Genomic DNA, 57311 nt, shown 5'->3' with positions numbered 1-57311 from the left:
ACCATAGGCGACACCTTTGCGACGCTGCACAATGATGAGATGAAGATCGTCCAGCAAAGCACAATGGATAATCTGCTGGCGCAGCTCACCTCCCACTGTCACTGGCGCAAAAAATTACCCTCACAGTTGCAGAGCGCGGCAGTGGCGCACCGGGCGCGGGACTATCTCTATGCCCATCTCGGCGACAATATTGGTCTCTCCGACCTGGCCCGGGAGACCGGCACCGATCGCTTCACGCTCACCCGCTGCTTCAAGCGCGAGTTCCACCTGGCGCCCCATGCCTGGCTGATTCAGCTGCGGCTGGCGAAAGCGCGGCAGTTTCTGGCGCGCGGGGATCTGCCCGTGGATGTGGCAGCGGCGCTGGGGTTTGCCGACCAAAGCCATTTAGGCCGCTGGTTCCAGCGGGCTTACCGGATCACACCTGCCCATTACCGTCGGTTGTGCACAAACCTTCCAGACGTTTCCAGAAAATAGCGGCACTGTCAGGGCTCTTATAACAAGGAGTCACCTGTGAATCTGATGCCGTTTCTGTTGTTTGCTTTTGTTGCCTCGATAACGCCGGGGCCCACCAATATCCTTATTCTGACCAACAGCCAGCATTATGGGGTAAAGGCGACCCTGCCTGCGCTGGTGAGCGCCTGCGTGGCGGCCAGTGCCATTGTGCTGATTTCGGGAGCCGGGGCGGGTGAGGTGCTGCGCCAGTATCCGCTGGTGCGGCAGGTGATGAGCTGGGCTGGCGTGCTGTGGTTAAGCTGGATGAGCTGGCAGCTGTTTTGTGCGCCCGCGGCAAACTTGTCCGGCGCAACGCATACCCACTTTACCGCGCGCGCGGCGGCGTTATTGCAGGTGATCAACCCTAAAACCTGGATGATGGCGCTGGCGGTGGTCAGCCTGTTTGCTCCGGCGGGAGAGCATGCGTTACGGGATATCGCCCTGATGGCGCTCTGGTTTTTGCTGATCTCCGTTGCCTGCCTGCTGTGTTGGGCATGGCTGGGGCAGGCGGTGAACAGGCTGTTTCGGACCGCGGCGGCGATGGTGCGTTTTCAGCGCCTGATGGCGCTGTGTCTCTTCATTTCTGCCTGGGCGGGGATGCTGGCTTAAGTCAGCGCCCCACCTTTGCGGCACTGCGCGAAGTGCAGAATATCTTCCGCCAGACGCTGTGCCGTATCGACATCGGCCTGGCTGCGGTTCACCAGCATCCGGCTAAGGCACCCTTCCATGATCAGATCCATCTGCTTTGCCACCATCGCCGGATCGTCCACTTCCAGGGTGGTCAGCAGCTCATGCGTAAAGTCATGCGAGGCGCGTTTTTGCTGGTCGGCAAGCTGGTGGATCGGGTGACCCGGATCCGGGAAAAAGGTACAGGCGGCAATAAACAGGCAGCCCGGATAGCGATGATTACGCACGCATTCGGTAAGCGCAGAGTAGCGTGCCAGTAATTTTTGCTCTGCTGAAAGCTCGGTGTTGAGCATCAATTGTCTACGCCAGGTATCTACCTGCTGGCTGAGATAGCGCAGAGAATCATACAGCAGCGCCTCTTTATCGGGCCAGAAACGACGTAGTTCATCCAGAGGATAATTCACGCGCTCGGCAACCATCTCCAGCGAGGTGCTGGCTATCCCTTGAATTTCAAGCAATTGCAGGGTTGCGCCCAGAACATCTTCACGTTGCACGGTTTTCTCCTCCGTTTACTTTCGTACTTTCCCATCTGAAGTGTCGTTTACGGTTGGCGATCGCGCAAATGCGCACTGAACGATGCGGCATCCATAAAACCTGTCACTCGCTGTGCAGGCTGCTCTTCACCTTGTGCGTTGAAAAACAAGATAGTGGGCAGACCGAGCACATTGAGCGCTTTCAGCAGGGCCTTATCCTGCGGGCCGTTCGCCGTAACGTTGGCCTGCAGCAGAACAGTCTCTTTCAGGGCGTTTTGCACCTGCGGATCGCTGAAGGTGTATTTGTCGAACTCTTTGCAGGCGACGCACCAGTCGGCGTAGAGGTCGAGCATCACCGGTTTCCCCTCGGCTTTGGCCAGCGCCTGATGTAACGCGTCGATATTTTCGATCGGCGTGAAATTCAGATGCGCCTGGTTTTGGGCCGCGGGGACACCAAAGGCCCAGTCCTGCAGCGGTCGCACGCTGACCAGCGCGGCGGCCAGGAGCAGGATCTGCACCACCCGGATCCACGGCTTGCGGGCGTTTAAGCTGCTGATAAAGGCCCAGCCAAAGAAGGCGACGCCCAGCATCGCCCACAGACGCAGGCCCCAGACATCGCCGATCACCCGCTCAAGCAGGAACACCGGCAGCGCCAGAATAACAAAACCAAACGCGGTTTTTACCGTCTCCATCCACGGGCCGCTCTTCGGCAGCAGGCGGTTGCCAAATACCGTCACCAGCATCAGCGGCAGGCCCATCCCGAGGGCGTAGAGATACAGCGTGCCGCCGCCGAGCCACATATTCCCGCTCTGGGCGATATAGAGCAGGATCGCGCTGAGCGGGGCGGTGGTGCAGGGCGAGCAGATCAGCCCGGCAATGGCCCCCATGGCAAACACGCCGCCCACAGAGCCGCCCTGCTGGCGATTGCTCATCAGCGTTAAGCGGGTTTGCAGGGAGGAGGGCAGTTGCAGGCTGAACAGGCCAAACATCGACAGCGCCAGCATGATAAAGACCACCGACAGGCCGATAAGCACGTAAGGGTGTTGAAGCGCGGCCTGGAACTGCAGCCCGGCGGCCGCGACCACCAGCCCGAGCGCGGTATAGGTGAGCGCCATCCCCTGTACGTAGATAAATGCCAGCAGCAGCGCGCGGCCGGTGGAGAGTCGCTGTTGACCGCCGAGCACGATGCCGGAGATCAGCGGATACATGGGCAACACGCACGGCGTGAAGGCAATGCCGATGCCGATCAGCAACGCCCAGAAAGCGGAGAAGGGCAGTTCGCCTCCTGCGCTGGTCTTCTTCTCTGAGGGGAGAAGGGAAACCGCAGGGACGGCGGCCGCTTTCACTTCGCTAAGGGGAATAACTTTGGTTTCGGGCGGGTAGCAGAGACCGGCGTCGGCACAGCCTTGATAAGTCACCGTCAGGGTCGCGCCTTTATCCGCCTGCGCGACGGCGACGGGCACCGACAGCTGGCCCCGGTAGATTTCACTTTTGCCGTAGAATTCATCTTCGTGTGCCACCCCGGCGGGCAGCTGAAGAGCGCCGACCTGCGCCTGAGCGGGCGTGATGCTGATCTGCTTGCGATAGAGGTAATATCCCTCCTTCACATTCCAGTTGAGATTCAGTTCATGTTGGTTTTGCTGAAAATCGAAGATAAAAGCCTGATCGGCAGGCGTGAAGTTCGAGCGGCCGGGTGCATCAAACAACCCGGCAAAGACTGACGTGCTGCACAGCAGCAGGATCAGCGTAAGGAAGCGTTGAGCCATGAGAGATAGTCGTTATCGCCGTGGAGCACTGGCAAAACCAGCAGTTCCGGTGTCTGGTAAGGATGATGGGATTTGAGGCAGTCGAGGAGCGCCTGCTGATGGGCCACGCTGGATTTAAGCAGCATCTGCACTTCGTACTCCTGTTCCAGCTTGCCTTCCCAGTAGTAGAGGGAGGTGGCGCCGGGGAGGATGGTCACGCAGGCTGCGAGCTTATCTGCCAGCACTTTGGCGGCAAGATCCTGAGCGGTAGCTTCATCGGGAGCGGTACACAGAACAACAACAGTGTCGGGCGTATTCACAAGTCGACCTCGGTATCGCGAAAAAAATCACTATATCACGACCGGCTGCTGCTCATTAATGAATCGGGCCGCTAAGCGGCCCGACTTTAACTCTTTTTACAACCAAAAGCGGTTTACAGCACAATCCCGCCGATGATGAAGCCAAGGACCACGCACAGGGTAATGGCAATCACGCCCGGGATCAGGAAGGCGTGGTTAAACACATACTTACCGATACGGGTGGAGCCGGTATCATCCATCTCAACCGCAGCCAGCAGGGTCGGGTAGGTTGGCAGCACGAACAGCGCGGAAACCGCAGCAAATGAGGCAATCGCCGTCAGCGGAGAGACGCCCAGCATCAGGGCCGCAGGCATCAGCGCCTTAGTGGTCGCCGCCTGGGAGTAGAGCAGGGTCGCGGCAAAGAACAGCACCACCGCCAGCAGCCACGGATAGTTATGCAGCAGATCGCCGGCGACGGTCTGGATATCGGTGATATGGGCTTTGACGAAGGTGTCGCCCAGCCAGGCCACACCCAGTACGCACACGCAGGCGCTCATACCGGATTTAAAGGTGCTGGCGTTGAGCACTTCGCTGGTGTCGATTTTACAGGTGATGCTAATCAGCGTGGCGATGGTCAGCATGAACACCACGATCGCTTCGTTACGCGGCAGAACCGGGTTCTGAATCAGCCCTACGGTATCGCTGATGGCGGTGGCATAGAACATCACCGCGATAATGCCGATCAGGAACAGCAGTACGGAGCGTTTAGCGTGTGGCTTCAGGACAAAGGCCTGGCTGCCACGCAGCTTCACTTCACCTTTCGCCAGACGTTCCTGATAGACCGGATCGTCTTTCAGCTCGGCGCCAAGGAAGTTACAGAACACCGCGGTGATCATCACCGCAATCAGGGTGACCGGAATACAGATCGACAGCAGCGTCAGGTAGCTCACCCCCATCGGCTCCAGAATACCGGCAAAGAAGACCACCGCAGCGGAAATCGGCGAGGCGGTGATGGCAATCTGCGAGGCGACAACGGCAATCGAGAGCGGACGTGACGGACGGATGCCCTGCTCTTTCGCCACTTCGGTAATCACCGGCAGGGTAGAGAACGCGGTATGGCCGGTCCCGGCCAGAATGGTCATAAACCAGGTGACCAGCGGCGCAAGGAAGGTAATGTATTTCGGATGGCGGCGCAGCATACGCTCCGCCAGGCTCACCAGGTAGTCCATACCGCCCGCAACCTGCATGGCAGCGATAGCGGCGATAACCGCCATGATGATCTCAATAACGTCGAACGGAATAGCGCCGGGTTTAATTTGAAAAAAGAGAGTAAGTACAAGCACGCCAAGACCACCGGCGAAACCGATGCCGATCCCCCCGAGCCTTGCCCCTAAGTATATCGCCAACAGGACGACGACGAGTTCTGCTCCAAACATGAGTGCCTACCTTGCTTATTAACAAGTTGATATTGAATTGTTGTGTTTTGGTAACGCCTAAAAACAAAAAAGGCACGTCAAGTGACGTGCCTTCATGAAGTTTAACCTGAACTGTTATTGTTCACTTTCATCCGTGTATCTTTTTGCTTTATAGGCCGGGTGCATTAGGTTCTGAGCCGAGAAGATATCATCCAGCTCGGCTTCTGTCAGCAAGCCACGCTCAAGTACGACCTCTCGCACGCTCTTCCCGGTTTCGGCGCAGATTTTACCGACGATATCACCGTTGTGGTGACCGATGAACGGGTTGAGGTAGGTGACGATGCCGATGGAGTTATAGACGTAGCTTTCACATACCGCTTTGTTGGCGGTGATGCCGTTGATGCATTTCTCCAGCAGGTTGTAGCAGGCGTTGGTCAGAATGTGAATCGACTCAAACATCGCCTGGCCAATCACCGGCTCCATCACGTTCAGCTGCAGCTGACCCGCTTCCGAAGCCATGGTGACGGTAATGTCGTTCCCGATGACTTTGAAGCACACCTGGTTTACTACTTCTGGCACTACCGGGTTCACTTTGGCTGGCATGATAGATGAGCCCGCCTGCAGTTCCGGCAGGTTGATTTCGTTCAGACCTGCACGTGGACCCGAAGAGAGCAGGCGCAGGTCGTTACAGATTTTGGACAGCTTCACCGCCAGACGTTTCAGCGCGCTGTGCACCATCACGTAAGCGCCGCAGTCGGAAGTCGCTTCGATCAGATCTTCTGCCGGTACAACCGCCAGGTTGGAGACTTCGGCCAGCTTCTGCACCGCCAGCTGCTGATAGCCATCCGGGGTGTTCAGACGCGTACCAATGGCCGTTGCGCCGAGGTTTACCTCCAGCAGCAGTTCAGAGGTGCGCATCAGGTTGCGGGTTTCTTCATTCAGCAGCACGTTAAACGCGTGGAACTCCTGGCCGAGGGTCATCGGCACCGCGTCCTGCAGCTGGGTGCGGCCCATTTTCAGGATGTCCTGGAATTCGACAGCTTTGTTCTGGAAACCTTCGCCAAGCTGGTTAATGGCATCCACCAGCTTCACCACCGAGGCGTAGACGGCGATACGGAAACCGGTCGGGTAGGCGTCGTTGGTAGACTGGCATTTATTGACGTGATCGTTCGGGTTCAGGTACTGGTACTCACCCTTCTGGTGGCCCATCAGCTCGAGGCCGATGTTGGCCAGTACCTCGTTGGTATTCATGTTCACCGATGTACCCGCGCCGCCCTGATAGACGTCGACCGGGAATTGATCCATGCACTTGCCGTTGTTCAGCACTTCATCGCAGGCGGCGATAATAGTATTGGCGATGCTTTTCGGAATGGTTTGCAGCTCTTTGTTTGCCATAGCTGCGGCTTTCTTCACCATCACCATGCCACGCACAAACTCAGGGATGTCGCTGATTTTGCTGTTGCTGATGTAGAAGTTTTCAATCGCTCTCAGAGTGTGAACACCATAGTAGGCATCCGCTGGAACTTCCCTGGTACCCAACAAGTCTTCTTCGATACGAATGTTGTTTAACATGTGAACCTTCTTTTCAAGCTGCCGATTGATTGTACTAAACACACAGTACATCTGTGGTTATGTCTATTTTCTGACCGACGATTATCCCCTGAATCGGCCAGATACCCGGAATGATATGCTGATGATAGCGAAATGCCGTAACCTGGATCACTTATTATGGACCCTGTTACATGATATTTATCAATCTGTGAAATGAATCACCGCTTGAATATTTCCAGAAAAAATATCCGTGCAAACCGATTGAATTTTGACTAATCGCCTCCATTTCTTACAGACGCGAATCGCAAATTGATACCGACAGGGGCCTTACGGCGTCTGCCACACAGGAGAAGCCAGTGCGCTGGATACCGTTAGCTGCAATCTTTCTCTATGTTTACATAGAGATTTCTATTTTTATTCAGGTCGCCCATGTGCTTGGCGTCCTGCTGACGCTGATCCTGGTGATTTTCACTTCGGTCATTGGCATGTCGCTGGTGCGCAATCAGGGTTTCAAAAACTTCCTGTTAATGCAGCAGAAGATGGCTGCTGGCGAGAGCCCGGCGGCGGAGATGATCAAAAGCGTATCGCTGATTATTGGCGGTATCTTGCTGATTATTCCTGGGTTTTTCACCGACTTCCTCGGCCTGCTGCTGCTCTTCCCGCCAGTGCAAAAGCTCCTGACGCTGAAACTGATGCCGCATTTGCGTTTTAACCGGATGCCGGGGGGCGGATTCACTACTGGCCCAGGTAACGGAGAGACGTTCGACGGGGAGTATCAGCGCAAGGATGACCAGCGCGACCGTCTGGATCATAAAGACGATCGTTAACAGAAATTGCCCGGCGGCGCTGCGCTTGCCGGGCCTACGAAACCCTAGCCCGGATAAGCACAGCGCCATCTGGCAGTCAGATGGCACCACGCTTAGGCAACAACAGCCACAGCCCCGCCAGCATCAGAATGGCGTACAGACTCTTCCATCCCACCATCGCCAGCAGCAGTAAACAGAGCACCCCACCGACAACGGCCAGCGCTTTATAGCGGCCTTTCAGCAGTCGACATCCCGCCAGCATGCACAGCAGATAGATCATGATGAAGATGCCGTTGGCATAGACGATTAGCGCATCGAGATTGATATCCAGCCAGTAGATCGCCAGCGTGCTTAACACGCAGCAGCCCAGCACCGCGTTCAGGGCGTTGAGGGGTAACTGACGTCTGGACAGGCGTGCGAGGCGGCTTTCCGGCTTATACAGCGCCTGGGACCATACCAGTCGGGCAAAGCTCTGGATGTAGATATTCAGGCTGGCGAAGCAGGCGAGATAGCCAATGACGCAGGCGATCCATAGCGCCTTCACACCAAACAGCTGCACCACAATGCCGGGCAGCGAGGCCGCGGCCGCCATATCGGCCCCGTAGGCGGTGAAGCGAAGGACCAGTACGGTACAGGCCCAGTAGACCGTGCCCGCCAGCAGCAGGCCGATCATCAGCGCCCGCGGGAAATCGCGTTCCGGCTGTTTAAACTCCGATGCCAGGTGCGCAAAGGCCTCCAGGCCGACAAAACACCAGAACATGACGGAAAGAGCAGCAAAAAGCTGCGAATGGTCGATATCGCTTATCGCCGGGAAGGGGATCTCTGTTACCTGAATATCGCCCGCCCACCAGATGGCGGCAATCAGCGCTACGATTAGCACCGCCACCAGGGTTTGCAGGTTAGCGCTGGAGCTGGCCCCGCGTGAGCCGACCCACCAGACAATCGCCAGCGTACCCAGCTCGGCCAGCAACAGCTGCGCATCATGCCAGCCAAACAGCGCCTGGCCAAAACCTGTCGCAATATGCAGGGCGGCAGGCAAGCCCACGGGGATCACGGAGAGGAATAACCAGCCGGTGACGCGCTGCAGGCGTGGGCCAAACGCCATCCCGACAAAATGCGCTACCCCACCGGCACTCGGGAAGTGCCGCCCGAGAATGGCAAAGACAATGGCCACCGGGAACACCAGCACGATGAGCACCGGCCATGCCCAGAGACTGTTATCACCCGCGACCAGGGCTGCCAGCGCCGGCACGGCAAATACCCCCGTGCCCAATAAAGAGGTTGAAAGTAAGCCAACACCCTGCGCGAGTCCCAGCTCCTGTTTGAGTCCACTCATTCCGTTGTCCTGCCCCTGTCAAAAGAGAGGCGATGGTAACACTTTCACAAATTTTTTTTCGACTACCCCTTGAAGGGGTAAAACCCCATCCCCATCTCTCAGGGCACTAGCCGGAAAACCGCTTACGGCCCGGCGTCACCCATAACTGATAATGACTTTCTCAAAGGAGAGCTATCAATGAGTATTCGTCCGTTACATGATCGTGTGATCGTCAAACGTAAAGAAGTTGAAACCAAATCTGCTGGCGGCATCGTTCTGACCGGTTCTGCAGCAGCAAAATCAACTCGTGGCGAAATCATCGCTGTCGGTAAGGGTCGCATTCTGGAAAACGGAAATGTGCAGCCTCTGGACGTTAAAGTTGGTGACATCGTCATTTTCAACGATGGCTACGGTGTGAAGTCCGAGAAGATCGACAATGAAGAAGTGTTGATCATGTCCGAAAGCGACATTCTGGCAATTGTTGAAGCGTAATCCGCGAACGACACTGAACATACGAATTTAAGGGAAAGATTAAAATGGCAGCTAAAGACGTAAAATTCGGTAACGACGCTCGTGTGAAAATGCTGCGCGGCGTAAACGTACTGGCAGACGCAGTTAAAGTGACCCTGGGCCCGAAAGGCCGTAACGTGGTTCTGGACAAATCCTTCGGCGCGCCGACCATCACCAAAGATGGCGTTTCCGTAGCGCGTGAAATCGAGCTGGAAGACAAGTTCGAAAACATGGGTGCCCAGATGGTGAAAGAAGTTGCCTCTAAAGCGAACGACGCTGCAGGCGACGGCACCACCACTGCAACCGTACTGGCTCAGGCGATCATCACTGAAGGCCTGAAAGCTGTTGCTGCGGGTATGAACCCGATGGATCTGAAACGTGGTATCGACAAAGCTGTTATTGCTGCAGTTGAAGAGCTGAAAGCGCTGTCCGTACCGTGCTCTGACTCTAAAGCCATTGCTCAGGTTGGTACCATCTCCGCTAACTCCGACGAAACCGTAGGTAAACTGATCGCTGAAGCGATGGATAAAGTCGGTAAAGAAGGCGTGATCACCGTTGAAGACGGTACCGGTCTGGAAGACGAACTGGACGTGGTTGAAGGTATGCAGTTCGACCGCGGTTACCTGTCCCCATACTTCATCAACAAGCCAGAAACTGGTGCTGTTGAGCTGGAAAGCCCGTTCATCCTGCTGGCTGACAAAAAAATCTCCAACATCCGCGAAATGCTGCCAGTGCTGGAAGCCGTTGCGAAAGCAGGCAAGCCGCTGGTTATCATCGCTGAAGACGTTGAAGGCGAAGCGCTGGCGACCCTGGTGGTTAACACCATGCGTGGCATCGTGAAAGTGGCTGCGGTTAAAGCACCTGGCTTCGGCGATCGTCGTAAAGCGATGCTGCAGGATATCGCAACCCTGACTGGCGGTACCGTTATCTCTGAAGAGATCGGTATGGAGCTGGAAAAAGCGACGCTGGAAGACCTGGGTCAGGCAAAACGCGTTGTTATCAACAAAGACACCACCACCATCATCGATGGCGTGGGTGAAGAAGATGCAATCCAGGGCCGTGTTACTCAGATCCGTAAACAGATCGAAGAAGCGACCTCTGACTACGACCGTGAAAAACTGCAGGAGCGCGTAGCGAAACTGGCAGGCGGCGTGGCAGTCATCAAAGTCGGTGCAGCTACCGAAGTTGAAATGAAAGAGAAGAAAGCACGCGTTGACGATGCCCTGCACGCGACCCGTGCTGCGGTAGAAGAAGGCGTGGTTGCCGGTGGTGGTGTTGCTCTGGTTCGCGTTGCAGCGAAACTGGTTGGCCTGACCGCTCAGAACGAAGACCAGAACGTGGGTATCAAAGTTGCGCTGCGCGCAATGGAAGCTCCACTGCGTCAGATCGTTTCCAACGCTGGTGAAGAGCCATCTGTTGTAGCGAACATGGTGAAAGCGGGCGAAGGTAACTACGGTTACAACGCTGCTACCGAAGAATACGGCAACATGATCGACTTCGGTATCCTGGACCCAACTAAAGTGACCCGTTCTGCTCTGCAGTACGCGGCCTCAGTTGCTGGCCTGATGATCACCACCGAGTGCATGGTTACCGACCTGCCAAAAGGCGACGCGCCTGATTTAGGTGCTGCTGGTGGTATGGGCGGCATGGGTGGCATGGGCGGCATGATGTAATCATGTTGTTCTGCACCTCGCAGAAATGAATAAACCCCCGGTCAGAAATGATCGGGGGTTTTTCTTTTGGTCATCTTTTTAGTATAAGGTTTAGACGCGGGCGCACCTGCCCAGCTTATTGAAAACGAGGAATAACATGCGCGTTAACGTTTGTGCAGGGATTGTAGGAGCAGCGTTGCTGCTGGCGGGTTGCAGCTCCGGCAACGAGCTGTCTGCAGGTGGGCAGAGCGTTCGCTTTGTAGAAGATAAGCCGGGAAGCGAATGCCAGCTGATTGGCACCGCCACGGGCAAGCAAAGCAACTGGCTTTCTGGTCAGCATGGCGAAGAGGGCGGCTCAATGCGTGGCGCGGCGAATGGTCTGCGTAACCAGGCGGCTGAAATGGGCGGGAACGTCATTTATGGCGTGAGCAGCCCAACGCAAGGCATGTTATCAAGCTTTGTTCCGACCGCCAGTGAGATGCAGGGCCAGGTTTATAAGTGTCCGAATTGATATTGCGGCGGGTATCTCTCTCAACAGAGGGAGAGATACCCGGGCAAAGGGTTTGAAGAGATGACCGCTTGAGAGCCTCTTTTCAGGCCCGGCGTTACTGTGTATTAGCGTTGTTGAAGTCCCAAATCCAGCGGTGTCTTGCTCGGTTCGCCACCAATCTCACGCGCCAGTTTAGGCACCATATAACCAGAAACCAGGGTTAACAGTTCGCGCATAATCGCCCGGGCTTCATCATCTTCGACCATAAAGTGTGCTGCACCCTGAACTCTGTCCAGCACATGAACGTAATAGGGCATCACGCCCGCATCGAAAAGCGCGTTGCTCAGGTTAGCGAGCGTTTGGGCGTTATCGTTCACCCCGCGCAGCAACACACTCTGATTCAGCAACGTCACCCCGGCCTGCCGCAGACGCGTCATTGCCGCGCGGAAATCCTCGTCTATCTCATTGGCGTGATTAATATGGTTAACCAGCAAGATTTGCAGCGACGATCGCGCCAGCCGTGCGCTGAGCGCGTCGGTAATACGCGCCGGGATCACAATCGGTAGACGACTATGAATGCGTAACCGCTTGATATGCGGGATCGCTTCCAGCTGGGTGATAAGCCAGTCCAGCTCATGATCTTTCGCCATCAAAGGATCGCCGCCGGAAAAGATAATCTCATCCAGCTCAGGATGGTCGGCAATATAGTCGAGCGCCGCTTGCCAGTTGCGCTTGTTACCCTGATTGTCGGCGTACGGGAAGTGACGTCGGAAGCAATATCGACAATTTACCGCGCAGCCACCCTTAACCAGCAGTAACGCGCGATTGCGGTACTTGTGCAGTAAACCGGGTACTACGCTGTTCTGTTCTTCGAGGGGATCGGTGCTAAAACCGGGGGCAGCGATAAACTCATCCTGCGCGGTGAGTACCTGTTTTAAAAGCGGATCGTCAGGATTACCTTTTTCCATACGAGCCACAAAAGCACGCGGAACACGCAGGGCAAACAGGCGTTTCGCATCACGTCCGGCGAGGAGTTTTTCATCAGCGTCCAGATTTAAAAGACGCAGCAGTTCATCAGGACTGGTGATTACATCTGCAAGTTGCAATAACCAATCTTCTCTGGATGGGGTGTTTAGGGTTACAATATGCGCCATTTTGTGGCTTAGCTACCAGTTAACAATTTCAGAGGGCCTTATGGCGACTTACTATAGCAACGATTTTCGTGCCGGTCTTAAAATCATGATGGACGGCGAACCGTACGCGGTTGAAGCCAGCGAATTCGTTAAACCAGGTAAAGGTCAGGCATTCGCACGCGTTAAGCTGCGTCGCCTGCTGACCGGTACCCGTGTAGAGAAAACCTTCAAATCCACCGACTCCGCTGAAGGCGCAGACGTTGTTGATATGAACCTGACCTACCTCTACAACGACGGTGAATTCTACCACTTCATGAACAACTCCACTTTCGAGCAGCTGTCTGCTGACGAGAAAGCCGTGGGTGACAGCGCTAAATGGCTGCTGGATCAGGCGGAGTGCATCGTAACCCTGTGGAACGGCCAGCCTATCGCTGTGACCCCACCAAACTTCGTTGAACTGGAAATCGTTGAAACCGATCCAGGTCTGAAAGGCGACACCGCAGGTACTGGCGGTAAGCCAGCCAAGCTGTCTACCGGTGCAGTGGTTAAAGTTCCACTGTTCGTCCAGACTGGCGAAATCATCAAAGTAGATACCCGCTCTGGTGAATACGTTTCTCGCGTGAAGTAATTCACTTCGGGATGAAAGGCGCAGTGTTCTGCTGCGCCTTATCGACCTAAAGAAGGTTCATGGACGATGCAGCACACAATCAAAATTTTACTGCTGATGGTTCTTGCCAGTTCTCTGCTTTCCGGATGCAACACAGCCCGTGGCGTCGGGGAAGACATTAAAAGTCTGGGTCACGCTATTTCGCGCGCCGCCTCCTGATTCTTTCTACTTTTCCTAAAAATTCTTCCTTTTCCGTCACTCGCCGGGATCCTGGCTATGCTTATGTTGCTGTACACAATAACTTTGGCTAAAAAAGGAAGACATTATGCTTAAGAAAACATTTGTAGCGATCTTTTCTGTTCTGGTGCTTTCGTCAGTACTAACTGCCTGTAATACCACTCGCGGCGTCGGTGAGGATATCTCCACTGGCGGTAGCGCGATCTCTGGTGCGGCAACTAAAGCACAGCAGTAATCTTGGGCGGTACGGGGCTGAATACGTCGCCGTACCCTCAGTTTTACCTGTCAGGGCAGCGATAAAAACGGCGAGTACCGCGTATCCATGTGCAATTTCATCCGAATATTGCGCTTGTAGGTGTATACCGTCTTTCCGTGAATGCTCAGCTTACTGGCAATCTTCTGGTTGCTGGCCCCGTCCATCCATAGCGTTAACACCTTCTCTTCCTGACGCGTCAGCAATGGCGTCGCGACCACCGCAGGTTCACTGATTTCCTGTGAGGCTAATACCTCATTAATGGTTTGCGCCAGAACCTCCAGCGAGGTCTTTTTGGCCAACGATGCCCACAGAGGAAAGGTGTTCATAAAGGCCGAGGTTTCAGGTTGCTCATCTGATTGCAGCAAAACAAAAGGCACGGTTTCACTGGCGCTCATCAGAGAAGAGAGCTGCTGGATATGCTGAATATCTGACGTAAACCCCTGCAAATCTGCAATCACCAGCGTCGGTTTCCATTGCAGGATATGCTCCCTGGCCAGAAAGAGATTGTTGAGGCCCGTCACCAAAACGGGGGAGGGGAACAGCCCTGAATGATTGATCCACATTTCCAGGCCCATGCGGGTGTAATGACACCGGTCAATCAAAAGAATTTTGAACATTTGTTTTTCGCAATCGGCAAAGTGTTGTCGCTTCCTGCTTTCAGGAAGTAGCTCATAGTAAAGAAGTCGGATGAGTTATAAATGAAGGAATTTCGTTGCTAATTACGTCTATTTCTTGCTTTCAGCCGCTGAAGTGATGCCTGAAACAAAGCAGTTGAAAAATGAATTCATGCTCTTCACAATAAATCGTTCACCTGCCTTACGGGACGACCTGTAAGCGCTTCTCTCATCGGGGACGGCCCCAACTGTTGTTTAAGTTAAGGAGCCTGTATGTCCTGGATTATTCTCTTTATTGCCGGTTTACTCGAAGTGGTTTGGGCCATTGGCCTGAAATACACCCACGGGTTTACGCGTCTCACTCCCAGCATTATTACCGTTTCTGCGATGATCGTGAGCATTGTGCTGCTCTCGTGGGCCATGCGTTCGCTGCCTGTAGGGACGGCTTATGCGGTGTGGACGGGGATTGGTGCAGTAGGCGCGGCCATTACCGGCATTTTACTGCTGGGTGAGTCTGCGAGTCTGGCGCGTATTGCCAGCCTCGCATTGATTGTCGCGGGCATTATTGGGTTGAAGCTCAGCACCCATTAATGGGGCTGTTCAATCCAGACCAGCTGGCTGATATCAAAGCCCTGACGGGTGGCAGAAGCCAGTAACCGCTGTTTCATCTCATCTGAAATCGTCGGTGTGCGGGCGAGGATCCACAGGTAGTCACGATTAGGCCCGCACACCAGCGCATGCTTGTAATCCCTATCCAGCGCAATCACGTTATAGCCGCCATAAAAAGGCCCGATAAAAGAGACTTTCAGCGCGGCGGTGTCAGACGCGCCGGTAAAGTACGCCTTCCCCGTCACTTTTTGCCACATGCCGCGCTCAGGATTGTAGCCCCGGTTAATAACCTGGATCCCGCCGTCGCTCATCAGGCTGTAATTGGCCGTTACCTTTTGCAGGGCACGTTCAAAGCGATGGTCAAAACGGGCGATTTCATACCAGGTGCCCATGAACTGTTGGGCGTTGAAGGGCCGGACGACAGTCACGCCCTGGGGCGGGGTGGGAGCGCTACAGGCAACAACCAGAAATGCAGCGGCAACGGCGGCGATGACGGGCAGGATGCGCATAGGCATTTCCTTACAGGATTTTTGATAAGTGTAGAACTTGGCTGGAATTTTGCTCTCCCGCCGGCAGGCAGGAGAGCGGGGGAGGATCACATAAAGACAACGGCAACCAGCGTGACCACGCTCAGAATGGCTGCCAGACCGTAGAACACCCATTTCCCGTTAGGGACGTGGATCTTCAGGTCGTGCATGGCGTGATGAATACGGTGCAGACCACACCACAGCGGCAGAACAATCATCAGGAAGATGAATACCCGCCCAATAATGCTGTGGGCAAAAGCCAGCACCCGCTCATAGCTCAGCGCATCCCCGGGGTAGAACCCCAGCGGCAGCATAATGCCTACCAGCAGAATAATGACCGGCGCGATAATGGCGCACCACATGCCGCCTGCCCCAAAGAGGCCCCAGAAGACGGGCTCGTCAGAACGTTTTGGAGTTGGATTAATCACAGTGGTCTCCTTACCAGAACAGGGCTACGCCAAGAATTACCACGGTCACGACCGCAGTCACCGCCCAGAGTCCTTTGATGATCGGCTCTGGCCCCAGTTTTTCGTTTTTGACGATAATATTTGCCGCTTTCGGCGCCAGCTCAAACCAGGTTTTGGTATGCAACAGCGCTGCCGCCAGCACGATGATATTCAGGATCACCACAATCGGGTTCTGCAGGAAACCGACAAAACCGGCCCAGGTTTCCGGACCGTGCTTAAGGGCAAACAGGCCGTACATCAGTTCGATGCTGAACCATACCGCAGGAACCGCCGTGCCTTCACGCAGCATATAGAAGCGATAAAACGGCAGATTTTTCCACCAGGTGGACGGCATCGGCCGTACATAGGCTTTGCGTTTAGTCGTCATCATGCACTCCTTAGCGTGGTTTCAGGGTGGCGATAAGAAAGTCTTTCGAGCTTTCTACTTTGCCCTGTTGGATCGCGGCGGCCGGGTCGACGTGCTTCGGACAGACTTCCGAGCAGTAGCCGACAAAGGTACAGGTCCAGACGCCGTTCTGGCCGTTCAGCTGCGCCATACGTTCTTTCTTCCCGTGGTCGCGGCTGTCTTCGTTATAGCGATGCGCGAGGGTAATGGCGGCCGGGCCGATAAACTCCGGATTCAGGCCAAACTGCGGGCAGGCGGCATAGCACAGGCCACAGTTGATGCAGCCGGAGAACTGGTGATACTTGGCCATCTGCGCCGGGGTCTGCTTGTTCGGCCCCTGATCCGGCGTACGCGGGTTGCCAATGATGTAAGGCTTAATGGCTTCCAGGCTTTCGATAAAGTGGGTCATGTCGACCACCAGATCGCGCTCAATCGGGAAGTTAGCCAGGGCTTCGACCTTCATCCCTTTCGGGTATTCACGCAGGAAGGTCTTGCAGGCCAGCTTAGGCACCTTGTTGACCATCATGCCGCAGGAGCCGCAAATCGCCATCCGGCAGGACCAGCGGTAGCTCAGGTCCGGCGCCAGGTTGTCTTTGATGTAGCCCAGCGCGTCCAGTAGCGAGGTCTGCTCATCGTAAGGCACTTCATAGAAGGTGCTGTGCGGCGCGCTGTCCACTTCCGGGTTGTAGCGCACCACTTCGACTTTCAGAGTTTGCATCTCAGCCATTGGTCGTCTCCTTCTTCTCGGCTGCTTCCGCTTCTGCACCGTAAACGCGTTTCGCCGGTGCCAGCGTGGTGATCTTCACGTCGCTGTAGTCCAGACGGGTGGTGCCGTCCGCGTCGCGATAAGCCAGGGTATGCTTGAGGAAGTTGACGTCGTCACGCTCCGTGCAGCCTTCGTCCAGACGCTGATGGGCACCGCGCGACTCTTTACGCGCCAGGGCGGAGTGCGCCATACATTCGGCAACGTTCAGGCCATGACCCAGCTCAATGGTGTAGAGCAGATCGGTGTTGAAGACGCTGGAGGTGTCAGTGACACGCACACGCTTGAAGCGCTCCTGCAGCTCAGCCAGCTTGTCGACGGTTTTCTGCATCAGTTCCGGCGTACGGTAAATACCGCAGCCTTCTTCCATGGACAGCCCCATCTCATCGCGGATCTTCGCCCAGTTCTCACTGCCTTCCTGATTCACCAGGTTTTTCAGGCGCTGCTCAACATCGGCAACCTGCGCATCGAGCGCAGCACCGTTAGCGGTGCCGGCCGTCGCGGCACGCGCCATCGCCTGCTCACCCGCGAGACGGCCAAACACCACCAGCTCGGCCAGCGAGTTAGAACCCAGGCGGTTAGCGCCATGCAGACCAACGGAGGAGCATTCGCCCACCGCAAACAGGCCTTTGATACGGGTTTCGCACTGCTGATCGGTTTCGATACCGCCCATGGTGTAGTGCGCGGTTGGACGTACCGGGATTGGATCTTTAACCGGATCGACGCCGACATAAGCTTTTGCCAGTTCACAGATGAACGGCAGACGTTCCAGCAGTTTCTTCTCGCCCAGGTGGCGCAGGTCGAGATAGACCACATCGCCGCGTGGGGTGGGGATGGTGTTACCTTTGCGCCACTCATGCCAGAAGGCCTGAGAGACTTTATCCCGCGGGCCGAGCTCCATATATTTGTTCTTCGGCTCACCCAGCGGGGTTTCCGGACCCATGCCGTAATCCTGCAGATAGCGATAGCCATCTTTATTGACCAGAATCCCGCCTTCACCGCGGCAGCCTTCCGTCATTAGAATGCCGGAACCCGGCAGGCCGGTCGGGTGATACTGAACGAACTCCATGTCACGCAGCGGAACGCCGTGCTGCAGCGCCATGCCCATCCCGTCGCCGGTCACGATACCGCCATTGGTGTTATAGCGGTAAACACGTCCGGCACCGCCGGTCGCCATCACCACGGCATTGGCGCGGATCTGAACCAGCGTCCCTTCCATCATGTTCATCGCCACCAGACCGCGGGCCTGGCCGTCATCAACCAGAATGTCGAGGACGAAATGTTCGTCGAAGCGTTGGATCTGGGGGAACTGCAGCGAGGTCTGGAACAGGGTGTGGAGCATATGGAAGCCGGTCTTATCGGCGGCAAACCAGGTACGCTCAATCTTCATGCCGCCGAAGCGACGCACGTTGACGCTGCCATCTTCACGGCGACTCCACGGGCAACCCCACTGCTCGAGCTGGGTCATCTCCGTCGGGCAATGATGCACGAAATAATCAACGACATCCTGCTCACAAAGCCAGTCACCACCGGCTACGGTGTCGTGAAAGTGATAATCAAAGCTGTCATGATCCTGCGCGACGGCAGCGGACCCCCCTTCAGCGGCGACCGTGTGGCTGCGCATCGGGTAGACTTTTGAAATCAGGGCAATTTTAGCGTTTGGGTTAGCCTGGGCTGCAGCAATCGCTGCGCGTAATCCCGCTCCGCCTGCGCCAATAATGGCAAGATCGGCTTGAAAGGTATGCACGACATTCCTCCAGATTTTTGATATTTCGCATCTCACCTACCCTAAGGTAGTGCACGGCCGGGGAGGGCAAATGCGAAAGCGATTCCACTGCTCCTTTATGGGTAACGCAGTATAGCCCCAGGAAAGAAAGGGAAATTTGACGTGTTCGATTTTTTTGCGGTTCTTTCGCTGGATTTATCATTGCAATTGATGAATCACGTCACGAAATTATTGGGAGTTATGAAAACCACAAAATTGACTGTGCAAAATTTGTCTCCGCCATGGGTTACGAGTAGACTTCGTCCCCTTGTCTGAAATCGGAGAAATTCTCATGAGCGAAACGGCCACCTGGCAGCCGAGCGCATCCATCCCCAATCTGTTAAAACGCGCAGCAATTATGGCGGAGATTCGCCGCTTCTTTGCCGATCGCGGTGTGCTGGAGGTGGAAACGCCCTGCATGAGCCAGGCGACGGTGACGGATATTCATCTGGTGCCGTTTGAAACCCGTTTTGTTGGTCCTGGTCACTCCCAGGGAATGAATCTCTACCTGATGACCAGCCCGGAATACCACATGAAGCGCCTGCTGGCGGCGGGATGTGGGCCGGTATATCAGCTGTGCCGCAGTTTCCGCAATGAAGAGATGGGGCGTCATCACAACCCGGAATTCACCATGCTGGAGTGGTACCGCCCGCACTATGATATGTATCGCCTGATGAATGAGGTGGACGATCTGCTGCAGCAGGTCCTGGAGTGCCCGGAAGCTGAAACCCTCTCTTATCAGCAGGTTTTCCAGCGTCATCTGGAGATTGATCCGCTCTCTGCGGACAAAACCCAGCTACGTGAAGCGGCGGCAAAACTGGATCTCAGCAATGTTGCCGATACTGAAGAAGATCGCGACACGCTGCTGCAGCTGCTCTTTACCTTTGGCGTTGAGCCGCAGATTGGCAAAGATCGCCCGACCTTTGTCTATCACTTCCCGGCAAGCCAGGCGTCACTGGCCCAGATCAGCACCGAAGATCACCGCGTGGCGGAGCGTTTCGAGGTGTACTTTAAAGGTATTGAGCTGGCGAATGGTTTCCACGAACTGACGGATGCCCGTGAACAGCAGCAGCGTTTCGATCAGGATAACCGCAAGCGCGCCGCGCGCGGCCTGCCGCAGCAGCCCATCGACCACAATCTGCTGGGCGCGTTAAAAGCCGGCTTGCCGGACTGCTCGGGCGTGGCGCTGGGGGTTGATCGTCTGGTGATGCTGGCGCTGGGCGCTGAGCAGTTGGGTGATGTGATTGCGTTTACCGTAGACCGCGCCTGACGGTTTGGTTGTTCTCCCTCTCCCTGTGGGAGAGGGTTGGGGTGAGGGCATCAGACCGCACCCCTCCTGATTACAAACTCCCCGCCGGGCGCGACTTCGCCGCCGACGTCAAGGTTCTTCCCGTCTTACGCCCGTCCAGCGTTTCCAGACGCATCTGGAACGGTGGGAACGGCATATCGATACCGTGCTCACGGAAGCCCGCCAGAATCAGCTGGTGGATCTCATGGCGCAGCGGCATGCGATGGCCCATCTCGGCCGCGTAAATACGCAGTTCGAAAATCTGGATCCCCTGCTGTAAATCCACTAAAAACACTTCCGGCTCCGGCGTGCTGATCACCAGCGAACAGCGCTCGGCCGCGGTATAAAGAATTTGCGTTACCTCTTCGCTGTTGGCATCCGACGGGGCCGGCACGGTCAGCACCACACGCGTCACGGAGTCCGACAGCGACCAGTTAATAAACTGCTCGGTGATAAACGCCTTGTTAGGGACGATGATCTCTTTACGGTCCCAGTCGCTGATGGTGGTGGCGCGGGTGTTGATCTTCGTAATGCTGCCGGTCAGATCGCGGATCGTTACGGTATCGCCAATACGGATCGGCTTCTCAAAGAGGATGATTAGACCCGAGATAAAGTTGGCGAAGATCTCCTGCAAGCCAAACCCGAGCCCGACCCCGAGTGCGGCTACCAGCCACTGCAACTTCGACCACTCAATGCCGATCATTGAGAAGCCCACCAGCCCGCCAAACACCATCAGCAGGTATTTGGTGATGGTGGTAATGGCGTAGCCGGTGCCCGGCGTTAAATCCAGATGCTGTAACAGGGCCAGTTCCAGCAGCGCCGGGAAGTTACGGATCAGCTGGGTGGTGATGATGAACACCAGAATGGCTATCAGCACCGCCCCGAGCGTAATCGGCTCCAGACTCTCCACGCCCTGAACCGTCGAGGTCACATCCCAGAGAGTGATGTTCTCCAGGAAGCCAAACGCTGAATGAATTTCCGACCACAGCACAATGACAGACAGCAGGGCGACCAGCATCAGAATGGAGCGGACCAGACGCAGGGACTGGGTACTGATGGCATCCAGATCCAGCTCGGTTTCATCGACCTCCACTGTGCCTTCCGTGCTAAGCATGTGAGCGGGCTCTTCTTCGCCGCGCGCACGCTGGGCGAGGATTTCGGCCCGGCGGTTTTTCGCCCGGTCGAAGGCCAGACGACGACGCTGAATCAGCATCCAGCGACGGATAACGTGGTAGACCACCAGCAGCAGGAACCAGATCGCCACCGAAGTTTCAAGACGCGCCAGCAGCGCCTGGGCAGTGGCCAGATAGCCGACCGCCGCCGCCAGAATCGCCGCCAGCGGGGCGCTGAGCAGCAAATTCCACAGCATATGGTTGACCATGTTATCGCCGCTGCCCTCTTTGTCGAGATAGAGCGGGATCCCGGCCTTCTTCAGGCTCAGCGTCACCACCGCCAGCGCACCACAAATCAGGATAAAGCACAGCCGGCCGAGCGAGCCGGAAAACTCCCGGTCGTTGAGGTTATCAAACATGATCAGCGCCATAATCAGCGGCACAATCAGCCCGATGCTCATCAGGTAGTAGCGCATCGCCCGCGCCACGCGGTTACGCGGCCAGCCAAAGTGGGCGACAAACAGGCCATTTGGTCGGGCGAAGGTGGCGCAGATCATTACCACCCACAGCAGCGGTACGGTGGCCGTCACCCCGTAGCCAATGGCCACCGCCAGCGGATAAGGCCAGGCTTCCCGGAGGCCATAGCCGAGGGTCATCCACAGCACTGGCAGCGGCGAGGCGACCAGAATCGACCAGAAGACCGTGCGCAGCGTGAGCCAGAAATGGTCCTGGGTCACCTTGCCGACGCGCGCGCTGGAGCGATCGAGGAAGCGGGTGAAGTGTCGGCGGGAGTAAATGCTGAACCCAACCAGAATCAGCGCGCCCAGCAGCGGGAAAATCGTCTCCTTGCTGGTGAGCATCATCACGCTGGCTTTGCCTAACTGGCTGAAGGTATCCAGCGAAATTAAACGCCGCAGATCCTGAACAATATCAATCGGCCAGGAGAAGGAGATCGGCCGCACGTCCGAGGTCCAGAACAGGTAGCGGTGCGTTGCCTCGTTAACCTCTTTTAACGCATCTTCCAGCTGGCTGTTGGAGACCTTCAGTTTGGTCAGTTCAAGCAGCAGCGTATCGCCTCCCTGCAACAGTGAATTGAGTAATTCACGCTGCGTGCGCAGCTGGGCTTCCAGAATGCGGTTCTGCTCGGCGGTGAGCGCTTTGCCGTCGGGCTGATGGATCTGGCGCAGCTGCGGCTGCTTGTTGAGTTGATCTTCAAAGCGCAGACGCTGCACACGCAGCTGCGCCATTTCAGTATCAAGCTGCTGAGGTTTTGGCATTTCGGGCAGGCGGGCAACCTGGGCGCGCAGGGCTTCACCAAGCAGGTTTGACGAACCGAGCCACTGCGACTGTTCGCGTAGCGTATTCAGCGCCTGACGCACCTGCAGGGTTTGATTGGTCGCCTGGCGTTGCTGGGAGGCCACCAGATCCATACGCTGGGCCTGCTGGTTCAGCGCGGCAGAGAGCTCGCGGTTGACCTTAAACTGCTCAACGATCCCGGCGGGTAGGTTCTCGCTGTTTTCTGCCAGCAGTTCGGTGCTCTCCAGCGCCCGCTCAGCTTCTTGCTGGCGCTGGCTGTTGAGTTGATTGCGCAGCGCCTGGAGATAAGCATCCAGCTGCTCGCTCTGCTTTTTCGCCAGCTCAGAGCGCATACGCGCCAGCTCCTGGCGATTGTTGGCCGACAGCTGCGCCAGCTCCAGTTCATCCACCAGCGCTTTTAACCTCGCGGATTCCGCCTGGATGCCCAGGGTTTGAGCCTGGCTAAGGGCGGTATTGCCGGTTTGCGCCCCGGCCCGGCGTTCAACCTCATTGAGCTGACGGCGGGCATCGGTTTGTTGCTGAGGCAGTTGGGTCAGGGAGTCAGCGATGTCGCGGGCGCGCTCCTGCTCCTGCTGCGCCTGACGGGTTTTTTCCAGTAACTGGCTGCTGACCTGCAGGATCTCCTGATTCAGGGTGTCAGAGGTCATGCCCGCAGGGACCTGGCGCGGCTCTTCACGCAGATCGTTCAGCTGCGCGCGCAGGGTTTGTGACAGTTTGGGGAAGTTATCGATGACCTGCTGATACTGCGTGGCACGCTCAAGGGAGCCTTTACGCTCCTCAAGCGCGTTCAGCGCAGCCTCGAGAGCCTCAACGGTTTCCGGCTGGGCGGGCTTTGCCGCCTTCGCCTGCTCCAGTTCCTGTGAGATTTGTTTGCTGTCGGGGGCCGTAGCGGCGTACGCCCCCGTACTGAGGCACCAGGCCATCAGCAAAGTGATAATCAGGCGCACGTCAGTTTACCTTTACTTAGCTTTGGTCTTTTTTGTCATCAACCAGCGGGCTGGCTTCGAGTTCGGCGGCAATCTCTTCGTCGGACAGCGGGGCAGGCTCTGCGTCCGGGGTCACGAAGGTTTCCGTCGACACCGCCAGCGGCTGGCCGAGTTTGGTGACCGACAGGCTTTCGAGCTGCTCAACCAGCTTCACTTTACCCGGAGCAAACAGGTTGATGACGGTGGAGCCGAGCTTGAAGCGGCCCATCTCCTGGCCCTTCAGCAGCGCCACGGAGCCTTCGTTTTCACCTTCAGGCCAGGTCCAGCGTTTGATCACGCCTTCGCGCGGTGGCGTAACGGTTCCCGCCCAGACGGTCTCAATGCTGCCGACAATGGTGGCACCCACCAGAATCTGCGCCATTGGGCCAAACTCGGTATCGAACAGGCAGATAACGCGCTCGTTACGGGCAAAAAGGTTCGGCACGTTTTGCGCAGTCAGATGGTTTACCGAGAACAGATCGCCCGGAACGTAGATCATCTCCCGCAGAATGCCGTTGCACGGCATATGCACGCGGTGATAGTCGCGTGGCGACAGGTAGGTGGTGGCAAAGGAACCATTGCGGAACAGATCCGCCATCAGGTAGTTACCTGCCAGCAGGGCTTCCAGGCTGTAGTTATGGCCTTTGGCCTGCAGGATTTTGTCGTTTTCGATCGCGCCCAGCTGGCTGATCACGCCGTCAGCAGGCATTACCAGCACGTTCGGGTCGGTATTCAGCGGACGCACTTCATCACGCAGGGCACGCACAAAGAAATCGTTGAAGGTGCGGTAGCTGGCGGTATCCGGCTTCTGCGCCTCTTTCATGTCGACCTTGTAGTATTTCACGAACAGATCGATCACCAGCTTAGTCAGCCAGCCCGCTCGTTTGCTCGCGCCCCAGCCCGCCAGGCGAGTGAGCCACAGTTTCGGCAGAATGTATTGAAGCGAAAGTTTAAATGAGTTTAACAAGGTAGCCTCCAGGCCATTGTTTTGTCGTTCCTGATCCGGCTGCAGGAGAGCCGGAACCTGAAAAAAGGGGACGATTTTAGCGACGCTTAGCTTAGTTGTCAGTCATCAGATTCAGAAAAGCTTTTACGCGTTTTTACCTGCGCCATGCTTTCGAGAATATGGTGATAGTTTGCAAAACGGGTTTCCGCAATTTCACCGTTTTCGACCGCTGCACGAATGGCACAGCCAGGGTCGTTATCGTGTTTACAGTCACGGTATTTACACGCGCCTAAATAGTCGAGGAATTCGACAAAGCCGTTAAAGATTTGATCGGGCTCGAGATGCCACAGACCAAATTCACGCACCCCAGGGGAGTCGATCACGTCGCCGCCATGCGGGAAGTGATACAGGCGCGAGGCGGTGGTGGTGTGCTGACCCAGACCGGAGTTGTCAGAGACATCGTTGGTCAGGATCTCCTGCGGCAGACCAAGCAGGTTGTTCAGCAGGCTGGATTTACCCACGCCGGACTGACCGGCAAAAATGCTGATGCGATCGGTCAATGCCTCTTCGAGCGGCTTCAGGCCATCCTGTTTCCGGCTTGAGACCATCAGCACGCGATAGCCAATCTTGCGGTAGATATCCATCTGCTCATTAACGAAGTCCATGCCTTCGTCGTCGAGCAGATCGATTTTGTTCAGGACAATCAGCGGCTCAACCTCGAGGGTTTCACAGGCGACGAGATAACGGTCGATAATATTCAGTGACAGTTCAGGCAGGATCGCAGAGACAATCACGATCTGATTGATGTTGGCGGCAATGGGTTTTACGCCGTCGTAGAAGTCGGGGCGCGTCAATACCGACGTGCGCTCATGCACGGCTTCCACGATGCCTTTCACCGTCACGCCTTCTGCAGCGGCTTTACCCGGACGCCAGACCACGCGGTCACCGGTGACCAGCGAGCGGATGGTGCGACGGATATTGCAGCGGTGAACGTCGCCATCGCCCGATTCCACATCAGCATGCATACCGAAGCGGCTAATCACCACGCCTTCAGCGGGTTCGCCAAACAGGTTGTCGTCGTAATCGACCTTCTCCGAAGTGGTTTTAAGACGGCGCTGGTGATTGGCTTTCACGCGGCGCTGTTGCCCTTTGGAGAGTTTATTTTTACTCAATCGTGCTGGCTCCTGGTCGCCCATATTGGGCAAAACCTCTATGATACACACTAATTAATACTAGTTAACCTGCCACGGCCGGTTATACGAGAAGGGTGGAAAATAACATGAGTGCAGATGAAAACAATCTGATTTGGATCGATCTGGAGATGACCGGACTGGATCCCGAGCGCGATCGCATTATTGAGATCGCCACGCTGGTGACCGACGCGAACCTGAATGTGCTGGCGGAAGGGCCGACCATTGCCGTGCATCAGTCCGACGAGCAGCTGGCGCTGATGGATGACTGGAACGTGCGCACCCATACCGGCAGCGGGCTGGTGGAACGTGTTAAAGCCAGTACGCTGGGGGATCGTGAAGCCGAGCTGGCCACCATTGAGTTCCTCAAGCAGTGGGTGCCCCAGGGCAAGTCACCGATCTGCGGTAACAGCATCGGTCAGGATCGCCGTTTCCTGTTTAAGTACATGCCGGAGCTGGAAGCGTACTTCCACTACCGTTATCTCGATGTCAGCACCCTGAAAGAGCTGGCCCGTCGCTGGAAGCCGGAGATGCTGGACGGCTTTAAGAAGCAGGGCACTCACCAGGCGATGGACGATATCCGCGAGTCGGTGGCGGAGCTGGCTTACTACCGCGAACATTTTATTAAATTGTAAGCGCCAGGCCCGGCGGGCAGCGCTTGTCGGGTCTAAATCGCTAAAACGATTTAAAAATGCGCAATGTGACGAATATTGCAGCACTTGAACTTAATTTATAAAAAATCGCTTTTGGGGGGGTTGCAGCAGAAAGGATTTCTCGTATAATGCGCCTCCCGTAACGACAGAGAATTCATCGTTACGACAGCACAGATTTTGCGGGAATAGCTCAGTTGGTAGAGCACGACCTTGCCAAGGTCGGGGTCGCGAGTTCGAGTCTCGTTTCCCGCTCCAAATCTTTCGCTGCGCAGTAAGACCACCAATCGCAGGATTTCAAGTTGCAACAAGGCGGCAACTGAACGAATCCTTGGGAGCTTACTAAAGTAAGTGACTAAGGTGAGTGAAGGCAGCCAACGCAGTGGCGGCTTGAAAGACAAAGATTAAGCGGGAATAGCTCAGTTGGTAGAGCACGACCTTGCCAAGGTCGGGGTCGCGAGTTCGAGTCTCGTTTCCCGCTCCAAAATTTGAAAGGTATCGCAAGATACGCACCACCCAAGCGGGAATAGCTCAGTTGGTAGAGCACGACCTTGCCAAGGTCGGGGTCGCGAGTTCGAGTCTCGTTTCCCGCTCCAAATTTTTTACTCCTCTTCCAGATATCCACAGCGGCAAGCCCCGCCGGGGATGATTTGTTTCATTTCTGACAAACTCTTCTTAACAGACTTATCCACAGCTTTGCCATTTTTCAGCGAATAGCCAAATACTTCGCCTGATGAATAGTAACTTTATAATACGTTGAAAATAATAAAGAAAATTTCATTTCAAAATGTTAAGCCGATCACTTGACCTGTAGCCGGGCCCGGACTAACTCTGGCTTTTAAATTTTATTCACAGCCTGTGGAAACATCATGCATCGCGTGGTAGCCCTTTTTCGACCACCCGTACCAGCCTGATTTTCTGCGGTAATTGTACCTCTACAGCGCAGGCGTTTCGTTTGGCGATTTGCTGCGCAACCGCCCACTCTATGTGCTCATCAAGAAGTGGGTGCTCACCTCTGCGACTTCCCAGGGCCTGAATATTGGCTTCGTCCCAGGGGGCATTTCCCAGCGCGACCGCAATATTTCGCAGCCAGCGCAGATGCCCGATGCGGCGAATAGCCGATCCCTCCGTCACCTTCAGAAACCAGGCTTCGCTCCAGGCAAACAGCTCCAGAAGCGGCGGCGCGTGCAGAGCCTTACGCGGGCTGAAGTCGTCCTCCTCTGTTAACTGTGAATAACGGTTCCACGGGCAGATCAGCTGGCAGTCATCGCAGCCGTATATGCGGTTGCCAATTAACGGCCGAAACTCTTCCGGGATGGCCCCTTCCAGTTCGATAGTCAGGTAGGAGATGCAGCGGCGGGCATCGACGGTGTAAGGCTCAACGATGGCCCCGGTGGGGCAGATGGTCATGCAGGCCACACAGCGTCCGCAGCCGTCTTCGACCGGTTTATCCACCGGTAAAGGGAGGTCAATCAGCAGTTCACCGAGGAAGAAGAAGGAGCCAGCATCGCGGCTGAGGATAAGTGAGTGCTTACCTGTCCAGCCAAGCCCTGCTTTTTCAGCCAGCGGGCGTTCAAGAACAGGCGCGGAATCGACAAAGGGTCTAAAATTCAGCGTGGCGCACTGCTGCTGGATCATTTCCCCGAGCTTTTTGAGTCGGTTACGCAGCAGTTTATGATAATCACGTCCGAGGGCATAACGGCTGACGTACCCCAGCGTGGGGTCTTTCAGCGTACTGGCAAAGGCTGCCCGGGCGGGAAGATAATTCATACGTACGCTGATCACGCGCAGGGTCCCCGGCAACAGTTCATGCGGACGGGCGCGCATCATGCCGTGACGCGCCATCCACTCCATTTCGCCGTGGTATTGATTATCCAGCCATGCCTGGAGTTTTGGCTCACTGGCAGAGAGATCGGTATCGGTGATACCCACATGTTGAAAACCAAGCTCAGCGCCCCACTGTTTAATGTTTTGCGCTAACTGATTGAGATCGAGGGGCTGTGACATGACGGACCATACTGTGAAGAAAAACCCCGCAAGTATACCACATTCTGTCTGGCCCGCGGAGGCGCTACGTCGCATCGAAAAAGAGGCGGCAGACAGCATCGGCATGACCCTTTATGAGCTGATGCAGCGTGCAGGCGAGGCGGCTTTTGCCGTTGCCCGCACGGCTTACCCGCAGAGCAGACACTGGTTGATCCTGTGCGGCCATGGCAACAACGGCGGCGATGGCTATGTGGTGGCCCGACTGGCGCTCGCCGCAGGCATTACCGTCACGCTGCTGGCGCTGGAGAGCGATAAATCCCTCCCCGAAGAGGCGACAAAAGCGCGGGAAACCTGGCTGGAGGCGGCAGGCGTTATCCATGCCGCGGAGTCGGTCTGGCCCGAAGGCATCGATCTGATTGTCGATGGTCTGCTGGGAACCGGTTTACGCAGCGCGCCACGCAATCAGGTTGCCAGATTAATCACGCAAGCCAACCAGCATCCGGCCCCCGTCGTCTCGCTGGATGTCCCCTCCGGGCTGAACGCGCAGACCGGCACCACGCCCGGCGAAGTGATCCACGCCGACCATACGGTGACCTTTATCGCTCTTAAACCCGGCCTGCTGACCGGGAAAGCGCGTGATGTCGTCGGGGCGTTGCACCATAACGCCCTCGGGCTGGAGAGCTGGCTCGCCGGGCAAGAGACGGCACTCAGCCGCTTTGATGCCGCGCAGCTGGCACACTGGCTTCCACCGCGCCGTCCCACCTCTCATAAAGGCGATCACGGGCGTCTGGTGATTATCGGCGGCGACCACGGCACCGCAGGTGCTATCCGCATGGCCGGCGAAGCGGCGTTACGGACGGGAGCGGGGCTGGTGCGTGTCCTGACCCGCCGCGAAAATATAGCCCCCATTGTCACCGCCCGGCCTGAGCTGATGGTGCACGAACTGACAGCCGAGGCGCTGGACGAGAGCCTGCAGTGGGCCGATGTGGTGGTGATTGGCCCCGGTCTGGGTCAGGCGTCGTGGGGTAAAGAGGCGTTACGTAAGGTTGAGAACTTTCGGCACGCTATGCTGTGGGACGCTGACGCGCTGAACCTTCTGGCAATCAACCCGGATAAACGTCACAATCGCATCCTGACGCCGCATCCCGGTGAGGCCGCGCGCCTGCTTAACTGCAGCGTTGCAGAAATTGAAAGTGATCGCTTACATTCTGCCCAGCGTCTGGTAAAACGTTACGGTGGTGTGGTGGTGCTGAAAGGCGCTGGCACCATCGTCGCCAGCGAGGGCGGCTTTGCAGGTATCATTGATGTCGGCAATGCCGGCATGGCGAGCGGCGGTATGGGCGATGTGCTTTCCGGTATTATCGGGGCGTTGCTCGGACAGAAACTGGCGCTTTATGATGCCGCCTGCGCAGGCTGCGTCGCCCACGGTGCAGCCGCCGATCGGCTGGCTGACCAGTATGGCACGCGCGGTATGCTGGCAACCGATCTTTTTGACACGCTGCGGCGTGTTGTTAACCCGGAAATAATTGACGTAGAAAATGATTAATCGAGTGATCCCTTTACCCGACGAACAGGCAACTTTAGATCTCGGCCAGCGCGTGGCGCAGGCCTGCGAGGGCGCAACCGTCATTTATCTGTATGGCGACCTTGGCGCGGGTAAGACCACCTTTAGCCGGGGCTTCTTACAGGCGTTGGGGCATCAGGGAAACGTGAAAAGCCCGACCTATACGCTGGTTGAGCCCTACACCCTCGACAACCTGATGGTGTACCACTTCGATCTCTATCGCCTTGCCGACCCTGAAGAGCTGGAATTTATGGGGATCCGTGACTATTTCGCCAACGATGCTATTTGCCTCGTAGAGTGGCCGCAGCAGGGAACAGGCGTCTTGCCTGACCCGGATGTTGAAATTCACCTGGAGTATCAGGCGCAAGGGCGTGAAGCCCGCGTCACTGCTGTCTCCGCATCAGGTAACTCCATACTGGCGCGGTTAGCCGGTTAAAAGAAGAGATAACGGGATGATTAATCGCGTTAAAAGTTGGTTGATGGCTGCAACGGTACTGTTTTGTGCCCAGGCCGGGGCAGCAACGCTGTCCGATATTCAGGTCTCAAACGGCGACAATCAGGCCAGGATCACCTTCAGCTTTATGGGCGATCCAGAGTATGCGTTTTCGCAGGACGATAAGCGCAGCGTCGCGCTGGATATTAAACAGACCGGCGTTATCAAAGGGTTACCGCTGCAGTTCAGCGGCAATAACCTGGTGCACCGCATTCGTTCCGGTACGCCGAAAGACGATCAGTCCCTGCGTCTGGTGGTCGATTTAACGCAGAACGGCAAGACCCGGGCGGTGAAGCAGCAGAACGGCGCCAACTATATGGTGATCTTCACCATCAATGCCGATGCACCGCCGCCTCCGCCACCACCGCCGGTAGTAGCGAAGCGGGTGGAAGCGCCTGTTGTGGCACAGCGCCCGTCAGAGCCGGCCCGCAATCCGTTTAAAACCGGCAGCGATCGGATTACCAGCGTTACCAGTAGCAACACGGTGACGCGTCCGGCAGCCCAGGCGCGCCAGACAACTGGCGACAAAGTCATTATTGCGATTGATGCCGGACACGGTGGCGATGATCCTGGCGCCATCGGGCCGGGCGGGACGCGTGAGAAGAACGTGACCATCGCCATCGCCCGTAAGCTGCGGACCTTGCTGAATGACGACCCGATGTTTAAAGGCGTGTTAACCCGCGATGGCGATTATTTTATCTCGGTCATGGGCCGGTCTGACGTGGCGCGCCAGCAGAACGCTAACTTCCTCGTCTCTGTGCATGCCGATGCGGCTCCCAACCGCAACGCGACGGGAGCATCCGTATGGGTGCTTTCTAACCGTCGTGCTAACAGCGAAATGGCAAACTGGCTTGAGGAACATGAAAAGCAATCCGAGCTGTTAGGCGGGGCAGGCGACGTACTGGCGAACAGCCAGTCGGATCCCTACCTGAGCCAGGCGGTACTGGATTTACAGTTCGGCCATTCCCAGCGTGTCGGGTATGATGTGGCGACTAACGTCCTGAATCAGCTGCAAAGTGTCGGTTCTCTGCACAAACGCCGCCCGGAACATGCCAGCCTGGGCGTGCTGCGTTCGCCGGATATCCCGTCCATTCTGGTGGAAACGGGCTTTATCAGTAATCACGGTGAAGAGCGCCTGCTGGGCAGCGACAGCTACCAGCAGCAGATTGCCGAGGCGATTTATAAAGGCCTGCGCAAGTATTTTGATTCGCATCCGCTCCAGTCTGCACCGCAGGGTGGCGCGGGGCAGACCGCCAGCGCCGTATTACCGGGCGAGTCGACCTCGACCAACTAAGGAGATTTCATGCCGATTCAGGTTCTGCCGCCGCAGCTTGCGAACCAAATCGCCGCCGGTGAGGTGGTAGAACGCCCTGCGTCGGTCGTGAAAGAGCTGGTGGAAAACAGTCTTGATGCGGGCGCGACCCGCATCGACATTGATATTGAACGCGGCGGCGCGAAACTCATCCGCATCCGTGATAACGGCTGCGGCATCAAAAAAGAGGAGCTGGCCCTGGCGCTGGCCCGTCACGCCACCAGCAAAATCGCCTCCCTCGACGACCTTGAAGCCATTATCAGCCTCGGTTTTCGCGGCGAAGCACTGGCCAGTATCAGCTCCGTCTCCCGCTTAACGCTCACCTCCCGCACCGCAGAACAGCCGGAAGCCTGGCAGGCCTACGCCGAAGGCCGGGATATGGACGTGACGGTCAAACCTGCCGCGCACCCGGTGGGCACCACGCTGGAAGTGCTGGACCTGTTCTACAACACCCCCGCGCGGCGCAAGTTTATGCGCACCGAGAAAACCGAATTCGGTCATATCGACGAGATTATTCGCCGCATCGCGCTGGCGCGTTTCGATGTCACCATCAACCTGAGCCATAACGGCAAGATGATGCGTCAGTACCGCGCCGTGGCGCAGGGCGGGCAGAAAGAGCGTCGGCTGGGCACCATTTGCGGTACGCCGTTTCTGGAACAGGCGCTGGCTATTGAGTGGCAGCATGGCGATCTGACCCTGCGCGGCTGGGTGGCCGATCCAAAAGCCAGCAGTGCGGCGTTTTCGGAGATCCAGTATTGCTACGTCAACGGACGTATGATGCGCGACCGCCTGATCAACCATGCCATCCGCCAGGCGTGCGAGGATAAACTCGGTGCCGGAGAGCAGCCCGCTTTTGTGCTGTATCTGGAGATCGACCCGCATCAGGTAGATGTGAATGTCCATCCGGCGAAGCATGAAGTGCGTTTTCATCAGTCGCGGCTGGTGCATGACTTTATCTACCAGGGCGTACTGAGCGTATTGCAGCAGCAGGCCGACCCGACTCTGCCGTTGAGTAACGTGGAGCCTGCGCCGCGGACGATCCCGGAAAACCGCGTTGCGGCGGGCAAAAACCAGTTTGCTGAACCGGCTGTCGCCCGTGAACCTGCCGCCCCGCGCTTTGCATCCGGCGGCTCAGCCCCTCGCGCGTCTGGCGCCAGTTATCCCCATGCCCAGCCGGGCTACCAGAAGCAGGCGGGCGCGGTCTATCGCACCTTGCTCGATACCCCGGCGCCTGCCCAGAAAACAGAAGATGTCGCACCTGCAACCTCAACGCTGGTAGGGCATAGCCAGAGTTTTGGCCGGGTGCTCACGATCGTATCACCGGATGCGGCCCTGCTGGAGCGTGACGGCCAGCTGGCGCTGTTGTCCCTGCCGGTAGCCGAGCGCTGGTTAAAACAGGCGCAGCTTGCACCTGGTCCACAGCAGGCCTGCGCCCAGCCGCTGCTGATCCCGGTGCGGATAAAAATCTCGGCGCAAGAGACGCAGATCATCCAGCGTTATCAAAAGGCGCTGGCTGAAATGGGCATCGAGGTAGTGACCGAAGCGCACCATGTCACGCTTCGGGCGGTGCCTTTACCCTTACGCCAACAAAATTTACAAAACTTGATTCCTGAACTGATAGGCTACCTGGCGCAACAGACGACGTTTGATGCCGCCAACACCGCACAGTGGATCGCCCGCCAGTTGGCCAGCGAACATTCGACGTGGAGTATGGCGCAGGCGATCACAGTGCTGGCGGAGGTCGAGCGCCTCTGCCCGCAGCTGGTAAAAGCGCCGCCGGGTGGTTTATTGCAACCTGTAGATCTACAAATGGCTAAGAACGCCCTGAAAAATGAGTGACTTGAGTAATACCAGCCTGCCTAAGGCGATATTTTTGATGGGGCCAACGGCCTCCGGTAAAACCGCGTTAGCCATTGAGTTACGTAAAGTTTTGCCAGTAGAGTTGATTAGCGTTGATTCCGCCCTTATTTATCAGGGGATGGATATTGGTACGGCAAAGCCTAACGCAGACGAGTTACGCGCGGCCCCGCACCGATTACTGGATATTCTTGACCCGGCGCAGGCCTATTCGGCGGCAGATTTTCGTCGCGATGCGCTGGCGCAGATGGCAGAGATCACCGCAGCAGGGCGTATTCCCCTGTTAGTGGGTGGAACCATGCTCTATTTCAAAGCCTTACTGGAAGGGTTATCGCCGTTGCCATCGGCAGACCCTGCGGTTAGAGCAAAGATTGAGCAACAGGCGGCAGAGCAGGGATGGGGTGCGCTGCATGAGCAACTGGCTGAGATCGATCCGGTTGCCGCAGCACGTATTCATCCAAATGATCCGCAAAGGCTTTCCCGGGCACTGGAAGTTTTTTTCATTTCGGGTAAAACTTTAACGGAACTGACGCAAACGTCAGGAGAGGCTCTGCCGTATCAGGTGCATCAGTTCGCCATCGCCCCGGCGAGCCGTGAACTGCTCCATCAGCGAATTGAGCAGCGTTTTCATCAGATGTTAGCTTCAGATTTTGAAGCAGAAGTGCGGGCGCTATTTGCCCGTGGAGATTTGCATACGGACATGCCTTCCATTCGTTGTGTGGGTTATCGCCAGATGTGGTCATACATTGAAGGTGAAATTTCACATGATGAAATGGTTTATCGAGGTATTTGCGCCACGAGACAGTTGGCGAAACGCCAGATGACCTGGTTGCGCGGTTGGGATGGTATCCACTGGTTAGACAGTGAAAAGCCCCAACAGGCGTTACATGATCTATTACAGGTTGTTGGTGATATCGCAGACTGAATGTGTACAATTAAGTCGTATCGTGCGCAATTTTTCAGAATCGCAAGGTTCTAAGTACAAAACAAGCATATAAGGAAAAGATAGAATGGCTAAGGGGCAATCTTTACAAGATCCGTTCTTGAACGCACTGCGTCGTGAACGTGTTCCAGTTTCTATTTATTTGGTGAATGGTATTAAGCTGCAAGGTCAAATTGAGTCTTTCGATCAGTTCGTGATCCTGTTGAAAAACACGGTCAGCCAGATGGTCTACAAGCACGCGATTTCTACTGTTGTTCCGTCTCGCCCAGTATCTCATCACAGCAATAACGCTGGCGGCGGTTCCAGTAACTACCATCATGGCAGCAACGCGCAGGGTTCTTCTGCGCCTGCGCAGGACAGTGAAGAAACCGAATAAGGTTACTGGCTGTTATTTCCATATCGGGGAGCCAGGTTTTCTGCGTTCCCCGCTGATCTTTTTTGAGAGGTTTACGCTTGTTTGACCGTTATGATGCCGGTGAGCAGGCGGTGCTGGTACACATCTATTTTTCGCAAGACAAAGATATGGAAGATCTCCAGGAGTTTGAAGCTCTGGTCTCTTCCGCCGGTGTCGAAGCAATGCAGGTGATTACCGGTAGCCGTAAAGCGCCGCACCCAAAGTATTTTGTTGGTGAAGGTAAAGCAGTAGAGATTGCGGATGCCGTTAAAGCGACTGGCGCATCAGTCGTGCTTTTTGATCACGCCCTGACACCGGCCCAGGAACGCAACCTGGAACGTCTGTGCGAATGTCGCGTTATCGATCGAACGGGTTTGATTCTGGACATTTTTGCTCAACGTGCACGTACCCATGAAGGGAAACTGCAGGTCGAGCTGGCGCAGTTGCGCCATCTGGCAACGCGCCTGGTGCGCGGCTGGACACACCTTGAAAGACAGAAAGGCGGGATTGGTTTGCGTGGCCCGGGTGAAACCCAGCTCGAAACCGACCGTCGCTTGCTGCGTGGCCGTATAACCCAGATCCTCTCACGACTTGAAAAAGTTGAGAAGCAACGTGAGCAGGGGCGCCGCTCCCGACAGAAAGCAGACATTCCAACGGTGTCGCTGGTCGGTTATACCAACGCCGGTAAATCCACCCTGTTTAACCAGATCACTGAGGCCCAGGTGTATGCCGCAGACCAGCTGTTTGCGACCCTGGATCCGACACTGCGCCGCATTGATGTGACGGACGTCGGTGAAACCGTGCTGGCGGATACCGTTGGGTTTATCCGTCATCTGCCGCACGACCTGGTGGCTGCATTTAAAGCCACCCTGCAGGAGACCCGTCAGGCGACGCTGCTGTTGCACGTCATTGACGCTGCGGATGTCCGCCTGCAGGAAAACATCGATGCAGTGAATATCGTGCTGGAAGAGATTGATGCGCACGAGATCCCAACGCTGCAGGTGATGAACAAAATCGATATGCTGGATGGCTTTGAGCCGCGTATCGACAGGGATGAAGAGAACATACCGATTCGGGTCTGGCTTTCTGCCCAGACCGGTGTTGGTGTACCACTGCTTTTCCAGGCCTTAACAGAACGTCTTTCCGGTGAAGTGGCTCAGCACACGCTGCGTCTACCCCCCGAGGAAGGCCGACTGCGCAGCCGTTTTTATCAGCTTCAGGCGATAGAAAAAGAGTGGATGGAGGATGACGGCAGCGTGGGGTTGCAAGTGCGTATGCCGATCGTTGACTGGCGTCGCCTCTGTAAACAAGAACCTGCGCTGGTCGACTACGTCGTCTGACCGGATAGGAGATGCCTGAAGGTTTTTGCCCTTTGGGATACCCGAATCGCAATGGATGCTCCGGCATGCCAGGCGTTTGAAGGTATATCACCGCATAACAAATATGGAGCACATACATGGCGTGGAATCAGCCCGGTAATAACGGACAAGACCGCGACCCGTGGGGGAGCAGCAATAATCAAGGCGGCAACTCCGGGGGAAATGGCAACAAAGGTGGTCGCGAGCAGGGGCCACCCGATCTGGATGATATCTTCCGCAAGCTGAGTAAAAAGCTGGGCGGTCTTGGCGGTGGTAAAGGCACTGGCGGCGGTACTGGCCAGGGGCCGCGTCCTCATATGGGCGGTCGCGTGGTGACTATTGTTGCGGCTGCAGCGGTAATTATCTGGGCTGCCAGCGGGTTCTACACCATCAAAGAAGCCGAGCGCGGTGTTGTTACCCGTTTTGGTAAGTTCAGCCATCTGGTTGAGCCAGGCCTGAACTGGAAACCTACCTTCGTTGATAACGTGCGCGCCGTTAACGTTGAGTCGGTACGTGAACTGGCGGCGTCCGGCGTAATGCTGACGTCCGATGAGAACGTCGTCCGCGTTGAGATGAACGTGCAGTACCGTGTCACCGATCCGCAGCACTACCTGTTTAGCGTGACCAGCGCGGACGACAGTCTGCGTCAGGCTACCGACAGCGCCCTGCGCGGCGTAATCGGCAAATACACCATGGACCGCATTCTGACCGAAGGTCGTACCGTTATTCGTAGCGATACCCAGCGTGAGCTGGAAGAGACCATTCGTCCGTACAACATGGGTATCACCCTGCTGGACGTCAACTTCCAGGCTGCTCGTCCGCCGGAAGAGGTGAAAGCGGCATTTGATGATGCGATTGCTGCCCGTGAAAACGAACAGCAGTACATCCGTGAAGCGGAAGCGTACATCAACGAAGTCCAGCCGCGTGCAAACGGTCAGGCACAGCGTATTCTCGAAGAAGCGCGCGCCTATAAGACTCAGACCGTTCTCGAAGCTCAGGGTGAAGTGGCGCGTTTTGCGAGACTGCTGCCTGAATATAAAGCCGCACCGGAAATTACCCGTGAGCGTCTGTATATCGAGACCATGGAAAAAGTGCTGAGCCACACCCGTAAGGTGCTGGTGAATGACAGCAAAAATGGCAACCTGATGGTTCTGCCGCTGGATCAGATGCTGAAAGGCGGGAATGCGAGTGGTGCAAAGGCCAATAACAGCGGAGCGAATGAGCTGTTGCGTCTGCCGCCAGCGTCGACTGGCAACACCAGAGCCAATACCACCTCTTCTTCAAGCGATGGTGACATCATGGACCAACGCCGCGCCAACGCGCAGCGTAACGACAACCAGCGTCAGGGGGAATAACGATGCGTAAGTCAGTTATTGCGATCATCATCATCGTGCTGGTCGTGCTTTATACCTCTATTTTTGTGGTTAAAGAGGGCGAGCGCGGTATTACCCTGCGTTTTGGCAAAGTTCTGCGTGACAGCGAAAACAAACCGCTGGTTTACGAGCCGGGTCTGCACTTTAAGATCCCGATGATCGAATCGGTTAAAACGCTGGATGCCCGTATCCAGACCATGGATAACCAGGCCGATCGCTTCGTGACCAAAGAGAAGAAAGACCTGATTGTCGACTCTTACATCAAGTGGCGCATCAGCGATTTCAGCCGTTACTACCTGGCGACCGGCGGCGGTGACGTCTCCCAGGCCGAAGTGCTGCTGAAACGTAAGTTCTCTGACCGTCTGCGTTCTGAAATTGGTCGTCTGGATGTGAAAGACATCGTTACCGACTCCCGTGGTCGTCTGACCCTGGAAGTACGCGATGCCCTGAACTCCGGCTCTGCGGGCACGGAAGATGAAGTGACCACGCCAGCGGCTGACGACGCGATCGCCAAAGCGGCTGAACGTGTTCAGGCTGAAACCAACGGCAAAGTGCCGGTGATCAACCCGAACAGTATGGCTGCGTTAGGTATCGAAGTGGTTGACGTACGTATTAAGCAGATCAACCTGCCGACCGAAGTGTCCGAAGCGATTTACAACCGTATGCGCGCTGAGCGTGAAGCGGTAGCTCGTCGCCATCGTTCACAGGGTCAGGAAGAGGCTGAGAAGCTGCGTGCAACCGCAGACTATGAAGTGACTAAAACGCTGGCAGAAGCTGAGCGTCAGGGTCGTATCCAGCGTGGTGAAGGTGATGCCGAAGCCGCGAAACTGTTCGCCGACGCGTTCAGCCAGGATCCAGACTTCTATGCCTTTATCCGTAGCCTGCGTGCCTATGAAAGCAGCTTCCAGAGCAATCAGGATGTGATGGTACTCAGCCCGGATAGCGATTTCTTCCGCTACATGAAATCACCGACGACAAGCCGCTAATTTTACGGTTTGAAGACGACAATGGCGCCTCTCGAGGCGCCATTTTTTTGTGACTCTGAGGCCCAAATTCTGAAGATGCTATAAAGGCGTTTGTCATTCCAACCAGCGTAATCGCTGATAGCGCCGCACCGCTTGTGATGAAAAACGGCTCTTCACACAACATATTGAGGTAATCGATTAATTGGTGATGAACCCGGCAAGTTCGACGAAATTTGTATACAAAAAAAGCTGAACATCATCAAAACCGATGGTAGAATCCATTTTTAAGCAATCGGTGATTTTGAAAATGGGTAACAACGTCGTCGTACTGGGCACCCAATGGGGTGACGAAGGTAAAGGGAAGATCGTCGATCTTCTGACTGAACGTGCTAAATTTGTTGTACGCTATCAGGGTGGTCACAACGCGGGCCATACTCTCGTAATCAACGGTGAAAAAACCGTCCTCCATCTTATTCCATCAGGCATTCTTCGTGACAATGTGACCAGCATCATCGGTAACGGTGTTGTGCTGTCTCCTGCTGCGCTGATGAAAGAGATGAAAGGCCTGGAAGACCGTGGCATCCCGGTTCGCGAACGTCTGCTGCTCTCTGAAGCCTGCCCGCTGATCCTCGACTACCACGTTGCGCTGGACCTGGCACGTGAAAAAGCGCGCGGCGCGAAAGCGATCGGTACTACCGGTCGTGGTATCGGCCCGGCTTACGAAGATAAAGTTGCCCGTCGCGGTCTGCGCGTTGGCGACCTGTTCGACAAAGCTACCTTTGCTGAAAAACTGAAAGAAGTGATGGAATATCACAACTTCCAGCTGGTGAACTTCTACAAAGTTGACGCGGTTGACTACCAGAAAGTACTGGACGATGTAATGGCCGTTGCCGACATCCTGACCGGTATGGTTGTTGATGTGTCCGATCTGCTGGACCAGGCGCGCAAGCGTGGCGATTTCGTCATGTTCGAAGGTGCGCAGGGTACGCTGCTGGATATCGACCACGGTACTTATCCGTACGTCACTTCCTCTAACACCACCGCAGGTGGCGTGGCAACCGGCTCTGGCCTGGGCCCACGTTATGTGGATTACGTTCTGGGTATCATCAAAGCTTACTCCACTCGCGTGGGTGCAGGTCCGTTCCCGACCGAGCTGTTTGATGAAACCGGCGAGTTCCTCTGCAAGCAGGGTAACGAGTTTGGCGCGACCACCGGTCGTCGTCGTCGTACCGGCTGGCTGGATGCAGTTGCTGTGCGCCGTGCGGTGCAGATCAACTCCCTGTCTGGCTTCTGCCTGACCAAACTGGACGTCCTGGACGGCCTGAAAGAAGTGAAAATCTGTGTTGCCTACCGTATGCCGGATGGCCGCGAAGTGACTACCACTCCGCTGGCAGCTGACGACTGGCAGGGCATCGAGCCGATCTACGAAACCATGCCAGGCTGGTCTGAAACCACCTTCGGTGTGAAAGAGCGTAGCGGCCTGCCACAGGCGGCACTGGATTATATCCAGCGCATTGAAGAACTGACCGGTGTGCCGATTGATATTATCTCTACCGGCCCGGACCGTAGTGAAACGATGATTCTGCGCGACCCGTTCGACGCATAATCCTTGTTGATGCTGGCCTGCGGGGTAACCCGTAGGCCGGATAAGCGTAGCGCCATCCGGCGATCGCGCTCTGATTCCCGCTTTTACCCCTTTCCTTTTAAATAAATTCGCCGTTGACTATCTGGCTGGTTTATCATCATTAGTGAATATCTCTGCGGATATACCGCGATTTACCCTTTTCCTGAGGTTGATGTGCAGTTAACAAGTTTCACCGATTACGGATTACGCGCGCTGATCTACATGGCGTCGTTACCTGAAGGGAAGATGACCAATATCTCTGAGGTGACAGAGGTGTACGGCGTGTCCCGTAATCATATGGTCAAGATAATCAATCAACTTAGCCGTGCCGGATACGTTGCTGCCGTCCGCGGGAAAAATGGCGGCATTCGCCTCGGTAAACCGGCACAGAGTATTCGTGTTGGTGATGTGGTACGCGAACTGGAGCCATTAACTCTGGTGAACTGTAGCAGCGCGTTCTGCCACATTACGCCCGCCTGTCGTCTGAAACAGGCGCTTTCAAAGGCCGTGCAAAGTTTTCTCATGGAGCTTGATAACTACACGCTGGCCGATTTGGTTGAAGAGAATCAACCGCTGTATAAATTATTGCTGGTGGAATGAAGAAAATTTCCACCGGAGATGACAACGGAGGAACCGCTATGTCACAAGATCCTTTCCAGGAACGCGAAGCTGAAAAATACGCTAATCCTATCCCAAGCCGCGAGTTCATCATTGAACACTTAACCAAACGCGAAAAACCCGCTAATCGTGAAGAACTTGCCGTTGAATTAAACATTGAAGGCGAAGAGCAGATTGAAGCCCTACGCCGTCGTCTGCGCGCCATGGAGCGCGACGGACAACTGGTCTTTACTCGCCGCCAGTGCTATGCCCTGCCAGAACGCCTCGACCTGCTGAAAGGCATGGTGATTGGTCACCGGGATGGTTTCGGCTTCCTGCGCGTCGAAGGCCGCAAGGACGATCTCTATCTCTCCTCTGAACAGATGAAGATGTGCATTCACGGCGACCAGATCCTGGCCCAGCCGCTGGGTGCCGACCGTAAAGGCCGTCGTGAGGCGCGTGTAGTGCGCGTGCTGGTGCCAAAAACCAGCCAGATCGTGGGCCGCTACTTCACCGACGCCGGCGTCGGTTTTGTGGTGCCGGACGACAGCCGTCTGAGCTTTGATATCCTTATTCCACCGGAAGAGGTGATGGGCGCGCGGATGGGCTTTGTGGTGGTCGTTGAACTGACCCAGCGTCCGACCCGCCGTACCAAAGCGGTCGGTAAGATTGTCGAAGTGCTGGGCGATAACATGGGCACCGGCATGGCCGTGGACATGGCGCTGCGCACCCACGAAATCCCATACGTCTGGCCAAAAGCGGTTGAAGAGCAGGTTGAAGGCCTGAAAGAGCAGGTCCCGGAGTCGGCGAAAGCGGGCCGTGTGGATCTGCGTAGCCTGCCGCTGGTCACCATCGATGGCGAAGACGCCCGTGACTTTGATGACGCTGTCTACTGCGAGAAAAAACGCGGCGGCGGCTGGCGTCTGTGGGTGGCCATTGCGGATGTGAGCTATTACGTCCGCACAGGTACCCCGCTGGATGGTGAAGCCCGCAACCGTGGCACCTCGGTCTACTTCCCGTCCCAGGTCGTGCCGATGCTGCCGGAAGTGCTCTCCAACGGTTTGTGCTCCCTCAACCCGCAGGTTGACCGTCTGTGCATGGTGTGTGAAATGACCATCTCCACCAAAGGGCGTTTAACCGGCTACAAATTCTATGAAGCGGTGATGAGTTCACATGCTCGCCTGACCTACACCAAAGTGTGGCACATGCTGCAGGGTGACCAGGATCTGCGTGAACAGTATGCGCCGCTGGTGAAGCACATCGAAGAGCTGCATAACCTCTATAAAGTGCTGGATCAGGCGCGTGAAGAGCGCGGCGGGATCTCCTTTGAGAGCGAAGAGGCGAAGTTCATCTTCAACGCCGAGCGCCGCATCGAGCGGATCGAACAGACCCAGCGTAACGATGCCCACAAGCTGATTGAAGAGTGCATGATCCTGGCCAACATCTCGGCGGCACGCTTCGTTGAGAAAGCCAAAGAGCCAGCGCTGTTCCGTATTCACGACAAACCGACCACCGAAGCCATTACCTCGTTCCGTACCGTACTGGCGGAGCTGGGCCTTGAACTGCCGGGCGGCAACAAGCCGGAGCCGCGCGATTACGCCGAGCTGCTGGAGTCCATCGCCGATCGCCCTGACGCCGAAATGCTGCAAACCATGCTGCTGCGCTCCATGAAGCAGGCGATTTACGATCCGGAAAACCGCGGTCACTTTGGCCTGGCATTGCAGTCTTATGCCCACTTTACCTCGCCGATCCGTCGTTACCCGGACCTCTCCCTGCACCGCGCTATTAAATATCTGCTGGCGCAGGAGCAGGGTCATAAAGGCAACACCACGGAAACCGGGGGTTACCACTACTCCATGGAAGAGATGCTGCAGCTGGGCCAGCACTGTTCGATGGCGGAACGCCGGGCGGATGAAGCCACGCGTGACGTCGCTGACTGGCTGAAGTGTGACTTCATGCTGGATCAGGTTGGGAACGTGTTTAAAGGCGTGATTGCCAGCGTCACCGGTTTTGGCTTCTTTGTCCGTCTTGATGAACTCTTTATTGATGGCCTGGTGCATGTCTCCTCCCTGGATAACGACTACTACCGTTACGATCAGGTTGGGCAGCGTCTGACCGGCGAATCCAGCGGCCAGACTTACCGTCTGGGCGATCGCGTGGAAGTGAAGGTTGAAGCCGTCAATATGGATGAGCGTAAGATTGATTTCAGCCTGATCTCCAGCGAACGTGCGCCGCGCAACGTGGGTAAAACCGCACGCGACCATGCGAAGAAAGGGGCGGCTGGCAAAACCAGCGGCAAGCGTCGTCAGACCGGTAAGAAGGTGAACTTCGAGCCGGACAGCGCCTTCCGTGGCGAGAAAAAACAGAAGCCGAAGGCCGCGAAGAAAGAAGCCAGAGCAGCGAAAAAGCCGTCGGACAAAACCCAGAAAATCGCCGCCGCGACCAAAGCCAAGCGCGCAGCGAAGAAAAAAGTAGCGGAATAATTTTCCCTGACCTTGATCCTCTCCCTTTCGGGAGAGGAGAACAGTAATTAATGAGAATCATCAATGAGTGAAATGATTTACGGCATCCACGCGGTGCAGGCCCTGCTGGAGCGCGCACCGGAGCGTTTTCAGGAAGTATTTATTCTGAAAGGGCGTGAAGACAAACGCCTGATGCCGCTTATCCACGCCCTGGAAGCGCAGGGTGTGGTGATCCAGCTGGCGAACCGCCAGTATCTGGATGAGAAAAGCGAAGGTGCGGTGCACCAGGGGATCATCGCCCGCGTCAAGCCGGGTCGCCAGTACCAGGAAAACGATCTGCCGGATCTCATCGCCACCCTGGATAACCCGTTCTTCCTGATCCTCGACGGCGTGACCGATCCGCACAACCTCGGTGCTTGCCTGCGTAGCGCTGATGCGGCGGGTGTTCACGCGGTGATCGTGCCGAAAGATCGCTCTGCACAGCTCAACGCCACGGCCAAAAAAGTAGCCTGCGGCGCAGCGGAAAACGTGCCGCTGATCCGCGTAACCAACCTGGCGCGCACCATGCGTCAGCTGCAGGAAGAGAATATCTGGATCGTCGGCACCGCCGGTGAAGCAGATCACACTCTGTTCCAGAGCAAAATGACCGGCCGTCTGGCACTGGTGATGGGCGCGGAAGGGGAAGGTATGCGCCGTCTGACCCGCGAGCACTGCGACGAGCTGATCAGCATTCCGATGGCGGGCAGCGTCTCGTCCCTGAACGTCTCCGTGGCAACCGGCATCTGCCTGTTCGAAGCGGTGCGCCAGCGCGGGAAATAAACAGCAAGGCCTTCTTTGAAGGCCTTTAGTGTTTTCTCCCTCTCCCCGTGGGAGAGGGTTGGGGTGAGGGCACCAGACGGTGATCGTCCTGGCCGGGTAAGCGCAGCGCCACCCGGCACATACCTCATTCCTCCAGCGACCGCAAATGGTCATCCTTTCTTAACGTCATCAGCGCAAAAATACTCACCACCGCCGTCGCCATCACGTAATAGGCCGGAATATCCAGATTCCCCGTCTCTTTTATCAGCCCGGTAATAATTAAGCCCGCACAACCCGAGAAGATGGCATTCGACAGCGAATAGGCCAGCCCCAGCCCGGTATAGCGCACCCGCGTCGGGAACATCTCTGACAGCATGGCCGGTCCTGGCCCTGCCAGCATCCCCACCAGGCCACCTGCAATCAGCACCACTATCGCTTTCACTGCCAGGGTGCTGGACTCCGCCTGCAGGATTTTCAGCAGCGGCAGGGCGAGGATCAGCAGCAGAACGGCGGCAATCACCATCACCGTGCGGCGGCCGATACGATCGCTCAACATCCCGGAGGGGATGATGGTCAGCGCAAAGCCGATATTGGAGATCACCGCTATCAACAGCGCCTGGTTAAAGCCGGTGTGCAGGGCCGACTGCAGGTAGGCGGGCATGATCACCAGATAGGTATAACCTGCGGCAGACCAGACCATCACCCGGCCGATCCCCATCACGATAGCTTTCAGCGTGTCACTGGTGCGGGCTTTCGCCACTACCGGTTTGGTTTGCTGCTTCACGAAGCTCGGCGTCTCTTCCATGCTCACCCGCAGCCACAGGGCCACCGCCCCCAGCGGCAGGGCGATAAAGAACGGGATGCGCCAGCCCCAGTCATGCAGGGCTTCTGGCGTCAGCAGGGCCGAGAGCAATGCCACGATCCCCGCGCCGGCCAGCAGCCCCAGCGCAACGGTAAAGGACTGCCAGGCGCCGTACAGCCCGCGTTTGCCGCGCGGGGCGAACTCGGTCATCAGCGATACCGCGCCGCCATACTCACCACCCGCGAACAGCCCCTGCAGGATCCGCAGGCCGGTGATGATCAGCGGGGCGGCAATACCAATGCTGGCATACACCGGTACCAGACCAATCGCCGCCGTGGCCAGGGTCATCATCACCAATACGATGATAAGGGTGGGCTTACGCCCGATACGATCCCCGATCCGACCGAAGACGATGGCGCCTAATGGACGGAAGAAAAAGGCGATGGCAAACGAGGCGTAGGTGAGGATCAGGCTGGTCAGTCCCGCCTCACCGCTGAGCTGGAAAAAGTTTTTTGCAATCACGGTGGCCAGAAAACCATACACCGCAAATTCGTACCATTCGATAAAGTTACCGATTGAGCCTGCAACTAATGCGCGCTTGTGGGCATCCGGCGCCCGCTGAGTGGATTGCATCGTTATTCTCTCCATGAGGTTAAGAATAAATTATTCACTATAAAAGCCGGTATGAAATTTATTATTCGCCCAATCTGTGACCAGACTCACGCCTGGAGAGGGCGAAATTTTGTGCCCGCTGCCGTGCAGCGTCTGCCCGGTCTGTCCATAATTACCTCATTGCCATAGAAGGAGGGATACATTATGCACTGGCAGACGCACACGGTTTTTAATCAGCCTGCGCCACTCACCAACAGCAACCTTTTTCTTTCCGATCGTGCCCTGTGTGAAGCGGTCAGCCGTGAAGGCGCTGACTGGGACGCGGAGCTGCTCGCCAGTATTGGTCAGCAGCTGGGTACGGCAGAATCGCTGGAACTGGGCCGCCTTGCTAACGCCAATCCACCCGAGCTGCTGCGCTTTGACGCCAGCGGTGCCCGGCTGGACGATGTGCGTTTTCATCCCGCGTGGCACCTGCTGATGCAGGGGCTGTGCGCTAACCGGGTGCATAACCTGGCGTGGGAAGAGGAGGCGCGAAAAGGGGCCTTCGTGGCCCGCGCGGCGCGTTTTATCCTGCATGCGCAGGTAGAGGCCGGCACGCTCTGCCCGATCACCATGACCCATGCCGCCACGCCGCTGCTGCAGCAGGCGCTACCGCGCGCTTTCCACGACTGGCTGACGCCGCTCCTTAGCGACCGATATGACTCCCATCTGACGCCGGGCAACCAGAAGCGCGGCCTGCTGATTGGCATGGGGATGACGGAGAAGCAGGGCGGATCGGATGTTCTCAGCAACACCACCCGGGCAGAGCGCTGCGGCGACGGCAGCTACCGGCTGGTGGGCCATAAGTGGTTTTTCTCGGTGCCGCAAAGCGATGCGCATCTGGTACTGGCGCAGGCCGAAGGCGGCCTGTCGTGCTTCTTCGTTCCCCGTTTTCTGCCTGACGGTTTGCGCAATGCCGTCCATCTGGAGCGTCTGAAAGACAAGCTGGGCAACCGCTCCAACGCCAGCAGCGAAGCTGAGTTTCTTGAGGCCACCGGCTGGCTGCTGGGCGAAGAGGGGGAAGGAGTGCGCCAGATCCTGAAGATGGGCGGACTTACCCGCTTCGACTGTGCGCTCGGCAGTCACGGCCTGATGCGCCGGGCCTTCTCGGTGGCGTTGTATCATGCTCACCAGCGGCAAACCTTTGGCAAAAACCTGATCGATCAGCCGCTGATGCGCGATGTGTTAAGCCGCATGGCGCTGCAGCTGGAGGGACAAACGGCGCTCCTGTTCCGCCTGGCGCGGGCCTGGGATCGCCGGGATAACGAGCACGACGCCCTGTGGGCACGGCTGTTTACCCCGGCCGCGAAACTGGCGATTTGTAAAGCCGGGATCCCGTTCGTCGCGGAAGCGATGGAGGTGTTGGGTGGTATCGGCTATTGCGAAGAGAGCGAGCTGCCGCGTATCTACCGGGAGATGCCGGTCAACAGCATCTGGGAAGGCTCGGGCAATATTATGGGGCTGGACGTGCTGCGGGTGCTGGCGAAGCAGCCTGCGGTGATGGATCTGCTGGCCGAGGATTTTGCCGGCGTGAAGGGGCAGGATCGGCACTTCGATCGCAGCTGGCGCCAGTTACAGCAGAAGCTGCGTAAACCCCAGGAGGCGCAGGGCAGGGAGATCGCCCGGCAGATCTTCCTGCTGGGCGCGGGGGCACAGATGTTGCGCCATGCGTCACCGCCGGTGGCGCAGGCCTGGTGTCGTGAAATGCTTGACGCCCGTGGAGGATCCCTGCTCAGCGAGCAGGTCCAGGACGACCTGCTGCTGCGCGCCACGGGCGGTGTAGCCTGACTCTTACAGGCGGAACAGGCTGACCAGATCGGTCAGGTGGGAACCCTTTCCGCGCAGAACCTGTGCCGTCTGTTCGCTACGTGAGACGCGATCGGCGTTGATGTGCGACGCTTCGCCGATATGCGTCATCGCCAGGTTCACCTGACCGATACCTGCCGACTGCTCGCGGGAGGCATGGTTAATCTCTGTGACCAACTGGTTGATATTGTCGATGTGCTCGATGATGCTCTCCATCGCATGCCGGGTCTGCTCCGACAGGGCGTGGCCCTCGCTCACCTTGCTGAGCGTATCGCCAATCAGCTGTTCAATCTCCTTCACCGCGTTGGCGCTACGCGCTGCCAGGGCGCGCACTTCCTGAGCCACCACGGCAAAGCCTTTACCGTGCTCGCCCGCCCGGGCGGCTTCTACGGCGGCGTTCAGGGCCAGGATATTGGTCTGGAAAGCGATACCTTCAATCACCCGCGTAATGGCTTCGATACGTTTCGATGCTTCGCGAATATCATCCATGGTAGCGACAGCATTGCTGACGGTCTCCCCGCCCTGATGCACCGCCCGTGAGGTTTCGCCTACCAGTTGCTGGGTCTGCTCCATATTGGCCGCGTTCTGCTGCACGCTGGCCGCCAGCTGCTCCATACTGGCGGAGGTCTCTTCCACGCTGCTGGCCTGCTTGTTGATCTGCTCAGAGATCTCACCGGTATCCGCCGCCAGGGCGTTGGTTCCCTGATGGATATCCCCTGCGGCTTCACGCACCTGCAGCACGATTTTTTGCAGCCCGCCGCCAATGCCGTTGATGGCATTGATCAGCTGACCCACCTCATCCTGACGGGTAGCAGGCAGGGTGTTGCGCAGATCGCCTGCGGCATACTGTTCTGCCAGACCAATCACATCGCGCAGCGGGCGTGAAAGCCAGCGGCGGATAATAAATGCGAACAGCATGGCGAAAAGTGCGGACAGGACGACGCCGGCCAGCAGGAAGCGATCGCGCAGGCTGGTAACGTCGGCCAGAAGGACGGATTTATCCACCTCGCCCACTATCGTCCAGTTCCAGCCCGGAAGCGGTGTCCAGGCCATAATCAGCGTACGACCGTCGGCGCTCTGACGCTCCAGGGTGCCGGATTTATCCGCCAGCAGCTGCTGCTGAACGTCGTTCTCCCATTTCGGCAACTGCCCCTCTTCTGCGCTATGGAACAGGTACTGGCCGTGATTTTTGCCATGACTGCGGTCCAGCACAAAGAAGTGGCCGCTCTCGCCCAGACGGCGGCTGAGGATCTTCTCGCGCATGACGTTCCACGAGTGGGTAATGTCGACCCCGACGAAGATGATGGCGATCACCTGTCCGCCCGCGTCCTTAACCGGTTGATACTGGGTGATGTAGCGTTTACCGAACAGCAGGGCGAGGCCGCGATAGACCTCACCTTTGGTGACCACCGTCCAGGCGGGGCTGGCGTGATCCAGTACCGTACCGATGGCCCGGTCGCCGTTCTCTTTGCGCAGGGAGGTTGCCACGCGGACAAAGTCGTCGTCGCTGCGGACAAACAGCGTAGCGATGGCCCCGGTGCGATTCAGAAAATCATCGGGCGTGGTGTTGTTCTCATGGAGTTCCGTCTCACCGCCTTTCAGCAGCGGGACGTTCTGACCGTTGATGGTGCGGGTCTGGCTGGCGTCAATGGACAGCGGTTGCGGCAAAAAAGTGGTGAACAGGCGGGTGTAGCTCTCCACCTCTTCGGTGAGGCTGGTATTGAACATCTGCACCATATCCACCACGCCGGTAGACTGGTTATGCAGATCTTCTATGGCCAGCGATTCGAGTTTTTGACTGGAGTTATAGCTCAGGAGAAAAGTGAACAGCAGAAAGAGTGTGGCAACACTCAAGCCGGTAAGCAGCGATAGCTTGGTGCCCAGACCTGCACGGCGAAAAAAGTTGATCATAAATTGCTCATTGCTAAAAAGGTAACGCTTTTCAACGGCAGAGCGGGGATAACATTTATTAGCTTTATGTAACAAAATGTTACGGTATTATCTCGAGGTAGTAGCGACAAGGATAATAGAATTGTAAATATTAAAAAGCCACTCTTTTTTAGTGGCTTTTTATGGGCGCTTTTCAGGCGTAGAGAATGGCTTGTACCCGCCAGCGATTGACATGGCTATCTTCCTGCATGGTAATAATGCGATACCAGGATGCTCCCTGTTCATCTGCTTTTAGCGCGATCATGCGCTCCACATCCTGCGGACTCCCTGAGATATCATTTACGGAAATCAGTCCAATTTCATTCAAACCCGTCACACAATCAGCGCTGGCAAATTCGGCTGACTGTGCGGCAGTACTCACCAGACCGGCTGAGAGTAACAGTGAGGTCAAAGCAAGAGATCGTTTCATCGTCAGCTCCATTTTACGTGTCCCCGGTATCCGCCGGGCAATCCTTCGCTAATAAACTCATTTCCATTGCCGCAGGCATGGAGTTTATTGTGGACAGGAAAACGTCTATGGACGCAAAGCAGTGTAAATGTCGTTTAAATACCGCTCGTTATTTACGGTATAAAATGGCCTGCGAGTACCATTGTCCTGTCACGATAGTTTCATCGATAAGGATGATGACGTAATAATCTGCTTTCGCGGCGACGGCTTTTGCTTTAATGGCATCTTCCACATCGGCGGGAGAGCCTCGCTCAAGTGCGGTGACGGTACCCATCCGCTGTAATCCTTCCGTCTGATTACGGCGAATTTCTTGTGGGTGGTCGGCAACCGGAGGTGCAGGCTGTGGCGTGCCTTCCAGGACGCTACATCCGCCCAACATCAGCATCAGCAATAAAGCAGCAAACCTTCGCATAACCATATCTCGTTTCCTGATAGCCATAGTGTAGAACTCTGTTGATTTAGGATTGGGGGAATGTTCCCAAATTGTTAGCTGTGGCGTAAATTTCGAATGAAAATTGTGCGAAAGCGTAATCCAGTTCTCAACATTTTAAATCACCCTTTAGCATGAGGCCTTTTGATGATTGAACTTGAAATACGGCACTTTGGCGATCATGAAAGTGTACACGCGGTTCCGGCAGGAAAACGATCTCAACCGCTGCCGGTTATTATTTTTTATCATGGTTTTACTTCATCAAAGCTGGTCTACAGCTATTTTGCGGTAGCGCTGGCGCAGGCCGGTTTTCGGGTGGTGATGCCAGATGCACCTGATCATGGCGCACGCTTTGCAGGGGATGAGCAGGCTCGTCTGGGGCAGTTCTGGCCAATCCTGCATGGCAACCTCACGGAGTTTGCTGCGCTAAGGGATGGGTTGTATCAGGCCGGGCTGGTGGCGGATGAACGCCTTGCGGTGGCCGGTGCCTCGATGGGCGGGATGACCGCGCTGGGTATTATGGCGCGCCATCCGGAGGTGAAATGCGTGGCAAGCCTGATGGGCTCGGGCTACTTTACCTCCCTGGCCCGCACGCTGTTTCCGCCGCTGCAACCTGAGACATTTGACGCGATGGTCTCTCCGCTTGCCGACTGGGAGGTGACAACTGCGCTACCCCGTCTGGCCGACCGCCCGCTGCTGCTGTGGCACGGGGAGGCGGATGACGTCGTGCCCGCCGCGGAGACCTTCCGTTTGCAGCAGGCCCTGCAGCAGGAAGGGCTGGATAAGAACCTGACCTGTCTGTGGGAGGCGGGAGTCAAACATCGCATCACGCCGACCGCCCTCGATGCCACGGTGGCGTTTTTCCGTCAGCACCTTTAAACGCGCAGGATCTTCACCCCCTGATCTTCCAGTTTCTGGAGGATCTGTGGGTCAGCGCTTTTACCGGTGATCACCAGGGCTATCTGCTCGGCGCGGCTAAACAACATGCCCGCGCGCTCGCCAACTTTACTGCTGTCGACCAGCACCACCAGCTTACCGACCACGTTCAGCATGTTCTGCTCCGCCATCGCCGTCAGCATATCGGTTTTATACAGCCCCTCGGCGGTGAGCCCTTTCCCGCTGGTAAACATCCAGTGTCCGGCATACAGCGTGTTCTCGCTGTCCTGCGGGCTTAAGGTGATGGACTGGCTCTTGTTGTACTGCCCGCCCATGATCACCACGCTTTCGTGCTCCTGATCGATGAGGTAGTTGGCCAGCGGCAGGTAGTTGGTAATGATCTGCACCGGCTTGCCGCACATTTCGCGGCCCAGCAGGAAGGCGGTGGAACCACAGTTGATCACCACGCTTTCGCCAGGATTCACCAGCTGAGAGGCGGCCCGGGCAATACGCACTTTCTCGTCATGATTCTGCGCCTGATGGATATTCATCGGAGACCAGCGCGGGCGCTGTTGGCTAATGGCTTCGGCACCGTTACGGACTTTCTTCAGCTTCCCGCTCTCATCAAGTTTATTGATATCCCGGCGCGCGGTAGCGGGGGAGACGCCCAGCCGGGCAATCACCTGTTCCACGGTAACAAACCCCGTTTGTGCCAGGAGTTCCAGTAAAATTTGATGCCGCTGTGCTTCTGTCATGAGCTATTCCGAAATAAATTGATTTCAAAAGATGATATTTGAAATAGCCTGAAATTACTAAGTAAAAGATGGAACCGCCAGGCGCTGCGCCTGGCGATGAAGAGGTAATTACAGGAATGATTTGAACGGCAGATCCGGCTCAATGGTAAAGCAGTCGTCAAAGCCGCGCGGGTAGTGATACTCAAAATTGTCTTTATCCAGCGGCCAGGTAAACTTGCCGCCCACCTGCCAGATAAACGGCTTAAAGCCATATTTCAGACGATCTTTTTTCATCTCCCACAGGACGCGGATCTCCTGCGGATCGGCCTGGAAGTTTGACCAGATATCATGGTGGAACGGGATCACCACTTGGGTATTGAGCGCTTCTGCCATGCGCAGAATATCGGCGCTGGTCATCTTATCGGTGATGCCGCGTGGGTTCTCGCCATAAGATCCCAGCGCCACGTCGATATGATGCTCGTTGCCATGTTTGGCATAGTAGTTGGAGTAGTGCGAGTCGCCGCTGTGGTACAGCGTTCCGCCCGGGGTTTTGAACAGATAGTTCACCGCCCGCTCATCCATGCCGTCCGGCAGCACACCGGCTGCCTTCTGGTCTGCCGGCAGGGTAATCAACGCCGTACGGTCAAATGCATCCAGGGCGTGGATTTCAATATCTTTGATTTTCACCACATCGCCTGGCTTAACTACAATGCAGCGCTCTTTCGGCACGCCCCAGCCCATCCAGATATCCACGCAGGTTTGCGGACCGATAAAGGGCACATCTGGCGCGCAGTTTTGCATGACGGCGGCGGCGACATTCACATCAATGTGATCGTTATGATCGTGGGTCGCCAGCACGGCATCGATCTGACGAATGCCGAACGGATCGAGGACAAACGGCGTGGTGCGCAGGTTTGGCTGCAGCTTCTGCACCCCCGCCATACGCTGCATCTGATGCCCTTTCTTCATCAGCGGATTACCGTGGCTTTGCTTGCCGGTCCCGCACCAGAAATCGACACAGACATTGGCACCGCCCTGAGATTTCAACCAGATTCCGGTGCAGCCCAGCCACCACATGGCAAAGGTGCCAGGCGCAACCTGCTCTTGTTCAATCTCTTCGTTCAGCCAGGTTCCCCATTCCGGGAAGGTGCTGAGGATCCATGATTCTCGGGTGATAGTGTGCACTTTACTCATTACCAGACTCCCTTTTGTTCTCATAAGTAATCAATTAATGATTCAGTATGATTTATATTGTCACCAATAAATCAGCATTGCAACGCACATTTTGAAGCCTTACTTCCTTTAAAAGCGCATTACAGATGTGATAAATGTTGATGATTGTTACCTGATTCTTTTGCAGCTTATTGAAATATAAGATTATATTGGTATTTCAAAGATTGAAATAAAAGTCATTACAGTATGAGAGGAAATAATTTGCGTGATGCGTCACAAATAATCAAATGCAATCTTGTGGTGATTATTTGTGATTACTAGAGTGGGGGCCTGTTGTACGAGCATTACGCAGCGTACTGCCTTTATCGGAGAGTGTTATGGAGATCCTCTACAGCGTCTTTACCGTCTTTTTTAATCAGGTAATGACTAATGCCCCGCTGCTGCTGGGTATCGTGACGTGTCTGGGCTACATCCTGCTACGCAAGAGCGTCAGCGTCATTATCAAAGGCACCATCAAAACCATCATCGGTTTCATGCTCCTCCAGGCGGGGTCCGGCATTTTAACCAGCACCTTTAAACCCGTCGTCGCCAAAATGTCCGAGGTCTACGGCATTAACGGCGCAATATCAGACACCTACGCTTCAATGATGGCCACCATCGAACGGATGGGCGACGCCTACAGCTGGGTAGGATATGCCGTGCTGTTGGCGCTGGCGCTGAACATCATTTACGTCCTGCTGCGCCGTATTACCGGTATTCGTACCATCATGCTGACCGGCCACATCATGTTCCAGCAGGCCGGGCTGATTGCCGTCTTCTTCTTTATCTACGGCTACCCAATGTGGACCACCATCATCTGTACGGCAGTGCTGGTGTCGCTCTACTGGGGGATCACATCAAACATGATGTACAAGCCGACCCAGGACGTGACCGACGGCTGCGGTTTCTCCATCGGCCACCAGCAGCAGTTCGCCTCCTGGATCGCCTATAAAGTCGCGCCGTACCTCGGCAAGAAAGAGGAGAGCGTGGAGGATCTCAAGCTGCCGGGCTGGCTCAATATTTTCCACGACAATATCGTCTCGACGGCGATCGTGATGACTATTTTCTTCGGTGCGATTCTGCTCTCGTTTGGTACCGATGTGATTCAGGCGATGGCCGGGAAAACTCACTGGACCATCTACATCCTGCAAACCGGTTTCTCCTTCGCGGTGGCGATTTTCATCATTACCCAGGGCGTACGCATGTTCGTGGCCGAGCTCTCCGAAGCCTTCAATGGCATCTCGCAGCGTCTGATCCCCGGCGCGGTGCTGGCGATCGACTGTGCGGCTATCTATAGCTTTGCGCCGAACGCCGTGGTCTGGGGCTTTATGTGGGGCACCATCGGCCAGCTGATTGCGGTGGGTATTCTGGTGGGCTGCGGCTCTTCCATCCTCATCATTCCTGGCTTTATCCCGATGTTCTTCTCTAACGCCACCATTGGCGTCTTTGCCAACCATTTTGGCGGCTGGCGCGCGGCGCTCAAGATCTGCCTGGTAATGGGGATGATTGAGATCTTCGGTTGCGTGTGGGCGGTCAAGCTCACCGGCATGAGCGCCTGGATGGGCATGGCGGACTGGTCAATTCTGGCCCCGCCAATGATGCAGGGCTTCGCCTCCCTCGGCATTGTCTTTATGGCCGTCATTATTTTTATTGCCCTGGCTTATATGTTCTTCGCTGGCCGTTCGCTGCGGGCGGAAGAAGATGCGGAAAAACAAACAGCAGAAGTTTCTGCTCACTAAGGAGTTTTGACTATGACCGTACGTATTCTGGCTGTATGTGGCAACGGACAAGGAAGCTCCATGATCATGAAAATGAAAGTGGACCAGTTTTTAACCCAGTCAAACATTGACCACACGGTGAACAGCTGCGCGGTGGGTGAATACAAAAGTGAACTGAACGGCGCGGACATCATCATCGCCTCGACCCATATCGCCGGGGAAATTAGCGTCACAGGCAATAAATATGTGGTGGGCGTGCGCAACATGCTGTCGCCTGCGGATTTTGGCCCAAAACTGCTGGATGTGATCAAAGAACACTTCCCGCAAGACGTGAAGTAAGGAGGCGCTATGAAACTCCGTGATTCGCTGGCAGACAACCACTCCGTCCTGTTACAGGCCGAGGCCAGCACCTGGCAGGAGGCGGTAAAGCTGAGCGTTGATCTGCTGGTTAAAGCTGATGTGGTTGAGCCGCGCTATTACCAGGCCATTCTCGATGGCGTTGAGCAATTTGGGCCGTACTTTGTGATTGCGCCGGGGCTGGCGATGCCGCATGGCCGCCCGGAGGAGGGGGTTAAAAAGACAGGGTTCGCACTGGTCACCCTGAAAACGCCGCTGGTGTTTAACCACGAGGATAACGACCCGGTCGATATTTTGATCACTATGGCGGCCGTTGATGCCAACACCCATCAGGAGGTGGGCATCATGCAGATCGTCAATCTGTTTGAAGACGAAGCCAATTTCGACCGTTTACGCGCCTGTCGTACCGAGCAGGACGTGCTGGATTTAATCGATAACGCCACTGCGGCGGCACGCTAAGAGGGAACTGAAATGTCATTACCAATGTTGCAGGTTGCGCTGGATAACCAGACTCTGGCCCACGCTTACGAAACCACCCGTCTGATCGCCGAAGAGGTGGACATCATCGAAGTGGGCACCATCCTCTGCGTCGGGGAGGGCGTGCGCGCCGTACGCGATCTGAAGGCGCTCTATCCCCACAAAATAGTGCTGGCAGATGCCAAGATTGCCGATGCGGGCAAAATCCTGTCGCGGATGTGCTTCGAAGCCAACGCCGACTGGGTGACGGTGATCTGCTGCGCGGATATCAACACCGCTAAAGGCGCGCTGGACGTGGCGAAAGAGTTTAACGGCGACGTGCAGATCGAACTCACCGGCTTCTGGACCTGGAAGCAGGCGGAAGAGTGGCGCGAGGCTGGCATTCAGCAGGTGGTCTATCACCGCAGCCGCGATGCGCAGGCCGCAGGCGTGGCCTGGGGTGACGCGGATATCAGTGCCGTTAAGCGTCTGGCGGAGATGGGCTTTAAGGTCACCGTCACCGGCGGCCTGGCGCTGGAGGATCTGCCGCTGTTCGCGGGTATTCCGATTCACGTCTTTATTGCCGGGCGCAGCATTCGTGATGCCGCCTCGCCGGTGGAAGCGGCGCGCCAGTTCAAACGTTCCATCGCCCAGCTGTGGGGATAAGGAGCGGCTATGTTAAGCAAGCAGGTGCCGCTTGGCATATATGAAAAGGCACTTCCCGCCGGGGAGTGCTGGCTCGAACGGCTGAAACTGGCTCAGGCTCTGGGGTTCGATTTCGTCGAAATGTCGGTGGATGAGACGGATGCACGCCTCTCCCGCCTCGACTGGAGCCGCGAGCAGCGCCTGGCGCTGGTGAATGCGGTGGCCGAAACCGGGGTGCGCGTCCCCTCGATGTGCCTGAGCGCCCATCGTCGCTTTCCGCTCGGCAGTGAAGATGCCCAGGGGCTGGCGATCATGCGTAAAGCGATTCGTTTTGCTCAGGACGTGGGGATCCGCGTCATCCAACTGGCGGGCTATGACGTTTACTACCAGCAGGCCAACAACGAAACGCGGCGGCGCTTTCGTGAGGGGCTAAAAGAGAGCGTGGAGATGGCGAGCCGCGCCCAGGTGACGCTGGCGATGGAGATCATGGACTACCCGCTGATGAACTCCATCAGCAAGGCGCTGGGTTATGCCCACTACCTCAATAATCCGTGGTTCCAGCTCTATCCCGATATCGGCAACCTCTCCGCGTGGGATAACGATGTGCCTATGGAGCTGCAGGCGGGGATCGGCCATATCGTGGCGGTACACGTCAAAGACACCCGGCCTGGGGTATTCAAAAACGTGCCGTTCGGCACGGGCGTGGTGGATTTCGAAGCCTGTTTCGCCACCCTCAATCACAGCGGGTACTGCGGGCCTTACCTGATTGAGATGTGGAGCGAAACCGCAGAGGATCCGCTGCTCGAAGTGGCGAAAGCCCGCGACTGGGTGCTGTCGCGGATGGCGCGGGCGGGGCTGAAGGGAGGAGAAAATGCAGCTGCTTAAACAGCAGGTCTTTGAGGCAAACATGGATTTGCCGCGTTACGGCCTGGTTACCTTTACCTGGGGAAACGTCAGTGCAATAGACCGGAGCCGCGGGCTGGTGGCGATCAAACCCAGCGGGGTGGCCTATGAGACCATGCGGGTGGAAGATATGGTGGTAGTGGATCTCGACGGCAAGGTGGTGGAGGGCCAGTGGCGGCCTTCTTCCGATACCGCCACCCATCTGGCGCTCTACCGGCGTTATCCCTCCCTTGGCGGCGTGGTGCATACCCACTCCACCCATGCCACGGCCTGGGCACAGGCGGGACTGGCGATCCCGGCGCTGGGCACCACCCATGCAGACTACTTTTTT

Annotated in this window: 56 protein-coding genes and 3 tRNA genes (2 of these 59 running past the window's edge); 36 read left to right on the top strand and 23 right to left on the bottom strand. The window is 56.3% G+C overall.

What is annotated here, in order from left to right:
- Together LG383_RS17200 and LG383_RS17195 are read left to right on the top strand one after the other, a co-directional pair.
- On the top strand, positions 1-474 hold the 3' portion of the coding sequence (locus LG383_RS17200) for an AraC family transcriptional regulator (RefSeq protein WP_225759766.1). Its footprint begins 369 nt before the window's first position; only the last 474 of its 843 coding nucleotides appear in the window; its start codon lies beyond the left edge, outside the window; its stop codon occupies positions 472-474.
- Between the two features lie 36 nt (positions 475-510).
- The gene (locus LG383_RS17195) at positions 511-1101 is read left to right on the top strand and encodes a LysE family translocator (RefSeq protein ID WP_106994013.1); all 591 of its coding nucleotides are present in this window, start codon (positions 511-513) and stop codon (positions 1099-1101) included.
- Here LG383_RS17195 and LG383_RS17190 read toward each other — a convergent pair.
- The 5 genes from LG383_RS17190 to aspA form a co-directional block, all read right to left on the bottom strand.
- Positions 1098-1673, bottom strand: coding sequence for a transcriptional regulator (locus LG383_RS17190; RefSeq protein WP_106994014.1), 576 nt, complete (start codon positions 1671-1673; stop codon positions 1098-1100). The two genes, LG383_RS17195 and LG383_RS17190, sit on opposite strands and share 4 nt — an antisense overlap.
- A 47-nt stretch (positions 1674-1720) precedes the next feature.
- Positions 1721-3418, bottom strand: a complete 1698-nt coding sequence (locus LG383_RS17185) for a protein-disulfide reductase DsbD (RefSeq protein ID WP_225759765.1) — start codon at positions 3416-3418, stop codon at positions 1721-1723.
- Positions 3394-3717: a divalent cation tolerance protein CutA gene (gene cutA, locus LG383_RS17180; protein WP_106994016.1), complete on the bottom strand. Its 324-nt coding sequence runs from the start codon at positions 3715-3717 to the stop codon at positions 3394-3396. The genes LG383_RS17185 and cutA overlap by 25 nt, the downstream gene beginning before the upstream one ends.
- A 113-nt stretch (positions 3718-3830) precedes the next feature.
- The gene (locus LG383_RS17175) at positions 3831-5132 is read right to left on the bottom strand and encodes an anaerobic C4-dicarboxylate transporter (RefSeq protein WP_166181360.1); all 1302 of its coding nucleotides are present in this window, start codon (positions 5130-5132) and stop codon (positions 3831-3833) included.
- 114 nt (positions 5133-5246) lie between these two features.
- A complete protein-coding gene (aspA, locus tag LG383_RS17170) occupies positions 5247-6683 on the bottom strand; it encodes an aspartate ammonia-lyase (protein ID WP_106994018.1) in 1437 nt (478 codons plus the stop codon).
- 335 nt (positions 6684-7018) lie between these two features.
- Here aspA and LG383_RS17165 point away from each other — a divergent pair, with 335 nt between their 5' ends.
- On the top strand, positions 7019-7489 hold the full coding sequence (locus tag LG383_RS17165; protein WP_166181361.1) for an FxsA family protein: 471 nt from the start codon (positions 7019-7021) through the stop codon (positions 7487-7489).
- A gap of 76 nt (positions 7490-7565) precedes the next feature.
- Here the strand turns inward: LG383_RS17165 and yjeH are convergent, their stop codons facing one another.
- Positions 7566-8804 carry an L-methionine/branched-chain amino acid transporter gene (yjeH, locus tag LG383_RS17160; RefSeq protein ID WP_225759764.1) on the bottom strand — a complete coding sequence of 413 codons (1239 nt, stop codon included), beginning with the start codon at positions 8802-8804 and terminating at the stop codon, positions 7566-7568.
- A 177-nt stretch (positions 8805-8981) separates the two neighbouring features.
- On the opposite strand from yjeH, the gene LG383_RS17155 reads away from it, so the two are divergent.
- The 3 genes from LG383_RS17155 to LG383_RS17145 all read left to right on the top strand — a co-directional run bounded on the left by LG383_RS17155 (position 8982) and on the right by LG383_RS17145 (position 11456).
- A complete protein-coding gene (locus tag LG383_RS17155) occupies positions 8982-9275 on the top strand; it encodes a co-chaperone GroES (RefSeq protein WP_032616151.1) in 294 nt (97 codons plus the stop codon).
- Between the two features lie 44 nt (positions 9276-9319).
- Positions 9320-10966 carry a chaperonin GroEL gene (gene groL, locus LG383_RS17150; protein WP_225759763.1) on the top strand — a complete coding sequence of 549 codons (1647 nt, stop codon included), beginning with the start codon at positions 9320-9322 and terminating at the stop codon, positions 10964-10966.
- Positions 10967-11102: 136 nt separating this feature from the next.
- Positions 11103-11456, top strand: a complete 354-nt coding sequence (locus LG383_RS17145) for a DUF4156 domain-containing protein (protein WP_106994022.1) — start codon at positions 11103-11105, stop codon at positions 11454-11456.
- Between the two features lie 104 nt (positions 11457-11560).
- Here LG383_RS17145 and epmB read toward each other — a convergent pair whose 3' ends face one another.
- Complete coding sequence (gene epmB, locus LG383_RS17140; RefSeq protein ID WP_225759762.1) at positions 11561-12589, bottom strand: EF-P beta-lysylation protein EpmB; 1029 nt, start codon at positions 12587-12589, stop codon at positions 11561-11563.
- A 40-nt stretch (positions 12590-12629) separates the two neighbouring features.
- Between epmB and efp the strand changes: the two genes are divergently transcribed.
- The 3 genes from efp (at position 12630) to ecnB (ending at position 13647) form a co-directional block, all read left to right on the top strand.
- Positions 12630-13196, top strand: coding sequence for an elongation factor P (gene efp, locus LG383_RS17135; protein WP_032616155.1), 567 nt, complete (start codon positions 12630-12632; stop codon positions 13194-13196).
- Positions 13197-13262: 66 nt separating this feature from the next.
- On the top strand, positions 13263-13394 hold the full coding sequence (locus LG383_RS17130; RefSeq protein WP_106994024.1) for an entericidin A/B family lipoprotein: 132 nt from the start codon (positions 13263-13265) through the stop codon (positions 13392-13394).
- Positions 13395-13500: 106 nt separating this feature from the next.
- A complete protein-coding gene (gene ecnB, locus LG383_RS17125) occupies positions 13501-13647 on the top strand; it encodes a lipoprotein toxin entericidin B (protein ID WP_106994025.1) in 147 nt (48 codons plus the stop codon).
- Positions 13648-13697: 50 nt separating this feature from the next.
- Here ecnB and LG383_RS17120 read toward each other — a convergent pair whose 3' ends face one another.
- On the bottom strand, positions 13698-14285 hold the full coding sequence (locus tag LG383_RS17120; protein WP_106994026.1) for a LuxR C-terminal-related transcriptional regulator: 588 nt from the start codon (positions 14283-14285) through the stop codon (positions 13698-13700).
- 270 nt (positions 14286-14555) lie between these two features.
- Here LG383_RS17120 and sugE point away from each other — a divergent pair, with 270 nt between their 5' ends.
- Positions 14556-14873 (top strand): quaternary ammonium compound efflux SMR transporter SugE, encoded by a 318-nt coding sequence (gene sugE, locus LG383_RS17115; protein WP_032616159.1) that lies wholly within the window; start codon positions 14556-14558, stop codon positions 14871-14873.
- On the opposite strand, the gene blc is transcribed toward sugE, so the two are convergent.
- The 5 genes from blc to frdA all read right to left on the bottom strand — a co-directional run bounded on the left by blc (position 14870) and on the right by frdA (position 18780).
- Entirely contained in the window at positions 14870-15400 is a 531-nt protein-coding gene (gene blc / locus LG383_RS17110; RefSeq protein ID WP_225759761.1) for an outer membrane lipoprotein Blc, read from the bottom strand. The genes sugE and blc overlap by 4 nt on opposite strands.
- An 86-nt stretch (positions 15401-15486) precedes the next feature.
- Positions 15487-15846: a fumarate reductase subunit FrdD gene (gene frdD, locus LG383_RS17105; RefSeq protein WP_225759760.1), complete on the bottom strand. Its 360-nt coding sequence runs from the start codon at positions 15844-15846 to the stop codon at positions 15487-15489.
- Between the two features lie 10 nt (positions 15847-15856).
- On the bottom strand, positions 15857-16252 hold the full coding sequence (frdC, locus tag LG383_RS17100) for a fumarate reductase subunit FrdC (RefSeq protein WP_106994030.1): 396 nt from the start codon (positions 16250-16252) through the stop codon (positions 15857-15859).
- 10 nt (positions 16253-16262) lie between these two features.
- Positions 16263-16997 carry a succinate dehydrogenase/fumarate reductase iron-sulfur subunit gene (locus tag LG383_RS17095; RefSeq protein WP_039028428.1) on the bottom strand — a complete coding sequence of 245 codons (735 nt, stop codon included), beginning with the start codon at positions 16995-16997 and terminating at the stop codon, positions 16263-16265.
- Entirely contained in the window at positions 16990-18780 is a 1791-nt protein-coding gene (frdA, locus tag LG383_RS17090) for a fumarate reductase (quinol) flavoprotein subunit (RefSeq protein WP_106994032.1), read from the bottom strand. The genes LG383_RS17095 and frdA overlap by 8 nt, the downstream gene beginning before the upstream one ends.
- A 310-nt stretch (positions 18781-19090) precedes the next feature.
- On the opposite strand from frdA, the gene epmA reads away from it, so the two are divergent.
- Entirely contained in the window at positions 19091-20068 is a 978-nt protein-coding gene (gene epmA / locus LG383_RS17085) for an elongation factor P--(R)-beta-lysine ligase (RefSeq protein WP_166181376.1), read from the top strand.
- 70 nt (positions 20069-20138) lie between these two features.
- Here the strand turns inward: epmA and mscM are convergent, their stop codons facing one another.
- The 3 genes from mscM to rsgA form a co-directional block, all read right to left on the bottom strand.
- Positions 20139-23462 (bottom strand): miniconductance mechanosensitive channel MscM, encoded by a 3324-nt coding sequence (gene mscM / locus LG383_RS17080; protein WP_106994034.1) that lies wholly within the window; start codon positions 23460-23462, stop codon positions 20139-20141.
- Between the two features lie 16 nt (positions 23463-23478).
- Positions 23479-24447 carry an archaetidylserine decarboxylase gene (asd, locus tag LG383_RS17075; RefSeq protein WP_225759759.1) on the bottom strand — a complete coding sequence of 323 codons (969 nt, stop codon included), beginning with the start codon at positions 24445-24447 and terminating at the stop codon, positions 23479-23481.
- A gap of 98 nt (positions 24448-24545) precedes the next feature.
- Complete coding sequence (gene rsgA, locus LG383_RS17070) at positions 24546-25598, bottom strand: small ribosomal subunit biogenesis GTPase RsgA (RefSeq protein WP_181247284.1); 1053 nt, start codon at positions 25596-25598, stop codon at positions 24546-24548.
- A 107-nt stretch (positions 25599-25705) separates the two neighbouring features.
- Between rsgA and orn the strand changes: the two genes are divergently transcribed.
- The 4 genes from orn to LG383_RS17050 all read left to right on the top strand — a co-directional run bounded on the left by orn (position 25706) and on the right by LG383_RS17050 (position 26862).
- Complete coding sequence (gene orn, locus LG383_RS17065) at positions 25706-26251, top strand: oligoribonuclease (protein WP_106994037.1); 546 nt, start codon at positions 25706-25708, stop codon at positions 26249-26251.
- A 197-nt stretch (positions 26252-26448) separates the two neighbouring features.
- A tRNA-Gly gene (locus LG383_RS17060) sits at positions 26449-26524 on the top strand.
- Between the two features lie 150 nt (positions 26525-26674).
- Positions 26675-26750, top strand: a tRNA-Gly gene (locus LG383_RS17055).
- Positions 26751-26786: 36 nt separating this feature from the next.
- Positions 26787-26862 (top strand) — tRNA-Gly (locus LG383_RS17050).
- A gap of 271 nt (positions 26863-27133) precedes the next feature.
- On the opposite strand, the gene queG is transcribed toward LG383_RS17050, so the two are convergent.
- Complete coding sequence (queG, locus tag LG383_RS17045) at positions 27134-28273, bottom strand: tRNA epoxyqueuosine(34) reductase QueG (RefSeq protein ID WP_225759758.1); 1140 nt, start codon at positions 28271-28273, stop codon at positions 27134-27136.
- Here queG and nnr point away from each other — a divergent pair.
- The 13 genes from nnr (at position 28272) to rlmB (ending at position 44013) form a co-directional block, all read left to right on the top strand.
- A complete protein-coding gene (nnr, locus tag LG383_RS17040) occupies positions 28272-29798 on the top strand; it encodes a bifunctional ADP-dependent NAD(P)H-hydrate dehydratase/NAD(P)H-hydrate epimerase (protein WP_225759757.1) in 1527 nt (508 codons plus the stop codon). The genes queG and nnr overlap by 2 nt on opposite strands.
- Entirely contained in the window at positions 29791-30252 is a 462-nt protein-coding gene (tsaE, locus tag LG383_RS17035; RefSeq protein ID WP_106994040.1) for a tRNA (adenosine(37)-N6)-threonylcarbamoyltransferase complex ATPase subunit type 1 TsaE, read from the top strand. The genes nnr and tsaE overlap by 8 nt, the downstream gene beginning before the upstream one ends.
- Before the next feature lie 16 nt (positions 30253-30268).
- Entirely contained in the window at positions 30269-31603 is a 1335-nt protein-coding gene (amiB, locus tag LG383_RS17030) for an N-acetylmuramoyl-L-alanine amidase AmiB (protein WP_166181381.1), read from the top strand.
- A 9-nt stretch (positions 31604-31612) separates the two neighbouring features.
- Positions 31613-33460: a DNA mismatch repair endonuclease MutL gene (gene mutL, locus LG383_RS17025; RefSeq protein ID WP_225759756.1), complete on the top strand. Its 1848-nt coding sequence runs from the start codon at positions 31613-31615 to the stop codon at positions 33458-33460.
- Entirely contained in the window at positions 33453-34403 is a 951-nt protein-coding gene (gene miaA, locus LG383_RS17020; RefSeq protein ID WP_166181383.1) for a tRNA (adenosine(37)-N6)-dimethylallyltransferase MiaA, read from the top strand. Before mutL ends, miaA begins: the two co-directional genes overlap by 8 nt.
- An 85-nt stretch (positions 34404-34488) precedes the next feature.
- Positions 34489-34797, top strand: coding sequence for an RNA chaperone Hfq (gene hfq, locus LG383_RS17015; protein ID WP_032616179.1), 309 nt, complete (start codon positions 34489-34491; stop codon positions 34795-34797).
- A gap of 77 nt (positions 34798-34874) precedes the next feature.
- Positions 34875-36155, top strand: coding sequence for a ribosome rescue GTPase HflX (gene hflX / locus LG383_RS17010; RefSeq protein ID WP_225759755.1), 1281 nt, complete (start codon positions 34875-34877; stop codon positions 36153-36155).
- Between the two features lie 116 nt (positions 36156-36271).
- The gene (gene hflK, locus LG383_RS17005) at positions 36272-37528 is read left to right on the top strand and encodes an FtsH protease activity modulator HflK (protein WP_106994045.1); all 1257 of its coding nucleotides are present in this window, start codon (positions 36272-36274) and stop codon (positions 37526-37528) included.
- A 2-nt stretch (positions 37529-37530) separates the two neighbouring features.
- A complete protein-coding gene (hflC, locus tag LG383_RS17000) occupies positions 37531-38532 on the top strand; it encodes a protease modulator HflC (RefSeq protein ID WP_106994046.1) in 1002 nt (333 codons plus the stop codon).
- Between the two features lie 286 nt (positions 38533-38818).
- Positions 38819-40117 carry an adenylosuccinate synthase gene (locus LG383_RS16995; RefSeq protein ID WP_166181386.1) on the top strand — a complete coding sequence of 433 codons (1299 nt, stop codon included), beginning with the start codon at positions 38819-38821 and terminating at the stop codon, positions 40115-40117.
- A gap of 192 nt (positions 40118-40309) precedes the next feature.
- Positions 40310-40735 (top strand): nitric oxide-sensing transcriptional repressor NsrR, encoded by a 426-nt coding sequence (gene nsrR / locus LG383_RS16990; protein WP_225759754.1) that lies wholly within the window; start codon positions 40310-40312, stop codon positions 40733-40735.
- Positions 40736-40773: 38 nt separating this feature from the next.
- Positions 40774-43215, top strand: coding sequence for a ribonuclease R (gene rnr / locus LG383_RS16985; RefSeq protein ID WP_225759753.1), 2442 nt, complete (start codon positions 40774-40776; stop codon positions 43213-43215).
- A 63-nt stretch (positions 43216-43278) separates the two neighbouring features.
- Positions 43279-44013 carry a 23S rRNA (guanosine(2251)-2'-O)-methyltransferase RlmB gene (gene rlmB, locus LG383_RS16980; RefSeq protein WP_106994049.1) on the top strand — a complete coding sequence of 245 codons (735 nt, stop codon included), beginning with the start codon at positions 43279-43281 and terminating at the stop codon, positions 44011-44013.
- A 124-nt stretch (positions 44014-44137) separates the two neighbouring features.
- Here the strand turns inward: rlmB and LG383_RS16975 are convergent, their stop codons facing one another.
- Positions 44138-45427, bottom strand: coding sequence for an MFS transporter (locus LG383_RS16975; RefSeq protein WP_166181390.1), 1290 nt, complete (start codon positions 45425-45427; stop codon positions 44138-44140).
- A 183-nt stretch (positions 45428-45610) separates the two neighbouring features.
- Here LG383_RS16975 and LG383_RS16970 point away from each other — a divergent pair, with 183 nt between their 5' ends.
- Positions 45611-47233 carry an isovaleryl-CoA dehydrogenase gene (locus tag LG383_RS16970; RefSeq protein ID WP_225759752.1) on the top strand — a complete coding sequence of 541 codons (1623 nt, stop codon included), beginning with the start codon at positions 45611-45613 and terminating at the stop codon, positions 47231-47233.
- Positions 47234-47236: 3 nt separating this feature from the next.
- Here the strand turns inward: LG383_RS16970 and LG383_RS16965 are convergent, their stop codons facing one another.
- The 3 genes from LG383_RS16965 to bsmA form a co-directional block, all read right to left on the bottom strand.
- Positions 47237-49162: a methyl-accepting chemotaxis protein gene (locus LG383_RS16965; protein ID WP_225759751.1), complete on the bottom strand. Its 1926-nt coding sequence runs from the start codon at positions 49160-49162 to the stop codon at positions 47237-47239.
- 172 nt (positions 49163-49334) lie between these two features.
- Positions 49335-49622 (bottom strand): DUF1471 family protease activator YjfN, encoded by a 288-nt coding sequence (gene yjfN, locus LG383_RS16960; protein WP_106994053.1) that lies wholly within the window; start codon positions 49620-49622, stop codon positions 49335-49337.
- A gap of 136 nt (positions 49623-49758) precedes the next feature.
- Positions 49759-50088, bottom strand: a complete 330-nt coding sequence (bsmA, locus tag LG383_RS16955) for a biofilm peroxide resistance protein BsmA (protein ID WP_106994054.1) — start codon at positions 50086-50088, stop codon at positions 49759-49761.
- A gap of 138 nt (positions 50089-50226) precedes the next feature.
- On the opposite strand from bsmA, the gene yjfP reads away from it, so the two are divergent.
- Complete coding sequence (gene yjfP, locus LG383_RS16950; protein WP_106994055.1) at positions 50227-50958, top strand: esterase; 732 nt, start codon at positions 50227-50229, stop codon at positions 50956-50958.
- Here the strand turns inward: yjfP and ulaR are convergent.
- Both ulaR and ulaG read right to left on the bottom strand, forming a co-directional pair.
- The gene (gene ulaR, locus LG383_RS16945) at positions 50955-51710 is read right to left on the bottom strand and encodes an HTH-type transcriptional regulator UlaR (RefSeq protein WP_225759750.1); all 756 of its coding nucleotides are present in this window, start codon (positions 51708-51710) and stop codon (positions 50955-50957) included. The genes yjfP and ulaR overlap by 4 nt on opposite strands.
- 108 nt (positions 51711-51818) lie before the next feature.
- Positions 51819-52883 (bottom strand): L-ascorbate 6-phosphate lactonase, encoded by a 1065-nt coding sequence (ulaG, locus tag LG383_RS16940; protein WP_106994057.1) that lies wholly within the window; start codon positions 52881-52883, stop codon positions 51819-51821.
- Between the two features lie 356 nt (positions 52884-53239).
- Between ulaG and ulaA the strand changes: the two genes are divergently transcribed.
- The 6 genes in view from ulaA to LG383_RS16910 are tightly spaced (at most 12 nt apart) and all read left to right on the top strand, a layout consistent with a single transcriptional unit that may run on beyond the window.
- Entirely contained in the window at positions 53240-54640 is a 1401-nt protein-coding gene (ulaA, locus tag LG383_RS16935) for a PTS ascorbate transporter subunit IIC (RefSeq protein WP_225759749.1), read from the top strand.
- Between the two features lie 12 nt (positions 54641-54652).
- A complete protein-coding gene (gene ulaB / locus LG383_RS16930; protein WP_106994059.1) occupies positions 54653-54958 on the top strand; it encodes a PTS ascorbate transporter subunit IIB in 306 nt (101 codons plus the stop codon).
- Positions 54959-54967: 9 nt separating this feature from the next.
- Entirely contained in the window at positions 54968-55435 is a 468-nt protein-coding gene (gene ulaC / locus LG383_RS16925; protein ID WP_106994060.1) for a PTS ascorbate transporter subunit IIA, read from the top strand.
- Positions 55436-55447: 12 nt separating this feature from the next.
- On the top strand, positions 55448-56098 hold the full coding sequence (locus LG383_RS16920; protein WP_106994061.1) for a 3-keto-L-gulonate-6-phosphate decarboxylase UlaD: 651 nt from the start codon (positions 55448-55450) through the stop codon (positions 56096-56098).
- Between the two features lie 9 nt (positions 56099-56107).
- Positions 56108-56962 carry an L-ribulose-5-phosphate 3-epimerase gene (locus tag LG383_RS16915; protein WP_225759748.1) on the top strand — a complete coding sequence of 285 codons (855 nt, stop codon included), beginning with the start codon at positions 56108-56110 and terminating at the stop codon, positions 56960-56962.
- Positions 56949-57311, top strand: the 5' portion of a protein-coding gene (locus tag LG383_RS16910) for an L-ribulose-5-phosphate 4-epimerase (protein WP_106994063.1). Its footprint extends 324 nt past the window's final position; the window shows 363 of its 687 coding nt (coding positions 1-363); it begins with the start codon at positions 56949-56951; its stop codon lies off the right edge, out of view. The genes LG383_RS16915 and LG383_RS16910 overlap by 14 nt, the downstream gene beginning before the upstream one ends.

The organism is Leclercia sp. Marseille-Q4284 (assembly GCF_916618945.1).
GTDB classification, from domain to species: domain Bacteria; phylum Pseudomonadota; class Gammaproteobacteria; order Enterobacterales; family Enterobacteriaceae; genus Enterobacter; species Enterobacter tamurae.
Note: the sequence above shows the minus strand (reverse complement) of the source record. Positions and strands in the feature narration are given on the sequence as shown.

Excerpts from the sequence above, each read along its gene's own strand:
- LG383_RS16920 (WP_106994061.1), top strand. The coding sequence starts at position 55,448 with ATGTCATTACCAATGTTGCAGGTTGCGCTGGATAACCAGACTCTGGCC.
- miaA (WP_166181383.1), top strand. The coding sequence starts at position 33,453 with ATGAGTGACTTGAGTAATACCAGCCTGCCTAAGGCGATATTTTTGATG.
- ulaG (WP_106994057.1), bottom strand. The coding sequence starts at position 52,883 with ATGAGTAAAGTGCACACTATCACCCGAGAATCATGGATCCTCAGCACC.
- LG383_RS16975 (WP_166181390.1), bottom strand. The coding sequence starts at position 45,427 with ATGCAATCCACTCAGCGGGCGCCGGATGCCCACAAGCGCGCATTAGTT.
- epmB (WP_225759762.1), bottom strand. The coding sequence starts at position 12,589 with ATGGCGCATATTGTAACCCTAAACACCCCATCCAGAGAAGATTGGTTA.
- yjfP (WP_106994055.1), top strand. The coding sequence starts at position 50,227 with ATGATTGAACTTGAAATACGGCACTTTGGCGATCATGAAAGTGTACAC.
- LG383_RS17175 (WP_166181360.1), bottom strand. The coding sequence starts at position 5,132 with ATGTTTGGAGCAGAACTCGTCGTCGTCCTGTTGGCGATATACTTAGGG.
- groL (WP_225759763.1), top strand. The coding sequence starts at position 9,320 with ATGGCAGCTAAAGACGTAAAATTCGGTAACGACGCTCGTGTGAAAATG.
- orn (WP_106994037.1), top strand. The coding sequence starts at position 25,706 with ATGAGTGCAGATGAAAACAATCTGATTTGGATCGATCTGGAGATGACC.
- hflK (WP_106994045.1), top strand. The coding sequence starts at position 36,272 with ATGGCGTGGAATCAGCCCGGTAATAACGGACAAGACCGCGACCCGTGG.
- LG383_RS17130 (WP_106994024.1), top strand. The coding sequence starts at position 13,263 with ATGCAGCACACAATCAAAATTTTACTGCTGATGGTTCTTGCCAGTTCT.
- frdC (WP_106994030.1), bottom strand. The coding sequence starts at position 16,252 with ATGACGACTAAACGCAAAGCCTATGTACGGCCGATGCCGTCCACCTGG.
- epmA (WP_166181376.1), top strand. The coding sequence starts at position 19,091 with ATGAGCGAAACGGCCACCTGGCAGCCGAGCGCATCCATCCCCAATCTG.
- ulaB (WP_106994059.1), top strand. The coding sequence starts at position 54,653 with ATGACCGTACGTATTCTGGCTGTATGTGGCAACGGACAAGGAAGCTCC.
- LG383_RS16965 (WP_225759751.1), bottom strand. The coding sequence starts at position 49,162 with ATGATCAACTTTTTTCGCCGTGCAGGTCTGGGCACCAAGCTATCGCTG.
- tsaE (WP_106994040.1), top strand. The coding sequence starts at position 29,791 with ATGATTAATCGAGTGATCCCTTTACCCGACGAACAGGCAACTTTAGAT.
- hflC (WP_106994046.1), top strand. The coding sequence starts at position 37,531 with ATGCGTAAGTCAGTTATTGCGATCATCATCATCGTGCTGGTCGTGCTT.
- ulaA (WP_225759749.1), top strand. The coding sequence starts at position 53,240 with ATGGAGATCCTCTACAGCGTCTTTACCGTCTTTTTTAATCAGGTAATG.
- rnr (WP_225759753.1), top strand. The coding sequence starts at position 40,774 with ATGTCACAAGATCCTTTCCAGGAACGCGAAGCTGAAAAATACGCTAAT.
- nnr (WP_225759757.1), top strand. The coding sequence starts at position 28,272 with ATGACGGACCATACTGTGAAGAAAAACCCCGCAAGTATACCACATTCT.
- bsmA (WP_106994054.1), bottom strand. The coding sequence starts at position 50,088 with ATGGCTATCAGGAAACGAGATATGGTTATGCGAAGGTTTGCTGCTTTA.
- LG383_RS17120 (WP_106994026.1), bottom strand. The coding sequence starts at position 14,285 with ATGTTCAAAATTCTTTTGATTGACCGGTGTCATTACACCCGCATGGGC.
- ulaC (WP_106994060.1), top strand. The coding sequence starts at position 54,968 with ATGAAACTCCGTGATTCGCTGGCAGACAACCACTCCGTCCTGTTACAG.
- hfq (WP_032616179.1), top strand. The coding sequence starts at position 34,489 with ATGGCTAAGGGGCAATCTTTACAAGATCCGTTCTTGAACGCACTGCGT.
- yjfN (WP_106994053.1), bottom strand. The coding sequence starts at position 49,622 with ATGGAGCTGACGATGAAACGATCTCTTGCTTTGACCTCACTGTTACTC.
- efp (WP_032616155.1), top strand. The coding sequence starts at position 12,630 with ATGGCGACTTACTATAGCAACGATTTTCGTGCCGGTCTTAAAATCATG.
- LG383_RS16915 (WP_225759748.1), top strand. The coding sequence starts at position 56,108 with ATGTTAAGCAAGCAGGTGCCGCTTGGCATATATGAAAAGGCACTTCCC.
- LG383_RS17095 (WP_039028428.1), bottom strand. The coding sequence starts at position 16,997 with ATGGCTGAGATGCAAACTCTGAAAGTCGAAGTGGTGCGCTACAACCCG.
- yjeH (WP_225759764.1), bottom strand. The coding sequence starts at position 8,804 with ATGAGTGGACTCAAACAGGAGCTGGGACTCGCGCAGGGTGTTGGCTTA.
- blc (WP_225759761.1), bottom strand. The coding sequence starts at position 15,400 with ATGCGCATCCTGCCCGTCATCGCCGCCGTTGCCGCTGCATTTCTGGTT.
- aspA (WP_106994018.1), bottom strand. The coding sequence starts at position 6,683 with ATGTTAAACAACATTCGTATCGAAGAAGACTTGTTGGGTACCAGGGAA.
- queG (WP_225759758.1), bottom strand. The coding sequence starts at position 28,273 with ATGTCACAGCCCCTCGATCTCAATCAGTTAGCGCAAAACATTAAACAG.
- ecnB (WP_106994025.1), top strand. The coding sequence starts at position 13,501 with ATGCTTAAGAAAACATTTGTAGCGATCTTTTCTGTTCTGGTGCTTTCG.
- LG383_RS16995 (WP_166181386.1), top strand. The coding sequence starts at position 38,819 with ATGGGTAACAACGTCGTCGTACTGGGCACCCAATGGGGTGACGAAGGT.
- rlmB (WP_106994049.1), top strand. The coding sequence starts at position 43,279 with ATGAGTGAAATGATTTACGGCATCCACGCGGTGCAGGCCCTGCTGGAG.
- sugE (WP_032616159.1), top strand. The coding sequence starts at position 14,556 with ATGTCCTGGATTATTCTCTTTATTGCCGGTTTACTCGAAGTGGTTTGG.
- LG383_RS16970 (WP_225759752.1), top strand. The coding sequence starts at position 45,611 with ATGCACTGGCAGACGCACACGGTTTTTAATCAGCCTGCGCCACTCACC.
- amiB (WP_166181381.1), top strand. The coding sequence starts at position 30,269 with ATGATTAATCGCGTTAAAAGTTGGTTGATGGCTGCAACGGTACTGTTT.
- LG383_RS17145 (WP_106994022.1), top strand. The coding sequence starts at position 11,103 with ATGCGCGTTAACGTTTGTGCAGGGATTGTAGGAGCAGCGTTGCTGCTG.
- LG383_RS17185 (WP_225759765.1), bottom strand. The coding sequence starts at position 3,418 with ATGGCTCAACGCTTCCTTACGCTGATCCTGCTGCTGTGCAGCACGTCA.
- mutL (WP_225759756.1), top strand. The coding sequence starts at position 31,613 with ATGCCGATTCAGGTTCTGCCGCCGCAGCTTGCGAACCAAATCGCCGCC.
- LG383_RS17155 (WP_032616151.1), top strand. The coding sequence starts at position 8,982 with ATGAGTATTCGTCCGTTACATGATCGTGTGATCGTCAAACGTAAAGAA.
- ulaR (WP_225759750.1), bottom strand. The coding sequence starts at position 51,710 with ATGACAGAAGCACAGCGGCATCAAATTTTACTGGAACTCCTGGCACAA.